The sequence below is a fragment of the Massilia sp. P1_C10 genome (genome assembly GCF_056406475.1).
Window position 1 is genome coordinate 1 of record NZ_JBFUAC010000005.1, and the last position, 57671, is coordinate 57671.

Consider the following 57671-nt stretch of genomic DNA (forward strand, 5'->3'; position numbering starts at 1 on the left):
AGCTTGAAGTCGGCGCTATACGGGCCGACCTGATTGCCCGCGATGAACGTGCCATGAGCCTGGAACCAGCTAATCCAACGATGGACCATCGAATGCGCAAGCCCGCGCTGCCTGGCCAGCTGCTTGTAGCCTATATCGCCATCAAGATACTGACGGACGACGGCCAGCTTGAATTGCTCGTCATACTTTGTCATAAACCACCTAAAAGTTGGCGTCCAACTTTTAGGTGGCACTTCAGACCAGACCCCGGCAGCGCGAGCAGTTCGTCCTCGGTAAAGCCCGCGCGGCGGCGCGCTTCGAGGTTGAACGGGCCGCGCAAAGTGGGCGCCGCGTATTTTATCGCCAGCTCCGCGTACGTCGCGCGCGGCTCCAGTCCGCGCTGCAGGCACAAATAGCCATACCAGCGGTTGCCGATTTCGACGTGCCCCACTTCGTCGCGCAGGATGATGTCGAGGATGCGCGCCGCCTCCATGTCGCCGGCCTGCGCCAGCTTCGCCCGCAGCGGCGGGATTGCATCGAGGCCGCGCGCCTCCAGGGTACGCGGCACCAGCGCCATGCGCGCCATCACGTCGTCGGTGGTCTTGGCGACCATCTCCCACAAGCTGTCGTGGGCCGGAAAATCGCCGTACTCGTAGCCGAGCGTCTTGAGGTGAACGGCCAGCATCGAGTAATGGGTCGCCTCCTCGCTGGCCACGCGCAGCCAGTCGAGGTAGTACTCGTCCGGCATACCGCCGAACCGCGCCAGCGCATCGAGCGCCAGGTTGACCGCGTTGAATTCGATGTGAGCCAGCGCGTGGACCAGCATCGCCCGCCCTTCCACGGTCACCATCGAGCGCCGCCCGACCAGGCGCGGTGGCACCAGCTCCGGACGCTGCGGCCGGCCGGGGATCTCGCCGCTCATCGCGATCGCGGCGCCGGCGTCCACCGGGGAGCCGGCCATTGCCGCGACGGCCGTCATCTTGGTCGCCGGGTCCGGCTCCAGTAGCGCATCAAGCGCCAGGGCGCGCAACGACCGGCTCATCGATCGTCCGCCTTGATATGGCGGAACGTCGGTTCGATGTTCTTCGAGTGCAGATACTTCACGATGTCTTCGATGGTGGCGTCCTTCAGCAGCAAGCCCGCGGCGACGGGCGCAACCTGCGCCGCCATCGGCGCCTGGTCCGGCCGCAGCGTTTTCAGGGCCTGCGCGAACTCCGCCGGCGTGATGCTGGACAGGCCTTCCAGGAAGCCGACCTGCGCGCTGATCGGCGGCGCCATCTCCAGGCCCGGATCCTCGGCGAACGAAGCGCCCATGCTCGGATGGATGAACGCCGCCCACTTGCCGTTGGCCTGGCGGCATGGCGGCGGCTCGGCCCAGCGGCGAGGCTGGTCGTCGACCCGCGCCGGCGACTCCGGCAGGCAGGTCTTGCGCAGAAGGTGCAGGAACTCGCGGGCATCGGCCACCGGTACCGGCTCGGCCAGCGACAGCCATAGCGCATAGCCGCTGCGTCCCGTGATGCTCACCGCGGGCGCCGGAAGCTTCAGCTGCTCCTGCAACGCATTGGCAACCACGCACAGGTCGCGCCAGTGCTGCTCGCCCTTGCCGGCGTCCGCAGCGTCGAAATCGAGCACCAGCGCACGCGTCAGGCCTTGCTCCGTCACCAGTTCGAGCGAGATCGAACGCACGCCCAGCAGGTGCTGTTCGAACACGGACGTCGACAGGGACGCCGGCGCCGCGTCGCCGTGTTCGCGGTATCGCTGGCCATCCATCAGGTACAGCCGCTTGATTTCAGAGATGAGTTTTTGCATAGTCCAATCAAATGGGAGAGTCGCCGATGCGCTTTTCGAGGCGAAGCGCAGCGCCGCCGTCTTCATAGTACTCTTCGTATTTGCCAAACACGGTGTAGCCCGCGCGCTTGAACAGCGCTTGCGAGGCCGCGTTGTCGACGCTGATTTCGAGCCGGACCTTCGTCCGTCCGCGCTCCCTCGCCGCCGCTTCGGCCGCCGCCACCAGCGCCAGGCCGACGCCCTGCCCCTGGGATGCGCGATCCACCGCAATCGAATAGATGCGCGCGATGCGGTGACGCGCGTTGAAACGCACGACGACGTGGCCGCGCAGCACGCCGTCTCGCTCGTCGAGCAGAATTACGGCCGCATCACTGCGCAGGAAGTGGCGCATGCTGCGGCGATTCACCGCGTCGCAAAAAAAGCTTGACTGCTCAAGTATCTCCAGCCGATCGAGATCGCTCAATAGTGCTGTGCGAATCACGCCGCCGGTCCTTCGATCAGGGTCAGTCCGGGCGGCAGCGAATCGCCCAGCATGCGCTGTTCGACCGCCTGATCCAGGCTGCCTGCCTCGCGCACCATCGCAATCCACGTCGGCGCGGCGCCGCTCGATGCCAGCCGCTCGATGATCCTTGTTCTGAGCTCGTCGGACACCTCGCGCGAGCGGTCCCCGGTCATGCGCGCAATGTGCGCCGCGGCGAAGGCGGCGGCGTCGACGCGCTTCCAGTCGAATCCGAGAATCGCCTCCAGCCAGTCAGCGACCACCTCCGGCGGCACCACTTCATGCGCGCTGCCGTGGAACGGCTGGCGCGCGCCGACACGGCCGAGCGCCGCCAGCGCCTGCGCATCGGGCGCCGCCTTCAGCACCTCAAGCAGCCAGGCGCCGATCTCGATCTTGTAGTCGGCCGGGATGCGCTCGAGCGTCGCGGCCAGCCGCATCATCTCGTCGCGGCTGGCGCGCACCAGCGTGACCGGACGCTTGCCGCGCTCTGATTTGTCCAGCTGCACATTGAATGCGAAGTCATCGAGCAGGCGCAGTTGCGCGTCCTTGTCCAGGCCGCCGGCGACGCGCCGCCACAGCGTCCACCACTCGGTACTCGCCTGCGCGTTCGAATGATGCTGGACGCCGGTTTCGAACATCGCCCACAGCTGCTCGATGCGCCACGGATCGAGGGCGTAGCCGAAGCCGGGACGCAGGCAGTATCCGGCCAGGTTCAGCCACACCGTTTCGTGTTCGGCCGAGCGCCGCCGTCCGCGCGCGCGTTGCAGCAAGGCGTCGAACAGCTTGCGCAGCAGGGGCGTGTGCCATTGCTCGCGGCCGCCGAGCAGCTTTTCCAGGTCGCGCCGCAGCTGCCTGACTTCCTTCGGCGGCACTTGCTGGCCGCGGCTGCCGAACACCCGTTCGACCTTCTCGATGGCCTGGTCGAAGTGCGGCGGCATGGGATAGATGGCCTCCACTGCCTCGGACTCGGCGCCATCGCCGCGCAGCTGGAACTCGAGCAGCCAGCGCTGGCGCGGATCGTCGGTGGCGACGCAGTGCATCTCGAGCGTGCCGACTTCGGTGAGCGAGGTCGCCAGCCGGATCGGGATCTGCTGCTTGCTGCCGCCGCGAAGGACGGTCTCGATCGGCGGCAAGGGCGCGTAATCGCCTTCGTGCAAATCGATGACCTGGCCCACCACCGGCGGCGGCTGATTGCCCGCATCGGCAGTCGACGAGACAAGGTGAAACCGCACCGGCCGGCCAAGACGCAGCGCGAACACGCGATCGTCGAGCACGATCTCGCGACCTTCCTCGCTGCCGCGTGGCAGAACGCAAATGGCCTTCGCACCATCGTCGAGAACAAGGAAATAGCTGCGCGGCGAACCGCCGCCGATTTTCGGCGCCAGCCCCTCGCGTGCCAGCGCATACGCAACCGCGCCGCGGGCGACGGCGACGTCGGGATTGTCGTTGTGCAGAAGCCGCAGCGGCTCGCCGCGCCACGCCGCCAGCGTTTCTTCGAGCCGGCTGGCCAGGGCCGCGGCGCGGAAAACGCCACCGTTCAGCAGCAGCGTGTCGGGAACGGGCCGCGTTTCACCGGCTGGCAGGCCGAGCGCCTCGCGCGCGGCCGCCGCGTGCTGCGCGAGGAAGCTGGCGACGTGGCGCGTGATCGCCGCATCGCTGGCATACGGCAGGCCGAATTCGACGATGCCTGCGCGGCGATGCTGCGCCTGTTCGGCCGGACCGACCTTCGGGAAGAAGCCCTCGATGATAGCGCGCGCCACCTCGTCGCGCGTCAGCGTCGCCGAACGGCTGCCGCCAATCAGTTTGGCGCCGGCGCCGAGCAGCGTCACCTGCACCTGCTCGGGCGCGCCGGCGGCGAGCAGTTCCTCTTTTGCGGCGCGGGATCGCTCGACCAGTTGCGACAGCCGGCCGGCCGACAAGCGCCCGCCTTCTCCCGCGTTCAGGCGCGCTTCGACCATGTGCGCCAGCACCAGGTCCATGTTGTCACCGCCCAGCATCAGGTGCTTGCCGACGCCGATGCGCGTTAGTGTCGGCTCGCCTCCGCCCAATTCCACCTTGATCAGACTAAGATCGGTCGTGCCGCCGCCGACATCGCAGACCAGCACCAGGCGCGTATGCGCGAGATCGGTCTCGAGGCTGTCGCGATGCCGGAACAGCCAGTCGTAGAAGACCGCTTGCGGCTCCTCCAGCAGCCGCACGGCCGGCAGGCCCGCCTGTTGCGCGGCACGCAGCGTCAACGCGCGCGCACCCTCGTCGAACGATGCGGGGACGGTCAGCACTACCTCCTGCTGCTCCAGAGGCGCATCCGGAAAGCGTGCGTTCCACGCCGCGCGCACGTGAGCCAGGTAGCTCGCGCTGGCGTCGACCGGCGACACCTTCGGCACGTCGGCCGGAGCGCCCCATGGCAGGATCGGCGCCAGCCGGTCCACCGCGGCATGCGACAGCCAGCTCTTGGCGCTGGACACCAGGCGGCCAGGGACCTGCGCGCCAAGCTTGCGCGCCAGGGTTCCGATCACGTGGCCTTCTTCGGACGCCCACGGCAGCTGCAGCGCGCCTTGCGCCAGTTCGCCTTCGGCCGGATGGAAGCGCAGCGACGGCAGCAATGGCCGGGCCTTGATCTCGCCGGGAGCGACCAGCTGTTCGATGTCGAACAGGCGGATGGCGTCGGCGCCGGCTTCGGCAAAGGCCACCACCGTGTTGGTGGTGCCGAGGTCGATGCCGACGACGTGGCGTTTGCGCGTCATCAGGCCTGGCTGGCGCCGCGCACGTCGAATTCGACGTCCCAGCGTTCGCCGCCGCTGCGCGGTACTGCCGACAGCTCCAGGGTGCCGGCTTCGGTGACCCTGGCCTGCAACTTCACCTGGACGATCTCGCCGGCCTGCCTGCCGTCGGCCGGCAGCGTGGCTTCGATTTCATCGAGCTCCTGCAGTTCGTCCGGGCCCCAGAAATCGAGCTGGGTGCCCATCTGGTCCTGGCGCCGCACCGACGACCCGAAGAAGCGGAAGTGGACCGGCTCACCCACCACCAGGCCGAATTCCTGCTCCATCGGCACCGCTTCCGCGCCCTCCTCCATGCCGAACGGCGCCACGCACAGCGCGGTGATCGGCGGCTCCATGCCGGGGATGGCGGGCATCGACGATTCGATCGCGACGTAATAGGAGCGCGCCGTGCCGCCGCGAATGCGCACGCCTTCGCCGCGCTTGACGTAGCCGTAGTAGGCGGCGCCGCGCGCCACGGCCAGGTCGAAGTCGGCGCCTTCCAGCACGCGCGCAGGGGCCGCGCCGTCGGCAGCCAGCCATGCGTTCAGCGTGGCCAGCGTGCGTTCGACGAGCAGCGACGACTTGAATATGCCGCCGTTGAACAGCACCGCGGTCGGATGCAGGAAGCTCGCCGCCGGATCGACCTTGCCGGCGAAGCCTTCGAGTTCGCTGATCGCTCCGACCTGCCGGCCGAGGAAACCGGCCAGGTGGCGCGTGATGCCGGCGTCCTGGGCGAACGGCAGACCGAGCTGGGTCAGGCCGGCGCGGGTGCGCACGGCGGGCCGTGCCGCGGCGTCGACCTGCGGGAAGAAGCCTTCGAGGATCACGGAAGTGACCTCGTCGCGCGTCAGCTCGGTGCGGATCGAGCCGCCGATCAGCTTCGAGCCGCGGCTCGGCACGACGATCGGTACCGAGGCAGCGCCGGCATCGGACAGCAGGCTCTCCTTGGCGGCGCGGCAGGCGTAGGTCAGTGCGCGCATTTGCCATGCATCGAGCTGGGTGCCGGCGCCGGCGAGCTTGCGCGCCACCACGTGCGCCAGCGTCAGGTCCATGTTGTCGCCGCCGAGCAGGATGTGATCGCCTACCGCGACGCGGTGCAGTTCGAGGTTGCCCTCACGCTCGACCACCGCGATCAGCGAAAAGTCGCTGGTGCCGCCGCCGACGTCGACGACGAGGATGATGTCGCCCGGCTTGACCTCCTTGCGCCAGCGGCCCTGGCTGGCCTGGATCCAGTGGTAGAGCGCCGACTGCGGCTCTTCCAGCAAAGTGAGCGAATCGTAGCCGGCGGCGCGCGCCGCCTCGGCCGTCAGCTCGCGCGCCGCGGGATCGAACGACGCGGGGATGGTGACGGTGACGTCCTGCTCGCGGAACGGCGCCTCGGGATGGGCGTGGTCCCACGCCTCGCGCAGGTGGGTCAGGTAGCGGATCGACGCTTCCAGCGGCGAGACGCGCGCCACTTCCGGCGGCGCGTCGTTCGGCAGGATCGCCGCGCGGCGGTCGACGCCCGGGTGGCACAGCCAGCTCTTGGCGCTGGCGACCAGGCGGATCGGCGTCGTCGCGCCGAGCTGGCGCGCCAGCTGGCCGACGACGTAATCCTGGCCGCCGATCCACGGCAGGTCGAGGTCTCCGGGCGCTGTTTCGGCCGGGTGCGGCAAATACAGGAACGACGGCAGCAGGGATTGGCCTTCGACCGCACCGGGCGCCGTCAGCTGGGGAACCTCAAGGACGCCGTGCACCGTCTTCTCGCCGTCGCTCGCGGCCAGGTCGGTGAACGCGAGTGCGCTGTGGGTGGTGCCGAGGTCGATACCGATGGCGAAGCGCGGCGCGCTCACAGTTCGACCTCCGCCGGCGCCAGGATCGTCGCGTCGTGGCTGCCGACCAGTTTCGGCAGGCGCACTTCGGTGGCGCGCCAGCCGCGGTGACTCAGGCTGCCGTTGAACGGCGCGGCACCGACCACGTTGCCGGTCAGGCGAACGGCGGCGGCGTCGAAGCCTTCGTTCAGGGTGATGCGGCTGCCTTCGGCCTCGGTGCGCACGCTGGCGATCGTGAAGTGCTCGGCCAGCACCTTGCGGCAGCCGTCATGCACCACGCGCGCGGCGGCGCCGATCTCGGCGTCGGAAAAGCCGGACAGGTTCTCCTGCACGAAATCGATCAGGCGCGCGTCGCGCTGGAGCAGGCTTAATAGCTGGAGCGCGGCGTCAGGCGACGCTTGCTTGATGATCGGCGCGGTGGCCTTCGGCGGCTCGGCCGGTGTCGGCTCGGCCACGACCTGGTCGATGCGCTCGACGCGGCCGGCAAAATCCGCATCGGACAGCGTGCGGAAAAAATTGCCGAAAGCGAGAGAAATGCGCCGGCCCAGCGATGGCTGCGCAATATTGGAATTCGAAGTGGACATCTGGTGTTCCTGTTTGCTGGATTATTCTTGGGCGGGTGGCGGTGCAATCGCGCGGCAGCATCGGTTAGATCGAACGAAACGTCGATGCATGCGCCGGCAGGCCAGTTGGGAAACCGCGGAAGGTGTGATTTTAACCTGCCGCCGCGTTCTCAGCATTGAACCGGAACGGAGTGCTTTTTCTGTTACCTGAGCCCGACCACGAATTTTTTCACATCGACATGGATCGCTCTGCCCCGGACGGTTGCGGCGGCGGCACGATCTGCCTGCGGCGTAGCGAGGCGGCGCCCGCAAATTACTCCGCCGGCATCGGTGCGAGAGCCGAGGCGGGAGGCTTTTTGCTCGTCACGAGCAATTCCGAGAGAGCGATGCTCCACACTAACCATGCACACAGCATGTAATGAATCGGCGGCTGGCTGGCCTTGCCAACCAGAAGCGCCACTAGCGCGACAGCGGCAAACACGCCGCAGGAGAGATAACAGTGATCGCGGCAGAAGCCGATCCTGGACCAGGGCAAGAAGCTGAAGGCGGTGGCGACGACCACAAGCAAGGTAAATATTCCAGCCCGGGCCGTCAAGCCGAGCACTGTTCCCATCGCCGCCAGCGCGAGCAAGACGGGTAAATCATTGATGCGAAACAGCGGGCGGCCGGAGCGCCGGACCGGACCGCCGTTCTGCGCGCCAGGAACCCACCATCGCCGGAAGCGGCGGATCGCGACCGCGAAGATGAAGCCGCCGATCGATGATCCCAGCAGGTGCGCCCGGACGCCGGCGCCAACCGCACTCAACTGGGCCGCGAGCAGCGCCCAAGCGAACCCCGCAAAAACGAATGCGCTGAAGGCAAAATTGGCCGCCAGCGGGTTCGCGTCGCTATGCGCATTTGTCATCATCGCTCCTTGAAGTCGAGCGGACCGGTTGGACGCCCGCTTGCGATTTGTTTTGCCGTCCGGACAGTTTGCGTCACTCAACAACGCGCCTCAAGCACACGTTTGCCCTTGCTTGCGCGCGCTCAGTGGCGCTCGAAATTTTCGTTCCGGCACCCGGATGGTCGAATTTCGCTTCCCCTAGCCAGTGTTTTTCCGAAAGATTGCCGCAGATCAAAAAACAGGAATGCTTGCGGTATTAGACTTTTTCTTGATCGAGCTTAATTTTTTTTTTGCGGAATCCATGAGGTCCGTCAACGTGGGAGAAAAGCGAATGAAGGAGATGGCCAGGCGATCGTTCCGTTATGCCCGTTGCGCGGCGAACGGGGCACGGCCGCGGCGCGGAGATTGCGGACAGCGTGGCGCTGTTGCTGTCATTTTCGCCGGCAGCCTGGCAGTTCTCATCGGCTTCATCGGCCTGGCGCTGGATCTGTCGCGCGTCTACAACCGGAAAGCGGAAATGCAGGGGCTTGCCAATACGATTGCCATCGCCGCGGCGAAGCGGTTGAACGGAACCGCGGCCGGCATCGACGACGCGCGGGCGGCGGCCCGTGATATCGTCGAAACCAGCCCCTACAAACCCAGCTACAACTACACCGCCGCGATGGCCTGGTCCGACACGGCGATTCAATTTGGCCAGGGGCCGGACGGCGGAATTGGCGGCTGGCTCGATTCAACGGCCGCGTCCGCAGCGCCTGGGGCGTTGATGTATGTCAGAGTGGACACCCGGCGCCTCAATCCGGAGTATGGCAATGTCAACCTGTACTTCATGCCGGTGCTGCCCTCCACTCCTGGGTCGGTCGACGTCGGCCACGTCGCGGTCGCGGGCAAGAGCCGTCTGAGTGTGACGCCGCTCGGCATTTGCGCGATGTCGCCCACCGCGGCAGCGCAGCGGTCCAACCCATCGGGGAACAACGAGCTCATCGAATACGGATTCCGGCGCGGCGTCAGCTATGATTTAATGAATCTCAACTCCCAGGGCACGGCGCGCGCCAACTTTCTGATCGACCCGATTTCCAAGCCCGGAAGCGGCAGTGCGGCATCCAACTTCGATTTGGCGACGGTCGGGCCGTACGTTTGCACGGGAACCGTGGCGCTGCCAAAGATCACCGGCGGTTCGGTGAGCGTGCAGGCCGGATTTCCCATCGGCTCGCTGTTCAATCATCTCAATTCGCGCTTCGCACTGTACGGCGGGCAATGCGACCCCAATGCCGCGCCCCCTGATTCGAACGTGAAGCAATACCCCGCCGCTACCCTGGGCTGGATGAACCCGAAGCCGACGCTGCAGGCGGCCAAGCCGTACAGCGGTAACGGCATCCTGCAAACCATTGCCGATCCCGTTCCGGCCATCGCCCCGACGCAAACGCTGATTGGACCGCTGTGGGCGTATGCCCGCGCGGTGCCATGGTCGTCTGCCGGGCAGACCGAGCCTGCCAGCGGATATACGCCGTTCGCCGCGACACAGGCGATCTGGAACTCCCTGTACAACAACGGACCCACGATGAGCAGCTATCCGGCTGGCGCCGCCAGCACGCCGTATTTCATCGGCGGGGCCTACGGGCTGTTGCCGCCAACGGCGTACCGTCCCGGGATAAAGAACCGGCGCGTGCTGAATATTCCCCTGCTGGCCTGCCCGGTTGCCGGCTCAGTCGCCAACGTACTCGCGATCGGGAAGTTCTTCATGACGGTGCAGGCGGACGCCACCACAATCAGTGCGGAGTTCGCCGGGGCCGCGAGCGAGGCCCAGCTCAGCGGACCAGTGGAGCTATATTGATGAAGAAATCGGTTCGACAAGCGAGACGACGTTCGCGCGGCAGCGTGGCCGTGGAATTTGCCGTGCTGCTGCCATGGATGCTGATCCTGCTCGCGGCCCCCCTTCTTTTCGGGCGGGTTTGTTGGCATTACGCGGTAGCGCAAAAGGCGGCCCAGGACGCGGTCAGGTTCCTGGCGTCGGCCAACCAGGCGGAGATCAAGACGCCCGGCCCCGGCGGCACCGAAGCACCGGTCGCCGCTGTGGCCCGGGCAATCGTCATGGAGGAGATAGCGGAACTGAACCCCGGCCCTTTCAGTCCAGGGGTGGACGTGCTGTGCGACGGGCACACGTGCTTCGGATTCCAGATCCCGGTGAATGTCACGGTGAGGATCAGCATTCCCATCTATGACGAGCTGTTGGGCCCGCTTACCTCGGACTTCACCGGCGGCGAGCAAATCCTCCTCAACCCTGTGGCGACGACCAACTATGTGGGCAACTAACCGACGCGGCGCACCTTTCCGGGGCGCACGCCGCCCTGCGCAGCGGGGATTCGCCATGGTGGAGTTCGCGCTGATCGCGCTCGCCTACTTCATGCTCTTGTTCGGGATAATCGAACTGGCGCGGATCATGTACATGTACAACACGCTCGCCCAGGCAACCCGCATCGCTGCGACGGCCGCGGCGAATATCGATTTTAACAACGCGGCCGCTCTCGACCGCACCCGGCTGCAAGCGGTGTTCCGGACCACGCCGGGTACCTTGGCCGTCGGCGATCCCGTCACTGATCAGAACATCCGCATCGACTATCTTTACTTGGCCCGGCAGGGTAACGGATCGCTTGCCATGACGCCGATCCCGGCCGGCTCCCTGCCGGCTTGCCCCTCACGAAATCGCCACAACTGCCTGGTTGACCCCTACAGCAGCACCTGCATTCGCCTGGTCCGCGCCCGCGTGTGCACCGGAAACGCCAACAGCTGCGATGCCGTCCAATACGAACCGCTATTCAAATTGCTGCCCTTCCATTTTTCCCTGCCGACGTCGCCGACAATCGTCACGGCCGAATCCTTGGGATACAGCCCGGGCGATGCGCTGTGTAACTAGGCATTATTTCCATCACGAAATCGTTGAGTGTCATGCCGAAGCCCCAGCCGTCGGCGAAGTTTTTCCGTGTAATCCTGACACATCGCGACAGGCACACCAATAACTGCATCGGATTGTCGAAACTTTGCTGGGCGCACAAAAGAAAGCCCCTGAAAATCAGGGGCTCGGGGTTGTTCAGTCGGTGTCGCTTGCTTTAGCTAGCTCGGCTGTACGTCACTCCCACTCGATGGTGGCTGGCGGCTTGCCGGAAATATCATAGACAACCCTATTAATCCCGCGCACTTCGTTGATGATCCGGTTCGACACCTTGCCCAGCAGGCTGTGCGGCAGGTGCGCCCACTGCGCCGTCATGAAGTCCAGCGTCTGCACCGCGCGCAGCGCCACCACCCACTCATAAGTGCGGCCGTCGCCCATCACGCCCACCGACTTCACCGGCAGGAACACCGCGAACGCCTGGCTGGTCGCCTCGTACCAGTTGCGCGGCAGCTCGCCCGAATCGATGCCTTCGATCGGCGCCGCCTCGAACACCGTGTTGCGCAGCTCTTCGATGAAGATCGCGTCGGCGCGGCGCAGCAGGTCCGCGTACTCCTTCTTCACTTCGCCCAGGATGCGCACGCCCAGCCCCGGACCCGGGAACGGATGGCGATACACCATGTCGTGCGGCAGGCCCAGCGCCACGCCCAGCTTGCGCACCTCGTCCTTGAACAGTTCGCGCAGCGGCTCGAGCAGCTTCAGGTTCAGCGTCTCCGGCAGGCCGCCCACGTTGTGGTGGCTCTTGATGGTCTGGCCCTTCTTGCCCTTGCCGGCGCTTTCGATCACGTCCGGATAGATCGTCCCCTGCGCCAGCCAGCGCGCATTCGACAGCTTGCCCGCCTCGACCTGGAACACTTCGACGAACTCGCGGCCGATGATCTTGCGCTTCGCTTCCGGATCGGTCACGCCGGCCAGGTGGCCGAGGAACTGCGCTTCGGCGTCGATGCGGATCACCTTGACGCCCAGGTTCTTGGCGAACATGTCCATCACCATTTTGCCTTCGTCCAGCCGCAGCAGGCCGTGGTCGACGAACACGCAGGTCAGCTGGTCGCCGATCGCGCGGTGAATCAGCGCCGCGGCGACGCTCGAATCGACCCCGCCCGACAGGCCCAGGATCACTTCATCGGTGCCGACCTGCGCGCGAATCTTCTCGACCGCTTCGCTGATGTAGTCAGGCATGTTCCAGTCCGACTTGCAGCCGCAGATCTCGTGCACGAAGCGGCCCAGCATCGCCTTGCCCTGCACCGTGTGCGTCACTTCCGGATGGAACTGCACGCCGTAGAAGCGGCGCTCCTCGTCGGCCATCGCGGCGATCGGGCAGCTCGGCGTATTGCCCATCAGCTTGAAGCCCGGCGGCATCTCGACCACCTTGTCGCCGTGGCTCATCCACACTTTCAGCATGCCGTGACCCTCGTCGGTGACGAAGTCGTTGATGCCGTTCAGCAGCGCCGTATGGCCGCGCGCGCGCACCTCGGCGTAACCGAATTCGCGCACCAGGCCGTTCTCGACCGTGCCGCCCAGCTGGGCCGCCATGGTCTGCATGCCGTAGCAAATACCCAGCACCGGCACGCCCAGCTCGAACACCGCCTGCGGCGCGCGCGCCGACTCGCCTTCCAGCGTGGAGCTGTGGCTGCCCGACAGGATCACGCCGGCGGCGCCGTAGTTGCGCACGAACTCGTCGCTGACGTCGTACGGAAACACTTCGGAAAACACGCCCGAGTCGCGCACGCGGCGCGCGATCAGCTGGGTGACTTGGGAACCGAAATCGAGGATGAGGATTTTTGAATGCATGTGGGGCGCTGTCTCTACTCTAGTAAAACAAAACGGAGGCGGGAAATGCAAACGCGGCGAACTGGGTCGCCGCGTTTCTGGTGTTTACTCGGAACGGTAGTTCGGAGCTTCCTTGGTGATCTGCACGTCGTGCACGTGCGATTCCTTCATGCCGGCCGAGGTGATCTCGACAAATTCGGCCTTCTCGCGCAGCTCTTCGATCGACGCACAACCGCAGTAGCCCATCGACTGGCGCACGCCGCCGACCAGCTGGTAGATGATCGCCAGCACGCTGCCCTTGTAGGCCACGCGCCCTTCGATCCCTTCCGGCACGAACTTGTCGGCCTTGGCCGAGGCGTCCTGGAAGTAGCGGTCGGCCGAGCCGTCCGCCATCGCGCCCAGGCTGCCCATGCCGCGGTACGACTTGTAGCTGCGGCCCTGGTACAGGATCACTTCGCCGGGCGCCTCTTCGGTGCCGGCGAACATCGAACCCATCATGACGGTCGATGCGCCCGCGGCAAGCGCCTTGGAAATGTCGCCCGAGAAGCGGATGCCGCCGTCGGCGATGCACGGCACGCCGGTGCCCTTGAGCGCGTCCGACACGTTGGAGATCGCGGTGATCTGCGGCACGCCGACGCCGGCGACGATGCGGGTGGTGCAGATCGAGCCCGGGCCGATGCCGACCTTGACCGCGTCGGCGCCGTATTCCACCAGCGCCAGCGCGGCGGCCGCGGTGGCGATGTTGCCGCCGATGACATCGACGTGCGGGTACTTGGTCTTGATCCATTTCACCCGGTCGAGGATGCCCTGCGAGTGACCGTGGGCGGTGTCGACCACCAGCACGTCGACGCCGGCCGCGACCAGCATGTCGATGCGTTCCTCGTCGCGCTGGCTGACGCCGACGGCGGCGCCGACGATCAGCTTGCCGAGCGCGTCTTTCGACGCGAACGGGTGCTCATGCGACTTCTGGATGTCCTTGACGGTGATCAGGCCGCGCAGTTCGAACGCGTCGTTGACCACCAGCACGCGCTCGAGGCGGTGCTTGTTCATCAGGCGCTTGGCCTCGACCGGGTCGGTGTCTTCCTTGACGTAGACCAGCTTTTCGCGCGGCGTCATCTTGGCGCGCGCCTCGGCGTCCAGTTCTTCTTCGAAACGCAAATCGCGGTTGGTGATGATGCCGACCACGGTCTTGCCCTCAACCACAGGGAAGCCGCTGATGCCGTATTGTTCGGTGAGCTTGATCACGTCGCGGATCTTCATGTCCGGCGGGATCGTGATCGGGTCGCGCAGCACGCCGGCCTCGAAACGCTTGACGCGCGCCACTTCGCGGGCCTGGTCCTTCGGGCTCAGGTTCTTGTGGATGATGCCGATGCCGCCCTCTTGCGCCATTGCGATCGCCAGGCGGGCTTCGGTGACGGTATCCATCGCGGCCGACAGCAGCGGGATGTTCAGCGAAATATTGCGGGTCAGGCGAGTCTTGAGGGAAGTGTCGGCTGGCAGAACGTTCGAGTAAGCCGGGACGAGCAGCACATCATCGAACGTGAGTGCTTTTTGAAGAAGACGCATAGTGTTGTTTTCCTATAGGCGCAAAAGCGAATTATACAGAAGTTCCTCTCCCTCGTCCGGAGGCCGCCGTTTTTTTGCCGGTGTTGCGGCGTTTCGGGGTCTGACCCCATCGGTCAGACCCAGGTGTAACACTTTGGTTCATCCTGAGGTTTGCGATTGACAGCGGCCTGAAATCATAGTGTAGTGACGTACGGCAACTGAACTGGAATCTGCAATGAACCACCCTCCCCTCGGACGCATCGCCGCCGCGGTCGTCCTGCTGGCCTTTACCACGCTGGCGCAGGCGCAATACATCTGGATCAACGAGAAAGGCGTGAAGGAATATTCCGACCGCTCGCCGCCGCCGTCGATCCCGTCGAAGAACATCCTGAAGGCGCCCGGCGGCGTGCCGGCCGCTGCTGATGCGCCGCCCGCGCTGACGCCGGCCGCGGCTGCTACATCGGCTGCCAGGCCGGCGCCGAGCCTGGCCGACCGCAACGCGGACTACAACAAGCGCCGGAAGGATCAGGCCGAGCAGGCGAAAAAAGCCGGCGACGAGGCAAGCCAGAAAGCGGAAAAAGCGGAGAACTGCAGCCGCACCCTGGCCGCCAAGCGCTCGCTCGATTCCGGCGCACGCATTTCGACGGTGGACAACAACGGCGAGCGCCGTTTCATCGATGATACGGAACGCGCCCGCGAAGCCGCCCGGGCCGACAAGATCCTGGCCAGCTGCCGCTGAACGCGGCGATTCAACCGCGGCGGCCGCGCTCCAGCGGCCGCGCCTGCGCCCCCGTTTCCACCTGCATACATTCCCCAAGAAACAAGTCCGGAACGCAAGGTTTGCCTTGATCCGGCTTGATCCCCCGCTCTCCGACCACTGACAACGGTCAAACTCAGCAGTGAACTCGTCGATAGACTCAATTCATGCAATCCGTTTGCACGTTTGCCAACGAAGCAACCGAATCGTTTCCCCCCAAAGGAGTTCACCATGCACCTCAGACTTTCGGCGACGGCCGCCGCCGCTATTCTCACCTGCGCGGGCGCCGCCGCGTGGGCCGGCCCCATCGTCGTCACCAGCCAGACGGGCGTCGGCAACAGCGCCTACGTCGAGCAAAGCGCGGTCGACGACACCACCACCGCGCGCATCATCCAGGTCGGCAACAACAATTTCGCCGGCGACCCGGCCGGCCACGTTCCCGGGATTTTGCAGTCCAACATCATGACCCTGACCGGGCAATCGGCCAGGATCGAGCAGTACGGCAATGACAACCGGGCCGCGATCGCCCAGACCAACGGCATGGTCGAATACATGGGCGCGATCACGCAGAAGGGCGACCAGAACGTGGCCAGCCTGGTCGAGGACCAGTACTTCAATTCCGAAACGTCGATCGAGCAGAACGGCAATAACAACACCGCCAACCTGGTGCACCACGACACCGGCGGCGGCGGCGGCTGGACCTTCCAGACCGGCGACCGCAACGTCGTCAACATCATGAACGACGGCCTCAACGACGCGTCGACGCTGACCCGCCAGACCGGCAACGACAACCAGATCGACGTGTGGCACACCACGTCCGGCCACTCCGCCGTCCACATCGAACAGACCGGCGACCGCAACACGGCCTACACCAGCCAGACCGGCGGCAGCTTCACTTCGGCCCTGACCTTGCAGAACGGGATGGACAACCTCGCGATCGTGATCCAGGCCGATGCCCAGGAAGGCTTCGCCAATATTACCCAGACCGGAAACGGCAACCTGGCGGGTGTGGCGCAAACGCTCAGTTTCAACGAGGCCACCATCGCGCAGACCGGCGACTTGAACAATGCCGGCATCCTGCAAGAAGGAAACACCACCTTCGCGCCGAAGAACACCGCCTACATTACGCAAGCGGGCAACGGCTTCACCGCATCGATCCTCCAGTCCGGCAGCGACAACCACGCCGGGATCTATCAGCACTGAGTGAGGCCGCCATGTCCGTCGTCACGCGCTGGCTGCGTTCCCCCGTCCTGTGGCTGGCCTGCTCCGTGGTGCAGGCCACGGCGCAGGATGCGGCCGACTCCGTGGCCGACGCCACCGGCATTGTGACGAGCCAGGCCATCACCGTCGCCGGGCGCGAGTTCAGCGACTACTTCACCGCCGCCTGGCGCGACAAGCAGGACAGCGAGCGCTACACGCTGGCGATCCACGAGCGTCCCTCGGCCCGTTCCGGCAGCCAGGTCTGGATCGAGTTTTCCCATCGGCGCGTGTTCCAGATGCAGTTGCCGGCATCGCGCGCGGCGCTCAAGGGGCGCGCGGAGCAAGCCGCCGAAACCACCTGGCGGGCGGTGCTGGAGGCCGATGGGCAGAGCCGCCTGATCCACGACGCCGATCTGGCGCGCGATGAAATCTGAAGTGAAGTAAAGGAGCAACCATGTCCACCCAACCCGCCTGGCGCCACGTCGCAGCCGGCCTCGCACTTCTCACCGGCAGCGCCTGCGCCGCCGAACTGGTCTACCTGCCGGTCAACCCGAACTTCGGCGGCTATCCCGCCAACGGGCCCGGCCTGCTGGCCTCGGCCGCGGCGACCAACAAGCACAAGGAGGAACCGCTGGGCGGATCGTCGCCCTTCAACCAGTCGCCGCTGGCGCAGTTCAACCAGACGCTCGAGCGCACCGTGCTCAGCCAGCTCGCCGCCGCCGCCACCTCCAAGCTGATGGGCCAGGACGGCAAGCTGGTGCCGGGCACCTTCACCACCGCCAACTTCATCATCACCGTCACCGACCTGGGCGGCGGCATCCTGCGCGTGACCACCACCGAAAAATCGACCGGCGTGACCACCACGTTCGAGGTGGGCCAATGAGCCCGCGCCGCGCCGCAGCGGCGGCGGCCCTGCTGCTGGCGGCAAGCGGCTGCGCGGTCCGGCACGCGCCGTCGGACGTGCGCACCGACGCCCAGCGCGCACCCGTCACCGGCGTCACGCGCGACCTGCTCAGCCTGCCGCCGCCGAGCGGCAAGGTCACCGTCGCCGTGTACGGCCTGCGCGACCAGACCGGCCAGTACAAGCCGGCGCCGGACAGCTCGTTCTCCACCGCGGTGACGCAGGGTGCGTCGTCGATGCTGGTCAAGGCCCTCAAGCAGTCCGGCTGGTTCATGCCGGTCGAGCGCGAGAACCTGCAGGACCTGCTCACCGAGCGCAAGATCGTGCGCGCGCTCGAAATGCCGCAACCGGCCGGCGCCCCGGCGGTGCAGATCCCGCCGCTGATCGCCGCCTCGGTGCTGATCGAAGGCGGCATCATCGCCTACGAAAGCAACGTGCGCACCGGCGGCGCCGGCGCCCGCTTTCTCGGCATCGGCCTGTCCACCCAGTACCGGGTCGACCAGGTCACCGTCAACCTGCGCAGCGTCGACATCCGCGGCGGCCAGATCCTGCAAAGCGTCTCGACCACCAAGACCATCTACTCCTACGAAATCCACCCCAGCATCTTCAAGTTCGTCAACGTCAAGGACCTGGTGGAAATCGAAGGCGGCATGACGCGCAACGAGCCGACCCAGCTGTGCGTCAACGAGGCCATCGAAGCCGGCGTCGCGCACCTCATCGTGCAGGGCATCCGCGACGGCAACTGGGCCCTGAAGGACCCGGCCGCCTGGTCGCACCCGGTGCTGCAGCGCTACGCGGCCGAGGGCGACAGCCGTTTCGACGTTCAAAAGGTGGCGCTATGAAAACCCTGATCGCCGCGCTCTGCCTGTGCGCCTGGGGCGCGGGCAACGCCGCCGACCTGGCGCCGCCGGAGCTCGCATTCAGCGGCAAGCCCCAGGCCGCCACCTTGCTGCAGGAAGGCATCGGCAACGTCTTCGCCGTCGAACAGGCGGGACGCCGCAACGCCATGGCCGGCGCTCAGTCCGGCCTGCACAACCACGCCACCGTGGAACAGTTCGGCAACGACAACCAGGCGTCGATTCATCAGGAGGGACAGGACAACGAGGCCAGCATCGGCCAGCACGGCTTCGGCAACCGCGCCGAAATCGAGCAGGTCGGCAACCTGAATACGGCGCGCATCGACCAGTTCGGACAACACGGATCCGCGCGCATCACCCAGTACGGCAGCGGCAAGACCGCCACCATCGTGCAGCATTAAAGGAGATAACAGATGAAAACCTCACTCACCGCAATCGCATTGGGCGCGCTGTGCGCGTGCAATTTCGCCGCCGCTCAAGTGACGATCAGCCAGCAAGGCGTCGGCAACAGCGCCTACACGGAACAGCTGGGACCGTTGCCGGCATCCTCGACGCCCGTCGCGACAACCATCCAGATCGGCAATAACAACCATGCGGGAGATCCGCTCACCCATACCCCCGGCATTATCCAGCGCGACCGCTTCGAGCTGGCCAACGCCCGGATTTACCAGGAGGGTGACGAGAATACCGCCAACATCGCGCAGAACGGCGTCGCCTTGCCGGTGAACGCGATCATTGAACAGCGCGGCGCCGGCAATTCAGCCGACATCACGCAGACCATACAGACCTGGAGCGATGGCGTCATCTACCAGACCGGCACCCACAACCAGGCTACGCTGGACCAGCACTTTGTGACCGATTCCGGCTTCAGCGCGACCCAGAACGGTTCGGACAACCGGCTCACGGTCCTGCAATACGACACGCTCTACAACGTACCGACCATCACGCAAACCGGAACCGGCAATTCCATCAAGCTGGACATCGAGCGCGTGCTCGGCAGCAGCCCGCACATCGACCAGGTGGGCAGCAACAACACGGTCGACAGCATCGTGCGCGACGGCGACAGCATCTTCAACACGATCGCGCAGAACGGCACCGGCAACACCGCGTTCACCTACCTGATCGGCGGACCTGCCCTGGGGCCCGGCTATCACAACCAGAGTTCGCTGATCACCCAGACAGGGGACAACAATTTGGCCACGCACCTGCAGGAGGGGCCGAGCGAAGGGTCGATCAAGCAGGTGGGCAACGACAACATCGCCAGCCTGGTGCAGACCTACGTCGGCCCCGGCGAGTCGAACAGCGGATACATCAAGCAGATCGGGACCGGCGTTACCGCCAGCCTCGGCCAGAACGGCGCCGGCAACCATGCCGGCATTTACCAGCACTAGGCGGGTTTAGCCGGCAGCGTCCTTCTTGTGCGACGCGCGCCGGCGCCGCGAATCCTTCGGGTCCGCCACCAGCGGGCGGTACAGCTCGATCCGGTCGCGCTCGCGCAGCACCGTGTCGAGCGGCTTTTTCTTGCCGTAGATGCCGACCGGCGTCGTCGCCAGGTCGATCCCCAGTGCGCCCAGCACGCCGCTGGCCGCGAGCGCCGCCTCGATGGTCGTGCCGGCAGCCACTTCGAACTCGCGCAGCAGTTCCATTTCCGGCGTGGCGTAGCACAGCGACACGTGCAGCATGTCAGCCATACACCGTCTCGGCGCGCTTGCAGAAGGAATCGACCATGCTGTTGGCGATCATGCCGAACACCGGGCCGATCAGCTGCTCGAGGATGATGCTGGAAAACTCGTATTTCAGGTCGAATTCGACTTTGCAGGCGTCGGCACGCAGCGCCTTGAAGGTCCACACGCCGTCCATCACTTTGAACGGGCCGTCCACCAGCTTCATCGTCATCTGGGTGGGCCGGGTGTTGGTATTGGAGGTCGTGAAGCTCTGTTTGACGCCGTGAAAGTTGATGCCGAGGCAGGCCACCAGCTTGTTGTCGGTCTTTTCGAGCACCTTCACGCCGCCGCACCAGGGCAGGAATTTCGGATAATCCTCGACGTTGGCGACCAGGTCGAACATCTGCTCGGCGCTATAACTGAGAAATACTGTCTTGTGCACTACTGCCATGAGTCTGCCATTTGCTATGATGTTGGGGTATTTGTATCAGTAGTTTAACCGACCAAACGAATTCATGAGTATTGTTGACAACAGAAAAGCCTTTCACGACTACTTCATCGAGGACCGCTATGAGGCGGGAATCGTGCTCGAAGGATGGGAAGTCAAGGCGATCCGCGAATCGCGCGTCCAGATCAAGGAAGCGTACGTGGTCGTGCGCGGCGACGAGCTGTTCCTGTTCGGCGCCCACATCAGCGCCCTCGCGACCGCCTCGGCGTTCACCCACCCGGACGCGGTGCGCACCCGCAAGCTGCTGCTGCACCGCGCCGAGGTCGACAAGCTGATCGGCAAGGTCGAGCGGTCCGGCTTCACGCTGGTGCCGCTGAACCTGCACTACAAGGGCGGGCGCGTGAAGTGCGAGATCGGCCTGGCCAAGGGCAAGAAGCAGCACGACAAGCGCGCCACGGAGAAGGAACGCGACGGCAAGCGGGAAGTGGCTGCCGCGATGAAGACGCACAGCCGCTGACGAAGCGGGGGGTCAGGTCCGGCGGACCTGGAAGGAGTCGAGCCTTGCAAGGCTCGACCGTTCCGCAGGAGCGAAGCTTCGCTTCGCTAATCCCCTGCTTCACCCCCATTTTCCCAGCGTACTAAGCCGCCAGCAAACAAAAGCCAGCACCAGCCCCGCCAGCATCCCGCACGCCAGCTTCAGCGCGCTGCCGAACAGCAGCGGCGCCACCAGTCCCGACACCAGCGCAAACGCGATCATCTGGATAAACGACAGCATCGACGACGACAGCCCACGGTTGTCGGGGAACAGCTCGAACGCGCTCATTTGGATCGCCGGCATCGCCACCGCCAGGCCGAAGGTGAAAATCGCCAGCGGCAGCACCGCCCACGGCACCGCCGCCACGAACAGCAGGTTGTAGACCACGCCGATGCCGGCGCCGGCCAGCATGACCGAAAAACCGATCCACTTCATGCGCACCGGCTTGATCTTCGACGCGTACTTGCCGCTCCACGCTGACCCGATCACCATCCCGCCGATCAGCGGAATGAACATCCACGCGAACGCCGTCTCCGGCAGGTGCAGGATCTCCATCACGAAGTTGGCCGCCGAGCCGATGTACAGCGACAGGCCGCCGAACGCCAGGCCGACCGTGAGCGACAGCAGCACGAAGCGCGGATTGCTCAGTACTTTTACGTAGTTGGCGGCGATCGCCACCGGGTGGAAGGCGTGGCGCTGCTCCTTCGGCAGGCTTTCGGGCAGCGCGCGCCAGGCCAGCACGAACATCAGCGCGCCGAAGCCGGTGAGGAAGTAGAAGGTCGAGCGCCAGCCGAAGTGCACGTGCAGCCAGCCGCCCAGGATCGGCGCCAGCGCCGGCGCCAGGCCGAACACCATCATGATATGGGCCATCATCTTCTGCGCCTGCGCGCCGGAGAACCGGTCCTGCACGATCGCCGCGCCGATCACCGAGCCGGCGCCGGCGGACAGCCCCTGCAGCGCGCGGAATACCAGCAGCCAGCCGAAGCTGGGGGCGAATGCGGCGCCCAGCGACGCGAGCGTGTAGCAGAACAGCGCGACCATGATCACCGGCCGGCGTCCGAACGAGTCGGACAGCGTCCCGTAGAACAGCATCATGAAAGCGAAACAGAACAGGAAGATGCTGAGGGTCTGCTGGACCGCCACCGGGCCCACATTGAACTCGCGGCCGATGGCCGGAATCGACGGCAGGTAGGTGTCGATCGCGAGCGCGCCCACCATCCCGATAAAAGCCAGAATCACTGTCAACATCCGCTGCATTTGTGCGCGCCTTTACAAAAATATGGCGCCGCACATGCGAACCACCGAGGGGCAGGATTTTACCGCCAATCGGGTTTTTTCACCTGAACCGGCTCGATTGCGAAATGGAGTCCCCGCATGCGCGAGGACGACGATTGATTCGTCGTCCTCGCGAAAGCGCGGACCCCATTTCCACTAGCGCGCCAGCGACATCCCGAAGCGCTCGGTGCGCGGCATCCAGTTGCCCTGCATGTCGGCCGACACCAGCACGCGCACCGCGCGGCCGATCAGCAGATTGCGCGGCACCAGCCCGATCACGCGCGAGTCGGCGCTGTTGTCGCGGTTATCGCCCAGCATCAGGAACTGATCCTCGGGAATCGTCACCGGCGCGAAGTTGCGCATCGCCGCGATCTGCGGCAGCACCTGGATGCGGCGCTGGCCGGCCGCGGTGGTCTCGGTCATCTCCAGCGCGCCGATGGTGTCTCCGTTCGCCAGCTTCTCGGTGGCAGGCTTCTCCAGCGAATAGCCGGCGATCTGGCCGTTGATGACCAGCCGCTCGTCGCGCATCTCGACCACGTCGCCCGGCAGCGCGATGACCCGCTTGATCAGGCGCGTGCCGTCCTTCGGCGACGAGAACGTCACGATGTCGCCGCGCTGCGGATCGCCCAGTTTGGTGACCACGATGTCGGTCAGCGGCACCTTCAGGTCGAACGCGAGGCGATTGACGAACACCACGTCGCCTTCGAGCAGGTTGGGATGCATCGAGCCCGAGGGAATCGGGTTCCAGTCGGCGACCGCCGTGCGGAAGATCCCGAACAGGACCAGGAACATCAGGAAACCCTTGTTGGCACGCACCCAGCTTTTCATATTTTTCTATTCCGGAGAGGTTGGTATTGCTCAAGCGTATTGCATGATACTTTAACCATGCTTAAGACTCGGAAAACTTTTCGCGCTTGGCGCCCGCCGAAACATCAACGGCCGTTCAGCCAGCGCCAGCCCATCCTGACAAGGAATGCGCCCATCACCATTCCCAGCACGCCGGCGCCGACGCTGACAAAGTAGGAGGGATGCGGCATCGCGTGGATTGCCCCCAGGCGGCCCGCCGTCGTGGCGCTCTCCAGCGCCCGCAGCACATGGCGCGCGCATACACCCATCACGACCAGCCCGCCCGCGATCGCCAGCGCGCCTCCCAGCCGATGATCGGCGCTGCCCATTACAACGGCGCCCCTGAGCGGCCGGCGAGGGGCTTCACGTCGTCCTCGAGCGCGGCCGGCGCCAGTGTTTCCACCAGCCCGGGTCCGATTACGCCGCAGGCGGCCCGCCGGCGCGCAATCCCGGCGCCCACGCGGCGCCTGCCATTCATCATCGGTCTATCCTCGTTCCACCAATATGCCTCCTGATATTACACAAACGCTCCCCTCCGGTGAAGTGTGGCCATGCGCGGGACCGGGGCGCGCCCCGATCCCGCTTCCCTCCCCGCCCGTCAGGCTGCCACTCCCATCGACTTCACCGACGGCACCACCTTCAGCGCCACCTGCGCGCTGACAGTGCCGGCGGCCGGCGCCGGCGCCGCCTTGACGGTGAAATTGGCAGGACTGCCGGCCAGGTTCAGCGTCGTGGCACCGCCCGTGCCTGCGACCGGCGAGGCCTGGCTCGCCAGCGGCGCCGGCGCGGCCACGAAGGAGCTGGCCGCCTCGATCGGCGCCGGCGCGACCACTGCCGGAATCAGCGTGGTCGACGCGGCCTTGGTGCGGGCCAGCACGGCGCTGACGTCGCGCGACGTCAGGGCGCCGTCGGCATCGACGTCGCCGATCACCAGAGGGTCGATGTCGTCGGCCCCGGCCACGAAGGTGTCGAGCTTGACCACCAGCCGCTGCAGCTTGTTGACGTCGACGCTGTCGTAGGCACTGTTGCGGTCGATGTCGCCGGTATTGCCGACGTAGACCACGCCGGCATCGCCCGCATCCGGCGCCGCCGCGCCGTTGACCGTCACGCCCTCGAGCCGCAGCATGCCCGCGCTGCCGGCCTGCGCCTGGCCGTTCATCGTGGCGGCCACATTGAGGATCTGCCGGCTGCCGGCGGCGATCGGCACGCCGCTCTGGATCTGCACCAGGAAGCCGCCCGCGATGGCCTGCACGTTGACCGTGGCGCCCGGCGGCAGGCCGCTGCCGGCATTTATCGACGCCACGGTCATCAGCGCCGGGTCGACCATCAGGCGGAACGTCATGCTGCTGGCAGCGACGCTGTTGACCATGGTGACCGGGATGCCGGTGGCGGTATTCGGCACCTGCACCGCCTGGCCGGCAGCACGCGCGAAGTCCGGCAGCCGCAGCCGCACCGGCGGCGGCGCGACCGCGGCAAAGCTGGCGACGAAGTCGCCTCCCGCGCTGCCGTCGCCGTCGCCGTCGAGGTTGCCGCGGCTGGCGCTGGTCACGGCCGCCGCGCCGCTCTTCAGGCGCACCGTGTACTGGTCCGCCTCGAGGGTCGCGCCGGTCCGCACGAACTGCAGGCCCTTGCCGTCGGCATCGAACAGTACCGAGCCGGCCACCGCGCCGACGCGCGCCCCGCGCACCTCCAGGTCCGGATTGGCGCCGTACAGGTTGAACTGCGACTGGTCGATCACGTCGTTGAAGCGGATCGCGAAGCCCCAGGGCTGGGTGGCGAAGGACGTCGCCACCAGCTTGCCCAGCCTGACCTCGATGCTGAACGACTGTTCGGCCACCGCGTCGCTGCCGTCGCTGACCCGCACCCGAACCTGCGCCAGGCTGGCCAGCGCGGTGGCGGTCCAGCGCAGTTCGCCGGTGGCCGGGTCGATGGTTGCACCTTGCGGCGCCGCCAGGAGGCTGTAGCGCAGCGAATCGCCGCTGTCGGGATCCGATCCGGCCAGTTGCAGCACCAGGGTGTCGCCCTCGGCCACGACCTGGCTGGCGACCGGCGCCAGCGACGGCGCGTCGTTCACTGGCGTCACCGTGATCGACACGGTGGCCGAACTGGAAGCGCCGCCGGGCGCGGTCACGGTGTAGCGGAAGCTGTCGTCGCCGTGGTAGTTGGCCAGCGGGGTGTAGACAAAGCGGCCGTCGACCACCTGCACGCTGCCGTGCGCCGGCCCGTCGCCTTCCACCGCCAGCACCAGGCCGGCCGCGGCGCCGCCCTGGTCGTTGGCCAGCACGTCGACCGTCACGCTGGCATCCTCGTTCAGCGTCGCCGCATCGTCGGCTGCGCTCACCTCCGGCGCGGCGCTGGCGTAGCCGAAACGCAGCGTCGCCACATCGAGGCCGCTGGTGACGGTCAGCCTCTGGACTGCCGCGCCGGTGACCTGCTGGCCGTCCGGTGCGATGGTGCGCAGGGTGATCGCACCCGGTCCCAGCGCGCCGAAGGCGAAGTGGCCCGCCGCGTCGGTGCTGGCGCGCGCTTCGCCGTCGTCCAGCACGCCGTCGTCGTCGGCGTCGATGAACACGGTGACGCCGGCCAGGCCGTCCTCGCCGTCCTGCTGCACGCCGTCGCGGCTGGCGTCGCCGTACACCTGTCCTGCCACCTGGCCCAGCTTGAAGTTGCCGAAGTCCTGGTTGGCCAGCGTCTGGCCCGCTCCCACCGTGGCGGTGCGCGCGCTGTAGGCCGTCAGCGGGGCGTCGGACCCGCCGCCGCCGCCGCTGCCGCCGCCCGCGCCGCCGCCACTGGCCGCATAGTTCTTCAGCCCCTGCAGCAGCTTCGGAATATCGAGCTTGTTGTAGCTGGCGCTGCTGTTGGCGACGTTGTCGCTTTCGTCGTCGCCGTCCACCGCGCGATAAGTGTACAGGTCGAGCAGCGCGGCGAATTCGCCGGTGTTCAGGTAGCGCCCCATCAGGCTCTTGGCCGCCTGCTGCACCAGGGTCGCCGCGCCGCTCATGAAGGCTGCCGCCTGGCTGGTGCCCTGCATGGTGGAGAGGCCGCCGTTCAGGCCGGCCGAGGTGAAGCGCGCTCCCGGCGCCATCACGTCGATCTGGTCGGGATCGCGCTGGGTGAAACTGGCGATACGGCCGTATGCGGTGGTGTAGTCGGTGGCGCCGCTGGAGAAGCGCCACGGGCCGCCGAAATTACCGGCCCACATGGCGCCCACCGACAGCACCGCCGGGTCGGCGCCCGGGTAGGCCACGCCGAGCGCGCCGCCGGTCTGGAAGTAGTTGTTGCCGGAGGCGGCAACCATCACCAGACCCTTCGCCGCGAGCCGCTGGAACAGGTCCGCCATGCCATAGCGGCTGATCGCCTCGCCCCAGTTGCCGCCGTCGCCGAGCGACATGTTCACCACGCCGATGCCGTACGCTTCGGCATTCGCGTCGAGCCACTCGAGCGCGCGCTTGAGGGTCGACATGTAGCCCTGGTTGTTGGCGTCGAATACTTTCAGCACCACCAGGTCGGCCTCGGTGGCGACGCCGCCGTACTGCGCGTCGCTGCCGGCGATCACGCCGGCCACGTTGGTGCCGTGGCCGAGCATGTCGCTGGCGTCGCCGTCGCCGTCGCCGAAATCGTACTGGAAGGCGATGCGGTCAGCCACCCCGTCGCCATTGGCGTCAGGGCCGAAGAAGCTGCTCGACGTGTTGATGCCGGTATCGATCACCGCCACCCGCACGCCTTTGCCGGTCAGGCTGGCCAGCATCGGATCGGTGATCGTATCGAGTTTGGTGAAGTGGCCCGCGGCCTGGCCGGTGGTGTACTTCTCGAGCACGAAGGTGCCGCAGCCGCAGTTGAAGTTGGCGCCGGTGCCGTTCAGGTAGTCGATCAGCTGCTGCTCCTCCATGTCGGCGATCATCCCCGGCAGCGACAGCTGGACATCGAGGCCCTGCTGGCTGCCGTTGCCCGCTTCGATTGCTCCCGGCGCAGTCTGGATCCAGCCGGTGCGCACTTCCTCAACCACCCGGTAGCTGCCCGGCCGCAGCGCGGTGAACGCATAGATCCCGTTGACGTCGGTGTAGGTGTAGCGTTCGCCGACGTCGAGCGCGTCGTTGCCGTTGTCGTCGAGGAAGACGCGCCAGCCCGCCACGCCCGCTTCGCCCGCATCGAACGCCCCGTTGCCGTTGGCGTCCTCGTACTTCATGCCGGTGATGATCCCCGGGCGCACCGCGGCGAGGTCGCGCGTGGCGGCCTCGCCCGACTTGGGCGCGTACATGCCTGGATTCTGCAGCGGCAGCCAGCCGTCGCCGGCGAACAGCACCACCCGGCCGCTGCCCGGGCGCAGGCCGGCCAGCGCGTAGCGGCCGTCGGCGTCGCTTGTCGTCACCGCTTCACCAGCGTCGGCGGCGCCGTTGCCGTTCAGGTCGAGCAGCACCTGGCGACCGGCCAGGCCGGCCTCGCCGGCGTCGCGCACGCCGTTGGCATTGGCGTCGTCGAACACCACGCCCGACAGGCCGGCGAGTCCAAAGGCGCCGAAGTTGCGCGTCACCGCCGGCGCCTCCGCGCCGAGCGTGACCTGGGCCACCGGCGCCGGGGTGATGGTCCAGCCGGACGGCACCAGCACCGTGATGCGGTGCTGGCCCAGCGCCAGGCCTTCGAGCGAATAGCGGCCGGCCGAGTCGGTGATGGACGACGTTTCGCCGGCGCCCAACTGGCCGTCGGCATCCACGTCGTCGAACACGGTCCAGCCGCCCTGGGCCATTTCGTCGGCTTCGCGCGTGCCAGTGCCGTCGATGTCGTCAAACACCGTGCCGCTGACGGTGCCGGTGGACGCCAGCGCGCCGGCAAAGCCACTCTGCGCAACGGTGGCGCCGGCGTTGCCGGCCAGGTCGCGCAGCCGCGTCAGGTCGACTGACAGCTGGTAGCTGCCGGCGGGCGCCGTCAGCGGAGCCAGCCCGCTCAACACATACCGGGTCGCGCTCCCGCGGGTCAGCGTGGCGGCGCCCAGCACGTTGGAGCCGCCGTCGCGCGTCAGTGCAAACGCGTCCAGCGTGACCGTGGCCGGGTCGAGCGCTTCGCTGAAGTCGAGGGTGATGCTGCCGACATTGCCGTCGGTGTCGCGCGCCAGCACCGGCGCCGACATGGTAGGCCTGACCTGGTCGACAAACACCACCACGACGCTGTCGGCCAGGTTGCCGGCCGGATCGACCGAGCGCACCCGCAACTCGTGGCGTCCGGCGCCGTCGAGCACCACTGGGATGCTGAAATTGTTGCCGGCGACAGTCGCGTAGCCGATCTCATTGCCGGTGGTGCGGTCGCTCACCCGCACCGCCAGCCCGGCCTCGCCGACGCTGCCAGTCAGCGTAAAGCGCAGCGTGTTGATCACGCCATCGGCGTCATTGCTGCCGCTGTCGGGGTTCACCGCGAGGTTCGTCGCTGCCGCCGGATCGTGGAAGTCCATCAGCCAGCCGGTGCTGGCGCTGCCGGCACCGGTATTGCCGGCCAGGTCGGCCAGGCCCTCGCCATTGACGCTCAGGCGGTAACTGCCTTCCACCCCGCTGACCCAGTTGAAACCGGAGATGCGGTACGTGGTACCCGACACGTATTCGACCCTGGTGCGCGCGTCGATCAGGTTCGGACTGGTGACGCCGCCCACGGTGCGGGTCAGCACCACGTCGCGGTAATCGAAGCTGGCCAGATCGACCTGCTCGGACAGCTCGACGTCGAGCCCTAGCACGACGGTCTTGCGGATTTGGTCGATCAGGTCGATCAGGTCGATCACCTGGGGCGCCACGGTGTCCATCTTCCAGCCGACCGCCTGGCTGCCCAGCCCGGCCGCGCCGCCGGACGACAGCAGGCCGGCGCCGGTCAGCGTCAGGGTGTAGCCGCCGGCCGCGCCGGTCAACGGCGCCAGCCCGCCCACGCGGTACTGGTTGCCGGCCAGCCGGGTCAGCGACAGGTCCACGCCCGCCAGCGACTGCAGCACGCCGTCGCGTTCCAGGCGCAGGTCGTCGGCGCTGAACGAGGATGCGTCGAGCGCGGTGCTGAAGGTGATGTCGACGGTGTCGAGCGGGGTGTTGCGCGCGACGGGCCCGGCCGCCATGCTCAGCACATACGGCCCGATTTCGCCGACGCCCCAGGTCTCGGTCAGCACACCGGTGCCGGCGTTGCCGGCGTAATCGGCCACACCGGCCGCATTCACCGTCAGCCGGTACAGGTCGCCGGAGGCGGTCAACGCGGCCAGCCCGCCGATGCGGTAGGCGCCCTCGCCCAGCGCGGTGACAGTGACGCCGGTTGCGCCGTCCAGCAGATTCACACCAGGCTGGCCCTCGCGCGCCAGCGTCAGGTCGGCCACGGTGAAGCTGGCCGGGTCGAGCTGCTCGGAGAAGCGCACATCGATGGTGTCGACCGGTGCACTGGCCGGGTCGGGTGCGACCGCTACGATTTCGACCAGCCTTGGCGCCACCGAATCGTCGATCTTGAAGTAGGCGGTGTAGTGGCCGGTCGAGTCCTGGTCAATGAAGTGCAGCAGGTTCTCGCGCACCGCACCTGGGATCGATTCGGGGAAGCTGCGGCTGGTGCGCCACACCTCGCGCCCGAGGTTGAGCACCTTGCCGTCGCTGCGCACGATGCGGTCGAGCACATAGCCGACGCCGGGATCAGCGATCTTCAGGTAGCCCCAGCCGGCCCGGCTGTCGGCGTTGATCGCCACCGCCAGGCTGACGAGGGTCGCGCTGCCGGCCGCAGCCGCGTTGCCGATCGCGCGCACCACGTGCTGTGAGCCGTCGTTCAGGTACAGCCGGTCCGGCGTGTGATCCGCATCCGGGTCGTCGTTGGCCAGGAAGTCGGGGGCGTCGCCGCCATTCGCCCTCACCGAGCGGATCAGCTCATGGATGTTGACCGATTCGATCAGCGACAGGCGCGTGTCCCCCATGCCGTCGGTGTGCTCGAAGCTGGCGGTGTAGTCGACGAACTTGCCCTGCAGGGACGAGGTCATCAGCCACTGCGCGACCTGGCTCTGGCCGGCGGCGATGTTGCCCAAATTCGCCGTCAGGGTCGGCGCCACCGTGTCGGCGCCGACCTGGGTGCCGACGATCTTGAAATCGATCAGTAGGCCCTTTTCGTTTTCGATGATCTTCGGCTGGGCCGAGGCGATCGACAGGTTGCGCGCATCGCCCTTGCCGTCGTTGGAGACTAGCAGGCCCAGTGCGAACTGCTCGCTCGGCTCGACCACGTCCTCGGTGAACGGATCGTCGCCGATCACGTCGCGCTGCTGGAAGTAGTCCAGCTTCAGGCGCGCTTCCGGGTACACGGTAATTTTCGCCGGCATCAGCGGCACCGTGATCTTCTTCCCGCCTTCGATGTAGCTGAGCGTGCCACCGATGGTGTAGCGCGCCGGAGCGTCGCGCGCGGCGTCCACCGTGGGGATGAACAGGTATTGCGCGCGCCCGTTCGCACCGCCGGCGATCACGCCGGTGCCATCGATGGCGGTCAACCCGCTCAGCGCCGGTGCGCGCGCGGCGAACAGGTCGTTGACGGCGTTGCCGTTCTCGTCGCGGATGTCCAGCACCAGCTGCACGCCGGTCAAGGGGACGTCCGGATTGCCGTTGGTGACTTCGAGCGTACCCTGGAAGGCGGTACGCGTGAGCACCGCTTCCTGCTCGATCCGTATCCGCACCTGCGCACAGATGCCCGCCGCATCGGCGTTGAGGACGCCGTCGCCGTCGGCCTGCGCCTGCGCCAGCTGCTCCGCGCGTACGGCATCATGCTGCGCAACCACCGCCACCGAATCCGGCGGCAACGCGCCCGACGCCACGGCATCGAGCAAGCCCTCGCTGGCGCGCTCCAGTTCCGTGCTGGTTGCCCCCGCCTCTTTGCAATCCTTAAGGTCGATCCTGATCCCGAAATTCGGAAAGGAGAAGGATCCGTACGGAGCAAAAGCACCCCAGCTGCCGCCGCCATAGTTAGCGCCGGGCGTGGTGGTGCCTCCGCTTGGGTTGCTGGCCAGCTTGCCCAGATAAGGGCACAGGCAGTCGATCATGTCTCCCAGCGCACTGGCCGCGCCGGCTGCGGCGCCGGCAGGCCCGCCGGTCACGGCGCCGACGGCCGCATTGCAGGCTGCATTGATGATGAACTTGGTGCACGGCGAGGCATCGAAGCACTGCAACAGCACATCGAGCGCGTCGCACCCAAGCTTGCGCAAGTCGAATTCCCCATTGATGTGGTCCTTGATATGGTTTTGCGCGATCTGTCCCAGGTCGGCCCCACACATCATCACGGTGATCCGGGTCGGCAGGTTAATTGGCGGCAGTAGCGCACACGGCAAGGTGTACTGCGTGTCGATGCCAAGGCATTTGGCGAACGACGACAGTGCCCCCTCGGCGCCGACGGTGGGGTCGGGCAGCATCGCTGCGGCCACCTGGGCGGCCGTGACGCCGTCGCGCAAACGGATGGTGATCGGCACCTGCACCGAGCTCATTGCGGGCAGCACGTCGATCATCGGCGTCAGCGCGACGATCTCGAACAGGTCGTCGTTGACCGGCACCTTGATCGCGACATTTTCCGCCTGCACCAGGCCGTGGTTGGTCAGGGTCATCATCGTCGTCGAGGTCACGCCCGGCAGCACGACCGGTATCAGCAGCGGGTCGACCGTCACTACCGGCAGCGGCACTTCCGTCTCGAACGTCGACTCCAGCACAATCTTGTAGTGATCCTGCACATCGGTCGGCACCACGTTCCAGGAGTAGCTGACCAACTGCCGGTCGAGGATGACGTCCTGGTCGGTGGTGGTGCCCGGCTTGATGTGGATGGTTCCGCGGAAGCTCGCATGCTTGTCGGCCGTCACGGTCAGCAGGTACTGGCCTTCGGCGAGGTCGGCCAGCATCACGTTGCCGTCAGCGTCGGTGGTGGTGGTCGCCACCACGTCGAACGTGAACGGATCGGTCAGCGTCACAGTGGCGCCGGCCACTTTCGGCGCGCCTTCCGCGAAGAAGGTCAGCTGGTCCGAGACCGACACGTGCAGGTCGCCGCGCGCTGCGCTGACCGCGCGGAACTGGAACGGCACCGCCACCCCGGCCAGCTTGGCGTTGAGCGCGATCACGCCATCGAAGCGAATCAGCTCGGTCGATGCGTCGGGCCGCAGCGCCAGCGTGACCGTGGCCTTGCCGCCGGCGGCGATATTGTCGATCACCGGCAGGCTGGTGAGCGTCATCCACGGCAGGTCCGGCAGCACCACCTGGACCGGGCCGGTATCGGCCGCCCCCTGGTTGAACACGTCGAACGACACCATGGTCTGGACGCCGCGCAGCATGCCTTGTGCGAGGTAACCCGGGCTGGTAACCAGTTTCGGGCTTTGCGGGATGCAGGCCAGGTCGAGCAGCACACGCTCGGTGGCGCCCTCGCTGGTCGTAAACGTCAGCGTGCCGCGACTGGTGGCCAGAGCGTCGGTGATACCATGGCCGGTCAGCCGCCAGTTCACCGTGGTGGTGCCGGAACCATCGAGCGCGCCGGCCAGGTCCAGTATCTCGAACTGGAAATTCTCTGCCAGGCCTTGCACAGCAGCGGTCAGGCCGCTCAGGGCGACATCGCCGAGGTTCTTCAGCGTGAAATGACCCTCGAGCGGTACTTCGTTGGTGCCCATCATGTGGATCAACGGTACCGATGCCGCGAGGCCGATCAGGTCGAAACTGTCCTGCACCGCGAACGTGTGGTCGCCGACGTAACCTGCGCCAATCTCGAAATGCCCCGCCTCGCCCGGCAAGGGTTTGAAATCGACGGTGAAGGTGCCGTTGGCATCCGTGGTCGCATCGAGCAGGCGCTCGACCGCTCCGGTCCGCACCATCACCCTGACCGCCTGCCGCGCCGCCGGCGCACCGGTGATGGCGTCGACCGCGGTGCCTGTGAGCGGCACCACGGTGGCGTTGGCCTCGCCACTGACCGCCAGCCGCGTCACCGCCGTCTGCACCGTCGCCGTCAGCGGTGCGCGCACCATCAGCGTCGCCGCGGCCGCGCTCACATTGTTACGCTCGGATCCTTCGGCCAGGCTGCCAAGTGCGTCGGTGAGAACGATGATGTGGTATTCGCCGGTTTCTTCCGGCAGCTGGATCGAGGCCGACTGGGTGTAGGTACCGTCGCGCAGCAGCGTGGAAGGATGGATGACCGCCGCTACCAGCCGGTCGGCCGAGCTGAGCACGGTGTCGCGCGACAGATACACGCGGTCGCGGAAGCCCCCTGCCGCATCGGCGCGTCCGGCGTTGCTGACCGACCAGCTGATGTCGATGCGTGTGCTCGCTACGCCGCCGGCCGGGAAGCCGATGGCGCTCACCACCAGGTCGGGCAGGTCGCCCTCGGTCACCGTCAGCCCGGCGGCGCCGTCGTTGAAGCCGGCGGCGCGGGCACGAATGGTAACGGCCTTGGTACCGTCGGCCACATTGTCGGCAACCGGGGTGATCTGGAACGTCGCCGTCGCCTGGCCGGCGGGGATAGTCACCGTGGCCGGCACAGTCGCCTCGCCTGCATTGCTGCTCGACAGGGCCACCACCAGGTCGCCCACTGTGCCGGTATTGCGCCGGACCACACCGAGGATCGGGCTACCGAGTTCGCCGACGCTTTCAGACTCGAGCGATACCGACAATGTCGGCCCGTCGTCGTCGGTGACCAGAAGCGTCGATACCGCCGCGTTCTGGCCGATCTGCATGCCGTTCGGCGCCAGGATGGTGGCGCGCACCGCCACTTCGCGATTCGGATTGACATCGCCATTGTCGACCGGGGACGCATTGAAATGCACCTCCGTCTCGCCCGCGCCAATGACCACCCGGGTCGGCACGGTCAGCGATTCGTTCATCGCGCTGGCGATATTGACCACCAGGTCGTAGGTTCCGGGCCGGTTGCGCCGCAAGGTCACACCCACCGAATTGGCGCCGGCGCCCTCCGCGACTTGCGAAGCGCTGAACGTCATCGTCAGTTCGGGCAGCTCGTCGTCGACCACCGCAATGTTGACCGAGTCGCCGCGGTAGCCGTCGGCCACGGCGTTGACGCGGATGTCGCGCGTTCCCCATACCTCGGGATCGTCGACCAGGGTCGCGTCGAAGCTCACGCTGTCGGCGCCTGCCGGGATCACCACCGTGCCCGGCACGTTCAGCGCGCCCGCATTGGTGCTGCTCAGCCGGATCAGCTGGTCGCCCGCGCCGGTCCCGGTGTTGCGGTGCACCGTCATGTGGACGCTGCCCTGGTTTTCCTGCACCGCCACCACCGAAGATAGCTCCAGTGCCGGGACGTCGCTGTCGGTGACGCTGAGCGTGCGGCTGTCGCCCTCCACGCCGGCTGCCGATACCGCGATCTGGACCAGCTGGGTGCCATCGACGATACCGTCGGCCGGCAGCACAATGCCAAATGTGATGGACGCCTGGCCTGCGGGAATCGTCACAGTCGCCGGCACCGTCGCCTCGCCCGCATCGCTGCTGGCGATGGCGATGGTAAGCGCCTGCGCCAGGTCGCCGTTGCGCTGCACCGTGGCCGTGGTGGCGCCGGCCGCTTCGGCCACGCTGCCGGCCCTCAGGTTCAGCTGCAGTGCCGCGGCCACCACGCTGTCGGCCGCGGCGATGGCGCTGTTATCGAGCTCATTGCGTTCGTTGACGCCGTTGCCGCTGTCGGTCTTGACGACGAAGCGCCAGTTGCCCGGTGCCAGCGTAGTTGGCAGGCTGACCTGGGCGCTGCGCGCGACGCTGCCGTTGCCGGCCACCGTGCCGGTCCAGGACACGCTGCCCACCAGCAGGTCGGCGCCGAGCACCGCGTCGTTGGACAGGAAGACCTGGGTCGCCCAGGTCCCGGAGGCCGGTTCGGCCAGCAGGTTTCGCTCATCCCAGTTAACCGTGACGGTCGCGCCGGGACGCATCGCTGCCGGGCCGGCGACGTTCGCCGGCGCCAGGTTCGGCAGCGGCGCTTCGGCCACCGTCACCGCGGCCGAAGCGGCCACGTTGTTCGCTTCGCCGGCCAGTTCGCGCAGCGCGTTGCCGCTGTCGCTGACCACGATGATGCGCCAGCTGCCGGCCGCAAGGGTGTCCGGCAGCATCACGCTGGCGCTGCGCGCTAGGGTCGCGCCGGCGCCCAGTGCGGCGTCGACCGCAAAGCTGCCCAGCTGCAGGTCGCCGCCGTCCAGGGTGGCATCCGCCGACAGGAAGAGTTTCTCGAACCAGCCCGGCAGCACCGGCGCACTGCCGTCGTTGCGGGTGGTCCAGGTCACCGTGCTGGCGCGGCCCGCGGTGGCGCCGGCGCCAACCGCGACGTCGTTGGCGCGCACGTCCGGATGGACCACCGCGGTGGCGGCGGCCACGCCGCGGTTGCCGCTCTCCGCATCGGCGGCACCGGTTTCGTACACCTGCCCATTGACATCGGTGAGCACCAGCACCTGCCATGCGCCGTCGCCGACGTCGGGCATCCAGAACTGGACGTTGGACTGCTGGCGCGCACCGCCGGCAAGCGGCGCGTCGTGGGTCAGGCTGGTCAGGTAGACCGCGCCGGCCAGGGTGCCGTCGCGCGACAGCCAGACCTGGTCGGTCCACGGCCCCGCGGCCGTGCCGGCGCCGTTGTTGGCGATCTCCCAGCTGACCGTTTGCAGCTGGCCCGGCTGGGCGGTGGCCGGCCCGCTGACGTTCTCCACCCGCAGGTCGACGGCCGGGGCCACGGTCAGGGCGATGGCGCCGTCCGAGGCGACCGTGTTGTTGGCGCCGAAACGGCTTTCGAAGACATAGCCGTAGTGATTGGTCTGCAGGACCAGCTTGTAGTTGCCGGTCACGCCATTGGGCATCACCACGTTCTGCGTCATGTCGTAACTGGCGCCCACTGCCAGTGCGCCGCTGTGGCCGAAGGTGCCGAGGTCGATCGCGCCCGAGCCGGCGCCTACAGTGCCGTCGAGCGACAGCCACAGGCGGTCCACCCACCAGCTGGAATTGGTGGTGGCGTCGCCCTGGTTGGTCACCCGCCAGGTCACCGGCACGGTGGCGCCGCCGTTGGCGGCGGCCGGCACCGACAGCAGCGTCGGCACCAGGTCGGCATGGTAGGCGGTCAGCAGGGTGGCCTTGACGGCGCTGACGTTGTCGCCCTCGGCGTCCGGTTCGGCCACTTGGCCCAGCACGTCGGTCACCAGCGCGAAGCGGTAACTGCCGTCGTAGCCGCCCGGCACCAGCTGGGTCATGCTGACACTGTAGCCGGCACCGGATTCCAACGCGCCGGTGTGCAGCACGCTGGCGATTGTGACGTCGTCGGCGTTGCCGATCACCGCGTCCTGCGACATGACGATGCGGTCATACCAGCTGGTCGCGCCGGTGGCGGCGTTACCGGTGTTATTGACGGTCCAGGCGAACGCGGCGAGGTCGCCGCTGCGCTGGCTGGCCGGCGCCGAGAACTCGCTCGCCACCAGGTTCGGCGCGCGCCGCAGCACAGCGGTGCCCTCCGCGCTCGCGCTGTTGTTCGCTTCGTTGGTCTCGGGCAGCGTGCCGGCGCCGGCCGTATTCTGGTCTGTCGTCACGGTGAAGCGGATGCGCCCGACCGAGGCTGCGCCATCGGGCAGGCGCAGGGTGAACGTGCGCGCGGCGCTGGCGCCGGCCGCCAGCGCCGTCACCGGCGCATAGGACACGTCGAGGTTCAGCAGCGGCAGGCCGGTGTCTAGGTTGACCGCCGTGATGCGGTCGTACCAGCCGGCCGGGGTGGGCGCGTTGCCGCCATTGCGCACGGTCCAGGCCAGCTGCACCTCACCGCCGGAAACCGGGTCGGCGGTGAGCACCTGCAGACCCTCGATCGACAAATCCGGCGCCGAGGTGACGACGATGCTGGCAGTGTTGTTCGCTTCGGCCGTATCGGCGGCATTGTATTCGGCCACTTCGCCCAGGGCGTCGGTGGTCACCGTCACCTGGAACTGGCCGGCCCCGTTGCGCCCGGCCGGCCAGTTGAACGCTAGCTGGCGGTCGACCCCGGCGCCGGCGGCGATCACGGCCCCGCCGCCTTCGATGCGGCTGGTCTGGTCCAGCACGATCTCGCCGGTGGAGAGGTTGCGCACCACGACCCGGTCGGACCAGCCGGCACTGGTGGAAAGCTCGCCGCCATTGCCGACGCGCCAGCTGATGGTTGCCGCGTCCCCGGCCGCGAGATTGGAATTCGGCGCCAGGACGACTCCGCTGACCGTCAGGTCCGGATAGGTCATCAGCGCCGACTGCAGCGTGATTTGCGCACTGTTGTCGTTCTCGCCGCTGCCCTGTTCCTGCACCGCGTTGGCGACGTCGGTAATCACGCTGACCGTCAGTGTTCCCGCGCCCCGGGCGCCTGCCGGCAACTGCACTGTGGCGCCGCGGGCGACGCCAGCGCCGGAACGGATCGCACCCGCCGCCACCGGGTCATAGCCGACCAGTTGGTTGACCAGCGTCTCGCCGGCGGCATTGCGTACCACGATCCGCTCCTGGAACGCGGTTGTGACGTCACGCACGCCGTTGTTGGCACTGTTCCAGCTCACGACCAGGCTGCCGCCTGAATGCACGCTGCCGTCGGCGCCGGCCGCCGCCAGGCCCTGAACCAGCAGGTTCGGCCCGGGCGGCGTGCCGATGGCCAGCGGAATCGGCGCCTGCTCCAGCACCGGCTGAACATTGAAGCTGAAATTGACGCTGCTGTAGCTCGTCGCATCGTGCGGATAGCCCTCGACGACGATCGTGTATGTCCCGCTGAACGGCATCGCGGTGGTGGCCTGGTCGACCATGCCGCCACCGTAAAATACATTGTGGCCATAGGGGTCGAGCAGGCGCCAATAAGTGTTGCCGGAGCTGCGCGACAGTACGTCGAACACGAACCGGTCGCCCGCCAGTGCGCTGAACTGGAACGCGCTGGTCGAATCGGACGGCGCCAGCTGGCCGCTGACCGCAATGCCCGGCGTGATCGCCGTCGCTGCGGCCAGGTCGAGCAGGCGAAACGCATAGTTGCCGGTAGCGGCCCCGCTGCCGTCGATGATCAGGGTGTAGGAGCCTGCGGACAAATCGAAACGCGCGGTGGTTTCCCAACCGTAATCGAGGCCATCGGACTCGGTGATGACCTCCACGCCTTCGCTGTCGAGCACGCGCCAGGTGATGTCGCTGCGCGGAGCGAGGCTATCGAACCACAGCTTGCTCGCCTGGGACAGGGTGAAATTGTAGCGCTGGGTGTCGCCCGGCTGCGCCAGCACCGCCTCGGTGCGCGCACCCAGGGTCAGGGCGTGGACCGGATCGCTGTTCCGATAGGCGGTAAACGTGTAGCTGGACGCACCGGCGGAGCCGTAATACCCCTCCAGCGCCAGCAGGTAATTGCCGGAGCGCGGCAGTTTCACGCTCTCCAGGCCGCTGGTGTAATAGTTCTCGCCGACGACGGCAAGGGTTTGGGCGTCGAGCACGCGCCAGAAGGCGCTGCTCATGTTGGTCGCCGCGCTGCTGCCGAAGTAGAGGCGATCACCCTGGTCGCCGCTAAACGAATAGAAGCGTGTCGTATTGGCCGGCGTCAGGGTCCCACTGACCGGCACGCCCAGGCTCAACGGTGCGGCCGAGGCGGTAATGTCGAGCAGGCGGAAAGCGAAATTGCCAAGCGAGCCCGAGGTATTGGTCGAGACCGCGAAGCTGTAGCTTCCGGCAGCCAGATCGTAATAACTGCGCCCGTTGGGCCCATCGGTGTCGTAACTGAAATGATCAGCGATCAGGCCATTCGGCCCCGTCAGTTTCCATTCGACGTACGGGCTGGACGCGCTCGGCAATGCGTCGACATTCAGACGCATCGGTTCGGTTAACGTAAACGAATAGAGCTTCGGCTCGTTGATCGCAGCCAGGGTACCGGTGACATCGGCGGCTCCACCGCTAAACGCGAGCGCGGTCGATCCCGGCGGCGGCGCAAGCGTGATGTGCCCGGTGAGCTGGACCTTGAACTGGTGCTGCTCCAGCCCGTGCGCGTCGATCGGGTTGTCGATCACGACAGTGTAGCGGCCGGACTCGCCCAAGGTCAGGGTGCCAGGCTGCCCCGGCTCGTAAAAATAGGCATTGTGCAGCTCGAATCCCGTCGGGCTATACAGCCGCCACCTGGGCAGGTCGCCGGTGTTGGCGAGGTAGTCGAGCAACACCTGGTCGCCCGCCACCGCGTCGAAGGCATACAGGGTGGCGCTATTGGCTTGGGGGACGGTGGCGCTGACGGTGGCGCCATAGGTGATCAGCGTGCTGTCACGCAGGTCTGCCAGCCGGAAGGCGAATCGCCCGGTGGCGTCGGCGCTGCCATCCACCTCGAGCGTGTATTCGCGGCCGCCGCGCAGCACGAAATCGTAGCGCGAACTGTAGTCGCTGTTGCGCAGGCTGCGTCCGTTCAATGATGTTCCGTGGGCGTCCGTCACGACGTTGCCACCCTGGTCGCGCAAGGTCCACGTGAAGTTCGAATCGGTGGTCAGGCTGTCGAACAGATAATGGCTGTCGTCGGCCGGCGTCAGGCGGTAGAAGATGCGTTGCCCTGGCGCCGAAATGGCGCCTTCCACCACCGTTCCAGTGAGCCCGGCATTGATGTTGGCGATCCGGCCATCGAGGTTGTTCGGTCCGGAGTCTGCCAGCGCGCGGCCGCTTCCTTCATCCATTTTCAGATTCAGCACCAGGCCCGCCTCGTTGCCCGACAGGCGCAGGTTGCGCTGGGCATCGATCACGGCCGCGGAGAGCGCCGTGTTCCACAGGCGCAGGTCCGCGACCGCGCCGTTGAGCGGCAGCGGCCAGGCTGGCAGATCGGTGCCGCCGATCCGCAGCGACGCCGTCGGGATGCTGGCCGCCGCGGTCTGCTGCGCCACGCTGAGCGTGCGCGTGGCCACTTGCTGGCCGTCGAGGTATATCGCGGCGCTGCCACCGCTGCGGTTGATTGCGACGCTGACCCGGTGCCAGTCGCCCGCTACCAGGGTATTCGCGGCGCTGGCGAGCGTCCACTTCTGGCCGTTGTTGTTAGTCTCGAGCTGCAGCTGCCCCGAACTGTTCACCCATACCCCGAATGTCTGGTGGCTGTCGTCGCCGGTGCGCGACACCAGCGGGATCCAGCCTGGAGCGGGGCCATCGAGCCTTACCATGAGCTCGATGGTCACGTTGCCGGTCAGGTCGTGGGCGGCCGAAGGATCGATCACCACCTGCTGCAGAGAGCCCAGCTGGACCGCCTGGCCGCCCGCCAGCGGGCCGGTGCGCCAGGCCGGAGCGAGCAACTGTTCGCTCCCGACTGCCAGGTCAATGGTTCGGTCATGCACATCACGGATCACAAATTTGAAGTCGCGCACCTGGTCGCGCGCGCCGCTGGCGCCGTAATCTTCGACGATCAGGGTGTAGGTGCCAGTGCGCGCCAGCGTGGTCGCGTCGCGGTCGCCGAACCAGTTGACGCCGAACACCTGAGCGCCGCTAGGGTCGAGCAGGCGCCACACGGGCTGCGGCGAGGTATTCGCCAGGACGTCGAAGTAGACGCGCTGGCCGGCGGCCGCGTCGAAGTGATAGATCGTGCTGATCGAACCCGGATCGAGCCTGCCGCTGACCTCCTGGTCGAGCGAGATGTGCGCGGCGCTGCTGGCGTCGATCAGGCGGAACATGAAGTCGCCGGTGGCCGGTCCGGTGCCGTCCACGGTGATGGTGTAGCTACCCGCCGGCATGCTCAGCAAGTTGCGACTGTTGATCGCATCGTTATAGAACGTATCGCTGGTCGATAGTCCTTCCCCTTGGAGGGTCCAGCGGATGTCGCTGCGCCGGGTCAGGCTGTCGAAGTACATTTGCGCCGGTTCGGCCAGCGTGAAGGAATAACGCCGGACCTGGCCGGCCTGGTCGAGGCGGCCGGTGACAAGGCCGTTGACCTGCGCGGCGATGCGCCTGATGGCGCCGCTTCCTGCGCCGCGCGCGTCGACCACGGCGGCGCCGGCGGCTTCATCGAAGCGGTACAGGGCTGCCAGGCCGGCCTCGCTGCCGGTCAGCGGGGTGGAACTGGCGGCTGCCGCCTCCGGCGTGGTCAGCGCGCGGTTCCAGATTGCCAGCTGGTCGACAGTGAGCTGATGGCCGTGGTATTCCGATCCTTCGGGTGTATAGCCGATGCGCATCGGCTCCGCCAGATCGACCGCCGGAAGGGACGACAGCGAGCCCTGCGCCACCTGTACGCCATTCAGCACGATGCGCAGCTGGGAGTTGGCGCGATCGTATACCGCGGCGAGGTCGTTCCAGGTTCCGGCGGTGACCAGCCCCGCCGCGCTCTGCACGCTGTTGGAGCTGCCGTTGCTTGCATTGCTGGTGATCTGGATGCGCCCGTCGCTGGTGATGAACACCCCATACTGGCGCTGCGACTCCGGCGTGGCCTTGCTCACCAGCGGAATCCAGTTGCTGCCGGGGGGCCAGCTGTCGACCCGGAAGCTGGTCTGCAAAGTAAAGGAGCCGGTCGAATCAGTGGCGGGGGAATCGGCGAACTCGATGTACTGGGCGTCGCTGACCTGAACCGCGCCGCCGCCGTTGCGCCCGGCGCTACGCTGGATCCCGGCGTCGCTGCCGGCCGCGATATTGATCGGCATGATAGCCGGCTCGCTTACCTTGGCGATCTTGAACGCGTATTGGGCGACCTGGCCGTAGTTGCTGTAGTCGCCGTCGACAATCAGCGTGTAGGTGCCGCCCAGCGCCAGCGGCGTCGGATCGCGGTCGGACATCGTGGAGCGGCCGAACACTTCGCGGCCGAACGGGTCGATCAGGCGCCAGGCCGGAGTGAAGCCGCTCGATCCCAGGCTCTGGAAGTACAGCGCGTCGCCGGCGGCGGCGTCGAAACGATACAGGGCAGCGCCATCACCGGGGTCCAGCGTCCCGCTGACCTTCTGGCCAAGCGTCATTGGAATCGAATGGGACTGGTCGACGAGGCGGAACGCGTAGTCGCCGACACTGCGTCCGCTGCCACTCACGGTAAACGTATAGTCACCCGCCGGCAATGTGAGCACGCGGTTGCTGAAGTACAGCAGGTTCTCGCTGAAGGAGGTGCGCGGGCCGTTGATCGCAAGGGTAAAATTGCCGCCATTCGTGATCGTGTAAGGGGTCAGGCCGTCGAGGTAGAAACTGGTCGTTTCCGCCAAACTCAGGCGGTACACATCCTGCTCTCCGGGCAGGTCAAGGTGCCCCGCCACAACCCCAGTCATGCCGGCGAAACGGCTGTGGATCGACGCCGCCAGTCCACTTTGCGAGGCGTCGGCCAGCACGCTCCCGCTGTTTTCATCGAGCTTGAGCCACAACTTCAGGTGACTGTCGGCCGAACTCGGTACGGCGGTAATCAGGTTGTTCACTTCGGCGGCGCCGAGCGCACGATCCCACAGGCGGAATTCGCCGATCGCCCCACTCAACTGGTAATTGCTGCTGTAACCGGCGTTCTCGCGCGTGCTGCCGAGCGTGAGCGGCGTGTCCCACACCTTGGCATCGCCGTACTGGGTGCGCATCACGCCGCTGGTGGCCAAAACACCGTCGACGTACAGCCGCATCTCGCCGCCGGTGCGGTTGAGAACACCCGTGATGTCATACCATTGCCCGGCCTTGACCGTTCCCGCGACGCTGTTTACCACCATCTGCCCGGCGGCGTCGGTCGTCGACAGCTGCAGCGCGCCTGAGGAATTGACCCACAGCGTATAGGTATGCTGGCCGCTGCCGCTGCCGTCGCCGCCTTTGAAGACGATGCTCTGCCAGGTCTGATCGAAGTTGTCCACCCGGACCCGCACCTGGAAGCTGGCGTCGTGCGCCAGGTTCAGCGCCGGGGCCGGATCGACACGAATCTCGTTGCGGCTGTCCACACGCACGGCCGCGCGGGTACCGTCACTGGTCCACGCCGGGCCGGTACCGATATTCAGGGCGGGGTCGTAGGCCGTCTGCGTATCCGTCGGCATCGACAGCATGAAACGGTAGTCGAGCGGAGAAACGCCGGCGCTGTTCGAGCCTTCCACCAGCAGGGTATATTCTCCTTGCTGCGTCAGCGTCCCGTTCCAATCGCCCCAGCCGCGGGAAGCGATCGCCTCGCGGCCGGCCGGGTCAAGCAGGCGGTAGCGCAAATAGCTCTGGTTGGTGCCGTCCAGCGCCGCAAAGAACAGATGCTGTCCGGCGCTGGCGTTGAAGCGGTAGGCTGCCATTGCGCTGCCCGGATCGAGCCGTCCGGTGATGGGGGTGTTCGCCGGCGCCGGCGCGGCTGCGGCGCCGATGTCCACCACGCGCAGCTTCACACTCGGCATCGCGCTGCTCGAGCGCACCGTGAGCGCATACGCACCGGCAGGCAGGGTGAGCAGCTTGGCGCCGTCGTCCCAACCATAATATTGGTAGCCACCGTAGGTCGCGTTCTCCACCTCGCTGCCACGCGGTCCTTGCAGCGACCAGGTCGCCGTATAGTAACCGGGGTTCTGTGTCAGGGGATCGACATAGACTGTTGTCGCATGGTCCAGTGTGAAATTCCACACGGTCGAGCCATTCGCGGCAATGCTGCCTTCGACCGTTTCGCCCACCGCCAGCGGTGCGCCGGCGGGCAGCGGCGCCGGCGGCGAGTTGCCGCGGTCGATCAGCCGAAAACTGAACGACGTCGTCGCGGTGCGCGCGTTATCGCCCGACACCGCCAGCGTGTAACGCCCGGTGGCGGGCAATGTCAGATTCGTCTGGTCGCTCAGAGAAAACGAATAGGACATCTTGCGGCCGTACGGATCGATCAACTGATATGTCGCGCCGCCGCCGCTCGAACTGATCACATCGATGTCGATCTTGTCGCCCGCCGCAGCATCGAAGCTGAACGCCTTGAGTGTATTGCCGGGCGCGAGATCGGCGCTGACCACACTGCCGCGCGCAATCACGGTCGCCGCGCCCAGGTCGACCAGTCGCAGCGACGCCGTGCCGTGCGCGTTGCCGCTGCCCGACACCACCAGCGTGTACTGCCCGGCAGGCAACGCCATAGCGCCGGTACCGTAATAGCCATGATCGAGGTAGTTGAGCAGGCCCCGATCGCTGATCGCCTGGCCATAGCTGTCCATCACCTGGCCGTTCGGACCGGTCAGCGATACCTGCAGGTTGTCGTTCGGCGTGAGGGAATCGAGCAGCACGCTGCGGGCGCTGCCGAGCGTGAACGTCACCACCGAGCGGTCGCCGGCGGCCGGCACGCTGGCGTCGATCGCCAGCGCAGGGCCGCTCCACACACCCAGGTTCTGCACCGGCGCGGTGGTCTTGTGCAGGGTGAAGCCGAATCCGGCGCCGGCGGGCACGCCGCTGCTGCCGTCGAGCAGCACCGTGTAGCGGCCACTGAACGGCAGCACAGGCACCGCGCTGTCCATGTACTGGCCGGTACCCCAATTCGCATTGACCTGCTGTCCGAACGGGTCGTACACGCGCAGGTACGCATCCGGACGCTGCTGCCATGTCAGGAACAACTGGTCGCCAGCGCTGGCATCGAAAACATAGGCAACCGTCTGGCTGCTCTGTTCGAAAGTTCCGGTGACCGCCGTGTCGAGAGTGACGGTGGTGGCGCGCGTGAGGTCGAGCACGCGCAGCGAATAGGCGCCGGTGGTGGCCATGTCGCCCGCCACGTCGAGCTTGTAGTCACCCGCCATCAGTTCCATCGGGGCATAGCCGGCGGTAGTGCCGGACAAGCTGATAAAAGTGGCGCGGTCAATCACCTTGCCAGATGGCCCAATCAGGCTCCAGTTCAGGTTGCCGTTCTGGGTCAGGCTGTCGAATGACACCCTGGTGCTGGCGTCAAGATGAAAGGTGTAGTGGTCGACTTCGCCGGCGCTGTCGATGCTGCCCGCCACCGTCACCACCGCCAGCGGGTCCGCATCCATCAACACCCTCTGTTCGAGCGTTTCGACCAGCAGCCTGCGCTTGAACGGCGCCGCCGCGCGCGCCCGGCGCAGGCGTCCTGCCCAAGGGTTGAAGGAACTGCCGACATTGCCCTGCTCGCTCTGGCCGTGAATGCGCGTCATGATGTTCTCTCCTGGTGTCGAATCGTGATGGTGCCGTTGTCCGTGTCGTGGTCCGTGCTCGTTACTGGTGCTGGTGTCTCGTTTTGTCGGTGGCTCGTTCAGCCGGCGGGCCGCGCCGGGCCGGCGCGGCGCTCGTGCCTGGCCGGCAGCGCCGGCACGTCGGGCAGCTCGACCCGGCACGCGATCCCGGCCGGGATTTCCAGGCCGGGATTGAGAACCTCCAGCCGGACCCCGAAGGTGCCGGAGGCGGCGTCGAGCACCTTGTCGACCACCCGCACGACCGCCTCGGCCTGCACCTTGCGCGGTACGTCGGCGCGCACGATGGCGCGCTGTCCGGCCTTGACGTAGGAATAGGCTTCGGCGGGCAGCACCGCCTCGGCGTGCAGCACCGCGATGTCGGCGATGCGCAGCAGCGGCTTGCGCTGCTCGCCCGGATCGGCCAGTTCGCCGGCATGCACGTTGCGTTCGATGACCACTCCGCTGACCGGCGAGCGGATCGCGCGCAGCCGGATCTGTTCTTCGTTGCGGCTCACTTCCAGTTCGGCCAGGCGGCGGTTGTCGCGCGCGTCCTGCAGTTCGGAGGCGGCCAGCTTCATCTCGGTGGCGGTTTCGTCGTGATCCTGCTGCGACACGTATTTCGCCTGCAGCAGCTCCTGGCGCCGCTTGTACTTCTGCGAAGAGAACGCCAGACGGCTCTGGCCGGTGCTGATCGCCCCTTCCATCGTGGCGCGGTGGCGCGCGATGTTCAGCGCCGCCCGTTCCAGCCCGCTGTCGAGCGCGACCAGCACCTGGCCGGCGCGCACGAACTGGCCGCGTTCGGCGTCCACCCGCTCGACCAGTCCCATCGACGGGCTGCGCAGGTCGACCACCTTGCGCGGCTCCAGCAGGCAGTTGAATTCCGCCGCGGCGGCGCTGTTGGCCAGCAAGGCCAGGGCCAGCATCCAGCGCCGGCCGTTGTTGAAGGTGTGGTTCATCAGGGTAGGCGCAATGGTGGTCATTCGGAACGTCCGGCAAAGGCGAGCAATCGGTCGGTGTCGCGTTCGCGCCCCAGCGTCTGGGCGCGCACGTCGGCGTGGTGGGCTTCGGCGCGGCCCTGGGCCCAGTGGCGCAGCAGCGCCACGCTCCAGGCGGGCAGCAGCCCTTGCGGGTCGGGCCGGCAGTGCGCGCCGATCCAGCGCGCCAGCAGCGCGGCATGGGCGCCGAACAATTCGTCGTCGAGCGCCACCAGGCTCTCGAAGCTGCCATGGTCGCCCTGACGGCCGGCGCGCCCGTACAGCTGGCGGTCGATGCGCTTCGAGTCGTGGAATTCGGTCAGCACCACGTGCAGCCCCCCGGCCGCCTTGACCTCCCGCGCCAGCAGGATGTCGGTGCCGCGCCCGGCCATGTTGGTGGCCACCGTGACGCGCCCGGGCTGGCCCGCCTCGGCGATGATGGACGCCTCTTCGGCATCCTGCTTGGCGTTGAGCACGCGGTGGGCCACGCCGGCGTCCGCCAGCAGCGCGGCGATGCGTTCGGACGCCGCCACCGAGCGCGTGCCGATCAGCGCCGCGCGCCCCTGCGCCGCCGCGGCGACTGCGGCTGCTGCGGCGGCGGCGTCGCGCGCCGCGCCATGGCGGAACAGGCGCGCGCCGAGGTCGCGCCGCTGGATTGGCCGGTGGGTGGGAATGCGCACCACGTCCAGGCCCAGCACCGACTTCAGCTCGCCGGCCGCCTCCACCACGGTGCCGCTCATGCCGCCGACCCGCAGGTAGCGCCGGAACATGCGCTGGTAGGTGATGCGCGCGGTGGTGTGGCGGCGGTCGGTCACCGCCAGCGCTTCCTTGCGCTCGACCATCTGGTGCAGCCCCGATTCCCACGAGCGGTCCGGCATCACGCGGCCGGTGTATTCGTCGACGATCTGCACCTTGTCGCCGGCCACGATGTAGTGGCGGTCGCGCTCGTAGCAGTGCAAGGCGCCGAGCGCCTGTTCGACCACCCGGGTGCGGTCCACCCGCGCGGCCGGCAGGTGCGGCGCGTCGCACGCCAGCACCCGGTCGCGGCCCGCTTCGGTCAGCAGCGCCTGGCGTTCGCGCTCGCGCAGCAGGAAGTCCGCGCCGGGTTGCAGCGTGGCCGCCAGCGCCAGCGCGGCGTCGTATTCGTCCGCCCCGGCGCCGCCCGGCATCGAGGCCGAGATGATCAGCGGCGTGCGCGCTTCGTCGATGAAGATGCTATCGGCCTCGTCGACGATGGCGAACCACAGCCCGCGCAGCAGCGACGGCGGCGCGCCGCGCCCGGCCACCAGGCCCGCCACACTGGCGCGGCCGCCCAGCGTGCCGCGCAGCGCCTCGATGCGGTCGCGCAGGTAGTCGAAGGTTAAGTCCTTGTTGACGCAGTAGGCGACATCGGCGCGGTAGGCCGCGCGCCGCTGCTCCGGCTTCTGGTCGGGCAGCACCTGGCCGACCGAGAGGCCGAACCATTCGTAGACCTTGCCCATCTCTTGCGAATCGCGCTTTGTCAGGTAATCGTTGACCGTCACCACGTGCACCGGCACCCCGGCCAGCGCCATCGTCACCGCCGGCAGCAGCGCGGTCAGGGTCTTCCCTTCGCCGGTGGCCATTTCGGCGATGGCGCCGTCGAGGATCGCCCGTCCGCCCATCAGCTGCACCGGGAAGTGACGCTTGCCGAGCAGCCGGCCGCTGACCTCGCGCACCAGCGCGAAGGCCTGCGCCACCAGCGCTTCCTGCAGGCCGGACGCCAGCAGCGCGGCGCGCAGTTCGCGCGCCTGGACCGCCAGGTCGGCCTCGGCGGCCGCCTGCAGCGCGCCGTCGTGCGCCATCACGCGCGCGGCGAAACGACGCAGGCGATGGCGCCGCAGCGGACTGGCCGCCGCCAGCAGCATCCCCAGCGCGTGCAGCAAGGCGCGGTCGAAGCCGTTCTGGCGCGCCTCGGAACGCTCGATCCAGGGAGCCGGTTCGAGCGTGGCGGCGGAGCAGGATAGCGCGGCGCGTATCATGGCGGTCCGGTTCGCATCAGAGTGTCAGCCGGCTAAGCAGCAGTTGCTGCAACCGGCGCCAGCCTTGCAGGCCGAGCGGCTGGTCGGCCTGGACGAAGCGCACGTGGGCGCGTTCCCCCACCAGCGCCCCCAGCGCCGCCGGGGGCAGCTGCAGGTCGAACTGGAACACCCGGTTCAGCGCGCGCGGCTGCTCCTGCTGCGCGCCCGGCGCCACCGCGATCGTGCCGCCGTGCTCGAGCGACAGCGCCGGCGACGGCAAGGCACTGTCGCCGGCCGGGATCTCGCGCACCATCCGCGCCACGTAGCGCCGGTCCAGCGCGCCGGCCAGCCGCACTTCGATCCGTTTCAGCCCGCCGCGCACCGCCGCGATGTCGTCCTGGGTCACCACCACGCGCACCGTCGGCGCCTCGCCGGTGAGCACGTGGCCGATGCTGTCGCCCTTGCGCAGCCAGCGGCCCGGCAGGTCTTCGGCCAGCGGCAGCACCGCGGTGCCGCTGCGGCGGGCGACCACGTGGAGCGCGCCGTGGCGCGTTTCGGCATACGCCAGATCGCGCTCGGCCTGGCGCAACGCGCTGGCGCGCACTTCGGCTTCGACCCGGGCCTGGGCCGGGTCGCCAGCCGCGCTGGTGGCCGCCAGCGCCGCGCGCCAGCGGCCGAATTCCTGCTCGTAGCGGGCTTCGGCGGTGGCCTGTTCGCGCTCGATGCCATCGTTGGCCAGGCTCGCCACCAGCATGTCGGCGCGCGCCGGCATGCCCGAACGCAGCCGCAGTGCGCCGACGAATCCCGCTTCGGCCGCGCGCAGCTGGGCCGACTCGGCCGGCCACACCACGCCTTGCGCGTAGGTGCTCATCGGCGCCGGCAGCACCAGCAGCAGCAGCGCGGCCAACGTGGTGGCCGCCAGCGTCGCCAGCGCCGGGCGCATGCGCCGCCCCACCAGCTCGGAGCCGGACCACAGCCAGCGCAAGCCTTTCATCAGCGGCCACGCGAACTGGGTGAGCACCCCCCACACGCCGAGCGCCAGTCCCAGGTACAGGTATTCGCTGGCCAGGAACAGCGCGATGCCGACCGTGATGAACAGCCGATACGCCAGCGACAGCGGGGCGTACGCCAGCAGCCACTTGCGCTCGCCGGCCGCCATCTCCGGCGCGCGCGCCTGGTCCAGACCGAACGCATAGCGCTTGATCAGCCACAGCCACAGGCGGCTGCTGCGCTGCGCCAGGTTGGGCACCTCGGCCAGGTCGCACAGCACGAAATAGCCGTCGAAACGCAGCAGCGGATTGCCGTTGAACAGGATGGTCGACAGCCCGCCCAGCACCATCACGCTGAACGCCAGCGAACGCACGGTGCCCGGCTCGACGGCCAGCCAGACCCACAGCGCCAGCGCGGCGAGCAGCAGTTCGGTAAGCATGCCGGCGGCCGCCACTAGCGCGCGCTGGCCCTTGCGCGGAAACGCGCTGCTGCCGGAAGCGTCGACGTAGGGCACTGGCATGAACAGCAGGAACATCAGCCCCATGTCGTGCACCTCGGCGCCGCCGCGCCGCGCGGCCCACGCGTGCGCCATCTCGTGCAGCAGCTTGACCGCCGGGTAGACCGCCAGCAGCGTCAGCAGGCTTGCCGCCGACAGCAACTGGTCCGACGCATTGCCGCTGATCTCGCGCCAGTGCGTCACCGCCAGCACCGCCGCCGGCAGCGCGGCGGCGAGCCACAGCAGTGCGCCCCAGCGGCCGAACAGCCAGGACACCGCCGGCAGGGTGCGCCGCAGGAAGGCGTCCGGATCCCACAGCCGGAACCGCAGCGCCATCGGATTGACCAGGTTGCGCTGCCAGCGCATGCGGCGCTGCTTGTCGCGGCGCCGTTTCAGGTCATCCAGGTCGGGCAGCGTGTCGGACGCCAGCGCGTCGCTTTCGTGCAGCTGCGACAGCAGCTCGATCACCTCGTCCTGCGGCGGCGCCTGGTCGCCCAGCTGCGCCACCGCGGCCTGCCACAACTGGGCCACGCTCTGGCTGCCGTCCATGCGCGAAACCAGGAACCAAGCCTCCGGCGTCAGGCGGTGGGTGCGCTGGTTGAGCGGGTCGAACAGCACATAACAGGGCCCCCCGCGCACAGACTGGCGCTGCACGCGCAGCTCCGGCGCCAGCCGCGGCTTGACGGCGGCGACGCGGTACCAGTGCGTCGATTCGAATTGCTGGCTCATGGCTCAGGGCGTGTAGCGCCACCAGGCCACACGCGCCCAGTCGACCAGGCGGCGGGTGGCGATCCACAGCAAGGTGCGTTCGCCGGCGTCGACCTTGCCCACGCCTTCCATGCCGGGACGCAGGCGCTCGGGCGTTCCATCCAGGTCGGCCTCGACGCGAAACAGGTTGGCGCCGTCTTCGGCGACGGCGACCGACACCTGGCGCACGGTGAACGGCAACTGGCGCCCGGTCATCCCGGACAGCACCAGCGCGCCGCGCTGGCCTGGGGCGACGTCGCGCACGTCGCGCTCGTCGACCTTGAGCACTACCCGGTAGCCGGTCAGCGGCGCCAGCGTGAACAGCGGTTTGCCTTGCTCGACCGGGCTGCCGATCGCCTGCGACCAGTCGCCCGCGACCACCACGCCGTCGAACGGCGCTTCGACCCGGGTGCGCTGCAGCCGCTGCGTCACCTGCGCCAGTTTTGCTTCGGTCTCGGCCAGCTGCGCGCCGATCACCGCGGCGCCGGCGCGGTCGTGGCGCGCCACCGCCTCGGACAGTTTCTGGTCCTGCTGGGCCAGTTCCGAGGTCTGCCTGGCCTGCTCGATCAGCAGGTCGCGGTCGTCCAGCCGCGCCAGCAGTTCGCCGCGCGCCACGCGCTGGCCGGCGCGCACCGGCGCCTCGGCGACAAAACCCTCGAACGGCGCGGCCAGCACCCGCTGCACCTGCCCTTCCAGGCCGGCGCGCGCCGGCACGCGGTAGGTCACCGGCACCAGCGCCAGCGCCGCCAGCAGCAGCGCCAGCAGCACCGCGCCGGCGGCGAACGCCGGGCGGCGCGGATCGGCCAGGGTGGCCCAGGCGCGGCGCAGGGCTGCCGGCGCCGCGCCGGTGAACCAGCGCGACTCGTCCTGCAGGCGCGCCAGCAGCGGCGCCAGCACCACCGCCACGCCCTCGATCTGGGACAGCAGGGCCGGGGTGACCGCAGCGGCCGGCAGGTGCCAGGTCAGCGCGCCGACCGCGCGCGCGCCGGCCACGATCGGCACCGTCAGCACGCCGCCGGCCGCGCCATCCGGACCGGGCATCGCGCCGGCCAGCTGGTGCTGGGCATGGTTGATGCGCAGGCGGTCGCCTTCGAGCGCCGGCCAGCTCAGGCTGACGCGCTGTTCGACCGCTTCGCCCATCGCGTTCTCCAGCGCCGCGGCCTGCTGGCTGCTGCGCTCGAACCAGGCGGCATGCGACAGCGCCACCAGGCGCATCCTGCCGCCCCGCGTGACCAGGCCGATCGCCACCCGCATGCCGCCGACCGCGCGCGCCAGTTCGGCGGCGACGGCGGCGCAGGCGTCGTCGAGACGGTCGTACTGGCCCAGCAGCGCGACCACGTCGAGCGCGCGGCGCGCCCGCATCAGCGCGGCCTGCTCGCCCTCGCGGCCGCGGCTGCGCGCCAGCGCGTCGATCCAGCCCGCGCCCCATTGGACGTCGGCGATCGCGCGTTCGAGTTCGGCATCGCCGCGGCAGCGCGTGATGAAGACCAGTGCGCCGATCAGGCGTTCGTTGCTGAAGATGGGCGTGGCCACCACTGCCCGCGCCATCGGCTGCGGCGCGCCGGCGGTAGCCTGCTCGCCCAGCGGCAGCACGACGTCGCGCCGTTCATCGACGCAGCGCTGGGCGGCTTCGGCGAACGGCGAGGCGTCGCCGATGTGCTCAGGCCAGCGCGCGCCCGGCACCAGAGCACCAGCGTCGTCTTCGACCAGCAGCAGCGCGCCGGACAGGCCCGGCAGGCGCGCCACCGCGATCGCCAGCCACGCCTGCAGGAAGGCGCGCGCATCGGCCGCATCGCCCAGTTTGCCGGACGGTGCGGGCGCGCCGGCGCTGGCGGAAACCGCAGGCCCGTTGTTCGGCGCCACGGCGGCCGCCTACACTGAGGGCTGGAGTCGCTGGTCTTGCGCCAGGTTGGTTCGTCGGCGCCACGCCAGGCCTGCCAGCGCGAGCAATGCGAGCAACGCGGTATTCGGTTCCGGGACCTGGGCGGCAGGGCCCTGGACGCTCACGGTGGCGTTGGCCGCCGCCGGCAGGTATTGGTCCAGCACGGGAACACCGAAATCGGTGGGGACGATCGTCACCACGACCGATTGCGTCAGCAGCGCGTTGAAGCCGAGGGTGAACAGCGCTTCCGGGCCCCCGGCGAAGTTGATGGCGTCGAGGGTCACGAAACTGACCTGCACCTCCCCGCTGGCTCCGGCGCCTGCGAGAACGAAGAAATTGGAGGTCTCGGAACCGGGAATGAACGAGAGCGCAGCCGGATCGAAACCGATCGTGAAATCGGCGGCGCACAGGCCGCCGGCGCACATATCGGCGGGATTGCTGTCGGTGACCGTCAGCGTGACGGTGCCGCCAGCCTGGCTGCTCGACAAGGTGATCAGGCCCGCGTGCGCGAAGGTCCCGCACAACGCCAGGCACCCTGCCACCAGCGCCTTTATCAACGATGCATACCGACTGCGCCCGACCCGCTTTTGTTTCGACAATAGGTGTCCCACTGCGTCTCCTCCCCAGGAAATTGGCAAAAACTACTTTTAATAATTATTGAGGAGGGGTATAGCAATATCCGGGCCACAGCGTAAATACCCAGCAAGGTCTCTGTCCAACGCCCAGCAGGTGTAAGAATTTCCGACGGAACCATGATCGGCGCGTGCCGGGGCGCAAGAATGACGGCGTGCATGTCGACGGCGAATGCTACGATTATTAGAGCAAAACTGGTGTAAAAAAAACCGACAGCATCGACGCACTGCCGCCGCAGCGCGGCGCCGGTCGCGGCCCGCGGGCACCGCGACGACGCGCAACGTCACTTCTGCGCCTTCACGATCTGCATGGCGCTGGCGATCATGCCGCTCATCTCGCCCAGGTTGGACGGCACGATGATCGAGTTGTTGGTCTTGGCCAGGTTGGCGAACGCGTCGACATACTTCTCGGCCACGCGCAGGTTGACCGCATCGTGCCCGCCCGGCTCGTTGATCGCGCCGCCGATCTGGCGCAGCGCGGTGGCGCTGGCGTCGGCCAGCGCGACGATTGCCGCGGCCTGGCCCTGGGCGCGGTTGATCGACGCCTGCTTCTCGCCCTCAGAGCGGGCAATCGCCGCGGCGCGCTCGCCGTCGGCGATGTTGATCTGTTCCTGCTTGCGGCCTTCGGAGGCGGCGATCAGCGCGCGCTTTTCGCGCTCGGCGGTGATCTGCGCCTGCATCGCGTGCAGGATCTCCTTCGGCGGCGTCAGGTCCTTGATCTCGTAGCGCAGCACCTTCACGCCCCAGTTGGCGGCCGACTCGTCGATCGCATTGACGATGGTGGTGTTGATGTGGTCGCGCTCCTCGAACGTCTTGTCGAGCTCCATCTTGCCGATCACCGAACGAAGCGTGGTCTGCGCCAGCTGGGTGATCGCGGCGATGTAGTTCGACGAGCCGTACGAGGCGCGCATCGCGTCGGTGATCTGGAAGTACAGGATGCCGTCGACCTGCAGCTGCGTGTTGTCGCGCGTGATGCAGACCTGCGGCGGCACGTCGAGCGGGATCTCTTTCAGGATGTGCTTGTAGGCGACGCGGTCGATGAACGGGATCACGATGTTCAGGCCAGGCGCCAGCGTCGCATGGTATTTGCCGAGCCGCTCGACCACCCAGGCGTGCTGCTGCGGCACCACGTTAATCGTCTTGAACACGAACACCAGCGCAATGACGAACAGCACCAGCGCCACGGTTCCGAAATTAAATTCCATTTTTTGCCTTTTTTTGAAAGAATCTATCAAGCGCCGGTGACGATCAGCCGGCTGCCCTGGATTTCCACGATCTTGAATACGCCCGCCTGCGGATGGCCGCCCTGCCCCAGCTCCACGTCCCACAAGGCGCCGCGGTACATCACCCGCGCTTTGCAGCCATGCCATTCGTCGACCGTCAGGTGCTGGCCGATGTCGATGTTGACGTTGGGGTCGCGCGCCGCGCTGCCGCGCGCCGGCCGGCCCAGGTGGCTGCGGTGCAGCAGCCCGGTAGCCACCACGCCGACCGCCGCGGCGACGATCGTCTGCACCGCGCCGCTCATGCCGAAATACGCCGCCAGCGCGCCGAACGCCAGGCCGATGGCGATCATCAGCAAATAGAACGTCCCGGTGAACAGCTCCATCACCACCAGTACGCCCGCTGCTACCAGCCAGTTGATCCAGTCCGCCATGTCAGTCCTTTTCGTTGAATGCGCAGCGCAAAAAAAACAAAACCCCCGCTGCCCGGATCGGGCCACGAGGGTTTGCTTGATGATGCGATGAGTTTTGATGGCTATTTTGTCAAACATTCCAATAGTGTCAGTCTAGCGCGTTTGCGCGCAGAGTCAACTACTGAATTGTATAGCCAACCTGCCTCACTGCTTGATGGCCGCCAGCTTCTGCCAGGTGTCGATCACCGAGTCCGGGTTCAGCGACATCGACTCGATCCCTTCGGCCATCAGCCACGCCGCGAAGTCCGGGTGGTCCGACGGACCCTGGCCGCAGATGCCGACGTACTTGCCCTGCTTGCGGCAAGCCTGGATGGCGCGCGACAGCATCGCCTTGACCGCCGGATCGCGCTCGTCGAAATCGGCCGCCAGCAGCGCGATGCCCGAATCGCGGTCCAGGCCCAGCGTCAGCTGGGTCAGGTCGTTCGAACCGATCGAGAAGCCGTCGAAGAACTCGAGGAACTCGTCGGCCAGGATCGCGTTCGACGGCACCTCGCACATCATGATGATGCGCAGGCCGTCCTTGCCGCGCTCGAGGCCATTGGCCGCCAGCAGCTTGATCACCTTCTCGGCCTGGCCCAGCGTCCGCACGAACGGCACCATGATCTCGACGTTGGTCAGGCCCATGTCGTTACGCACGCGCTTCATCGCCGCGCATTCCATCTCGAAGGCGCCGGCGAAATCGGCAGCCAGGTAGCGCGCCGCGCCGCGGAAGCCCAACATCGGGTTCTCTTCGTCCGGCTCGTAGCGCGAACCGCCGATCAGCTTCTTGTACTCGTTCGACTTGAAGTCGGACAGGCGCACGATCACCGGCTTCGGCCAGAACGCCGCGCCGATAGTGGCGATGCCTTCGGCCAGCTTGTCGACGTAGAACGCGCGTGGCGATGCATGGCCGCGCGCGACCGATTCGACCGCCTTCTTCAGGTCCGCATCGATGTTCGGATATTCGAGGATCGCCTTCGGGTGCACGCCGATGTTGTTGTTGATGATGAACTCGAGACGGGCCAGGCCCACGCCGCCGTTCGGGATCGACTGGAAGTCGAACGCCATTTGCGGGTTACCGATGTTCATGGTGATCTTCACCGGGATCTCCGGCAGTTCGCCGCGCATCTCTTCCGACACTTCGGTTTCGATCAGGCCATCGTAGATCATGCCCTCGTCGCCTTCGGCGCAGGACACGGTGACGAAGGTGCCGTCCTTGAGGATGTCGGTGGCGTCGCCGCAGCCGACGACCGCGGGCACGCCCAGTTCGCGCGCGATGATCGCCGCGTGGCAGGTGCGGCCGCCGCGGTTGGTGACGATCGCCGATGCGCGCTTCATCACCGGCTCCCAGTTAGGGTCGGTCATGTCGGCCACCAGCACGTCGCCCGGCTGCACCCGGTCCATCTGGGACGGATCGGTGATGACGCGCACGGGACCGGCGCCGATTTTCTGGCCGATCGCGCGGCCAGAGGTCAGCACGGTGCCGCTGCCCTTCAGCTTGAAGCGCTGCTGCGCGTCGGTGGCGGTCTGCTGCGACTTGACCGTCTCCGGGCGCGCCTGCAGGATGTACAGCTTGCCGTCGCGGCCGTCCTTGCCCCACTCGATGTCCATCGGACGCTTGTAGTGGTCCTCGATGATGACGGCGTACTTGGCCAGTTCGACCACTTCGGCGTCGGTCAGCGAATAGCGGTTGCGCTGCTCGATCGGCACGTCGACGGTCTTGACCGAGCGGCCGGCCTTCTGGTCGGCGGTGAATTCCATCTTGATCAGCTTCGAGCCGATGTTGCGGCGGATGACCGGCGACTTGCCCAGCTTGAGCATCGGCTTGTGCACGTAGAACTCGTCCGGGTTGACCGCGCCCTGAACCACCGTCTCGCCCAGGCCGTAGCTGGAGGTGACGAACACCACGTCTTCGAAGCCCGACTCGGTGTCGATGGTGAACATCACGCCGGCCGCGCCGAGGTCGGAGCGGACCATGCGCTGCACGCCGGCCGACAATGCCACTTCGGCGTGGGTAAAGCCCTTGTGCACGCGGTACGAGATCGCGCGGTCGTTGTACAGCGAGGCGAACACGTGCTTCATCGCTTCGAGCACGTTGTCGATGCCGACCACGTTCAGGAAGGTCTCCTGCTGGCCCGCGAACGAGGCGTCCGGGAGGTCTTCGGCGGTCGCCGACGAGCGCACGGCGAACGACATCTCGGTGCTCGAATCGGCCACCAGGCGGTCGTAGAATTCCTCGATTTCCTTTTGCAGGCGCGGCTGGAACGGGGTCTCGACAATCCACTGGCGGATCTCGGCGCCGGCGGCGGCGAGCGAGCGCACGTCGTCGATGTTCAGGCCTTCGAGGCGGGTCGCGATGCGGTCGCCCAGCGACGGGCCGCCGTCGATGCCGTGGTTGAGGAAGTCGCGAAATGCGTCGGCCGTGGTGGCAAAGCCGCCCGGCACGCGCACGCCGGCTTCGGCGAGCTGGCTGATCATCTCCCCGAGGGAAGCGTTCTTGCCGCCGACCGATTCGACATCGGTCATGCGCAAGTTCTCGAACGAGGCGACATACACCGCCTGGCCGGGATCCTTCATTGCTGCGTTGGTCATAAAAACACCCTTACTGATGATAGAAATCTTCGCGTGAGGCTGCCGACTCGGGTTTTCTTGTTATTTTTGGCCGTGTGCAGCACAATCAAATCCGTTGCCGAGCATTCTACATGGGCCGGCGTGCAATTTACAGATCACAATCTTGAAACTATTTAAGCCACTTCATACCACTTTATGACCACTGAAACGCGCCCTACCATGCCGCCGTCGCCGAATACGGTGTTTTTCGTCTCCGACGGCACCGGCATCACCGCCGAAACCTTCGGCCACGCGGTGCTCAGCCAGTTCGAGATGCGCTTTCGCCAGGTCCGGATGCCGTTCATCGACACGGCCGACAAGGCGCGCGACGCGGTGCGCAAGATCAACGAGACGTGCGCCCTCGACCAGCAGCGGCCGATCGTGTTTTCGACGCTGGTGAAACCGGACCTGTCGACCATCATCCGCACCGCCAACGGCATGCACATGGACCTGATCCAGACTTTCGTGGCGCCGCTCGAGCAGGAACTGGGCGTGATGTCGACCCACACCATCGGTCGCTCGCACAACATCGTCGACAGCCAGGAGTACAAGGCGCGCATCGAGGCGATCAACTTCTCGCTGGCGCATGACGACGGCCAGTCGCACAAGAACCTGTCGTCGGCCGACGTGATTCTGGTGGGCGTGTCGAGGTCGGGCAAGACGCCGACCAGTTTGTACCTGGCGATGCAGTACGGGAT

The 57671-nt window shown here is 67.2% G+C and carries 36 protein-coding genes (1 of these 36 running past the window's edge); 12 read left to right on the forward strand and 24 right to left on the reverse strand.

All coding sequences use genetic code 11. The annotated features are described in order from the left end of the window. From AC1D02_RS12285 to AC1D02_RS12320, 8 genes are all read right to left on the reverse strand, one after another. A partial coding sequence (locus AC1D02_RS12285) for a transposase (protein ID WP_477317170.1) occupies positions 1-194 on the reverse strand: 194 nt, incomplete at its 3' end. Then, on the reverse strand, positions 191-1021 hold the full coding sequence (locus tag AC1D02_RS12290; RefSeq protein ID WP_477317172.1) for a ferritin-like domain-containing protein: 831 nt from the start codon (positions 1019-1021) through the stop codon (positions 191-193). The genes AC1D02_RS12290 and AC1D02_RS12285, both read right to left, overlap by 4 nt. Continuing rightward, the gene (locus AC1D02_RS12295) at positions 1018-1788 is read right to left on the reverse strand and encodes a TOTE conflict system archaeo-eukaryotic primase domain-containing protein (protein ID WP_477317174.1); all 771 of its coding nucleotides are present in this window, start codon (positions 1786-1788) and stop codon (positions 1018-1020) included. The genes AC1D02_RS12290 and AC1D02_RS12295 overlap by 4 nt, the downstream gene beginning before the upstream one ends. Positions 1789-1795: 7 nt before the next feature. Further along, positions 1796-2248: a GNAT family N-acetyltransferase gene (locus AC1D02_RS12300; protein ID WP_477317176.1), complete on the reverse strand. Its 453-nt coding sequence runs from the start codon at positions 2246-2248 to the stop codon at positions 1796-1798. Continuing rightward, the gene (locus AC1D02_RS12305; protein WP_477317178.1) at positions 2245-5010 is read right to left on the reverse strand and encodes an Hsp70 family protein; all 2766 of its coding nucleotides are present in this window, start codon (positions 5008-5010) and stop codon (positions 2245-2247) included. The genes AC1D02_RS12300 and AC1D02_RS12305 overlap by 4 nt, the downstream gene beginning before the upstream one ends. Beyond that, positions 5010-6857 carry an Hsp70 family protein gene (locus AC1D02_RS12310; RefSeq protein ID WP_477317180.1) on the reverse strand — a complete coding sequence of 616 codons (1848 nt, stop codon included), beginning with the start codon at positions 6855-6857 and terminating at the stop codon, positions 5010-5012. The genes AC1D02_RS12305 and AC1D02_RS12310 overlap by 1 nt, the downstream gene beginning before the upstream one ends. Next, a complete protein-coding gene (locus AC1D02_RS12315) occupies positions 6854-7420 on the reverse strand; it encodes a DUF2760 domain-containing protein (RefSeq protein WP_477317182.1) in 567 nt (188 codons plus the stop codon). The genes AC1D02_RS12310 and AC1D02_RS12315 overlap by 4 nt, the downstream gene beginning before the upstream one ends. Before the next feature lie 292 nt (positions 7421-7712). Continuing rightward, positions 7713-8306 carry a hypothetical protein gene (locus tag AC1D02_RS12320; RefSeq protein ID WP_477317184.1) on the reverse strand — a complete coding sequence of 198 codons (594 nt, stop codon included), beginning with the start codon at positions 8304-8306 and terminating at the stop codon, positions 7713-7715. Positions 8307-8526: 220 nt separating this feature from the next. On the opposite strand from AC1D02_RS12320, the gene AC1D02_RS12325 reads away from it, so the two are divergent. The 3 genes from AC1D02_RS12325 to AC1D02_RS12335 are packed head-to-tail and all read left to right on the forward strand — an operon-like array spanning position 8527 to position 11193. Then, positions 8527-10113 carry a TadE/TadG family type IV pilus assembly protein gene (locus AC1D02_RS12325; RefSeq protein ID WP_477317186.1) on the forward strand — a complete coding sequence of 529 codons (1587 nt, stop codon included), beginning with the start codon at positions 8527-8529 and terminating at the stop codon, positions 10111-10113. Continuing rightward, positions 10113-10592 (forward strand): TadE/TadG family type IV pilus assembly protein, encoded by a 480-nt coding sequence (locus tag AC1D02_RS12330; RefSeq protein ID WP_477317188.1) that lies wholly within the window; start codon positions 10113-10115, stop codon positions 10590-10592. The genes AC1D02_RS12325 and AC1D02_RS12330 overlap by 1 nt, the downstream gene beginning before the upstream one ends. 55 nt (positions 10593-10647) lie before the next feature. Next, complete coding sequence (locus AC1D02_RS12335; RefSeq protein WP_477317190.1) at positions 10648-11193, forward strand: TadE family protein; 546 nt, start codon at positions 10648-10650, stop codon at positions 11191-11193. 213 nt (positions 11194-11406) lie between these two features. On the opposite strand, the gene guaA is transcribed toward AC1D02_RS12335, so the two are convergent. Both guaA and guaB read right to left on the reverse strand, forming a co-directional pair. Continuing rightward, positions 11407-13017, reverse strand: a complete 1611-nt coding sequence (gene guaA / locus AC1D02_RS12340; RefSeq protein WP_477317192.1) for a glutamine-hydrolyzing GMP synthase — start codon at positions 13015-13017, stop codon at positions 11407-11409. A gap of 84 nt (positions 13018-13101) precedes the next feature. Next, complete coding sequence (gene guaB, locus AC1D02_RS12345) at positions 13102-14562, reverse strand: IMP dehydrogenase (protein WP_477317194.1); 1461 nt, start codon at positions 14560-14562, stop codon at positions 13102-13104. A 214-nt stretch (positions 14563-14776) separates the two neighbouring features. Here guaB and AC1D02_RS12350 point away from each other — a divergent pair, with 214 nt between their 5' ends. The 7 genes from AC1D02_RS12350 to AC1D02_RS12380 all read left to right on the forward strand — a co-directional run bounded on the left by AC1D02_RS12350 (position 14777) and on the right by AC1D02_RS12380 (position 19647). Further along, positions 14777-15280 (forward strand): DUF4124 domain-containing protein, encoded by a 504-nt coding sequence (locus AC1D02_RS12350; RefSeq protein ID WP_477317196.1) that lies wholly within the window; start codon positions 14777-14779, stop codon positions 15278-15280. Between the two features lie 249 nt (positions 15281-15529). Then, entirely contained in the window at positions 15530-16501 is a 972-nt protein-coding gene (locus tag AC1D02_RS12355) for a hypothetical protein (protein WP_477317198.1), read from the forward strand. Between the two features lie 11 nt (positions 16502-16512). Then, the gene (locus tag AC1D02_RS12360) at positions 16513-16932 is read left to right on the forward strand and encodes a CsgE family curli-type amyloid fiber assembly protein (protein WP_477317200.1); all 420 of its coding nucleotides are present in this window, start codon (positions 16513-16515) and stop codon (positions 16930-16932) included. 20 nt (positions 16933-16952) lie between these two features. Further along, a complete protein-coding gene (locus tag AC1D02_RS12365; protein ID WP_477317202.1) occupies positions 16953-17381 on the forward strand; it encodes a curli assembly protein CsgF in 429 nt (142 codons plus the stop codon). Next, positions 17378-18241, forward strand: coding sequence for a CsgG/HfaB family protein (locus AC1D02_RS12370; RefSeq protein WP_477317204.1), 864 nt, complete (start codon positions 17378-17380; stop codon positions 18239-18241). The genes AC1D02_RS12365 and AC1D02_RS12370 overlap by 4 nt, the downstream gene beginning before the upstream one ends. After that, positions 18238-18657 carry a hypothetical protein gene (locus AC1D02_RS12375; RefSeq protein WP_477317206.1) on the forward strand — a complete coding sequence of 140 codons (420 nt, stop codon included), beginning with the start codon at positions 18238-18240 and terminating at the stop codon, positions 18655-18657. Before AC1D02_RS12370 ends, AC1D02_RS12375 begins: the two co-directional genes overlap by 4 nt. A gap of 12 nt (positions 18658-18669) precedes the next feature. Continuing rightward, positions 18670-19647 carry a hypothetical protein gene (locus AC1D02_RS12380; protein WP_477317208.1) on the forward strand — a complete coding sequence of 326 codons (978 nt, stop codon included), beginning with the start codon at positions 18670-18672 and terminating at the stop codon, positions 19645-19647. A gap of 6 nt (positions 19648-19653) precedes the next feature. Here the strand turns inward: AC1D02_RS12380 and AC1D02_RS12385 are convergent, their stop codons facing one another. Continuing rightward, positions 19654-19947, reverse strand: a complete 294-nt coding sequence (locus tag AC1D02_RS12385) for an RnfH family protein (protein WP_477317210.1) — start codon at positions 19945-19947, stop codon at positions 19654-19656. Next, on the reverse strand, positions 19940-20371 hold the full coding sequence (locus AC1D02_RS12390) for a type II toxin-antitoxin system RatA family toxin (protein WP_477317212.1): 432 nt from the start codon (positions 20369-20371) through the stop codon (positions 19940-19942). Before AC1D02_RS12390 ends, AC1D02_RS12385 begins: the two co-directional genes overlap by 8 nt. 64 nt (positions 20372-20435) lie before the next feature. On the opposite strand from AC1D02_RS12390, the gene smpB reads away from it, so the two are divergent. Beyond that, positions 20436-20885: an SsrA-binding protein SmpB gene (gene smpB, locus AC1D02_RS12395; RefSeq protein WP_477317216.1), complete on the forward strand. Its 450-nt coding sequence runs from the start codon at positions 20436-20438 to the stop codon at positions 20883-20885. A 99-nt stretch (positions 20886-20984) separates the two neighbouring features. On the opposite strand, the gene AC1D02_RS12400 is transcribed toward smpB, so the two are convergent. From AC1D02_RS12400 to ppsA, 12 genes are all read right to left on the reverse strand, one after another. Then, positions 20985-22160 carry a multidrug effflux MFS transporter gene (locus tag AC1D02_RS12400; RefSeq protein WP_477317218.1) on the reverse strand — a complete coding sequence of 392 codons (1176 nt, stop codon included), beginning with the start codon at positions 22158-22160 and terminating at the stop codon, positions 20985-20987. Between the two features lie 174 nt (positions 22161-22334). Next, complete coding sequence (gene lepB, locus AC1D02_RS12405; RefSeq protein WP_477317221.1) at positions 22335-23006, reverse strand: signal peptidase I; 672 nt, start codon at positions 23004-23006, stop codon at positions 22335-22337. Positions 23007-23110: 104 nt separating this feature from the next. Next, positions 23111-23353: a hypothetical protein gene (locus AC1D02_RS12410; RefSeq protein ID WP_477317223.1), complete on the reverse strand. Its 243-nt coding sequence runs from the start codon at positions 23351-23353 to the stop codon at positions 23111-23113. Between the two features lie 269 nt (positions 23354-23622). Next, positions 23623-44973: a LamG-like jellyroll fold domain-containing protein gene (locus AC1D02_RS12415; RefSeq protein WP_477317225.1), complete on the reverse strand. Its 21351-nt coding sequence runs from the start codon at positions 44971-44973 to the stop codon at positions 23623-23625. Between the two features lie 98 nt (positions 44974-45071). Then, a complete protein-coding gene (locus AC1D02_RS12420) occupies positions 45072-45971 on the reverse strand; it encodes an efflux RND transporter periplasmic adaptor subunit (RefSeq protein ID WP_477317227.1) in 900 nt (299 codons plus the stop codon). Then, positions 45968-47965, reverse strand: a complete 1998-nt coding sequence (locus AC1D02_RS12425; RefSeq protein WP_477317229.1) for a preprotein translocase subunit SecA — start codon at positions 47963-47965, stop codon at positions 45968-45970. The genes AC1D02_RS12420 and AC1D02_RS12425 overlap by 4 nt, the downstream gene beginning before the upstream one ends. Positions 47966-47981: 16 nt before the next feature. Next, positions 47982-50159 (reverse strand): site-2 protease family protein, encoded by a 2178-nt coding sequence (locus tag AC1D02_RS12430; protein WP_477317231.1) that lies wholly within the window; start codon positions 50157-50159, stop codon positions 47982-47984. A gap of 3 nt (positions 50160-50162) precedes the next feature. Continuing rightward, positions 50163-52040 carry a GAF domain-containing protein gene (locus tag AC1D02_RS12435; protein WP_477317233.1) on the reverse strand — a complete coding sequence of 626 codons (1878 nt, stop codon included), beginning with the start codon at positions 52038-52040 and terminating at the stop codon, positions 50163-50165. A 9-nt stretch (positions 52041-52049) separates the two neighbouring features. Beyond that, positions 52050-52601 (reverse strand): cohesin domain-containing protein, encoded by a 552-nt coding sequence (locus AC1D02_RS12440; protein WP_477317235.1) that lies wholly within the window; start codon positions 52599-52601, stop codon positions 52050-52052. 374 nt (positions 52602-52975) lie between these two features. Beyond that, positions 52976-53896, reverse strand: coding sequence for an SPFH domain-containing protein (locus AC1D02_RS12445; RefSeq protein WP_477317237.1), 921 nt, complete (start codon positions 53894-53896; stop codon positions 52976-52978). 26 nt (positions 53897-53922) lie between these two features. Continuing rightward, on the reverse strand, positions 53923-54345 hold the full coding sequence (locus tag AC1D02_RS12450; RefSeq protein WP_477317239.1) for an NfeD family protein: 423 nt from the start codon (positions 54343-54345) through the stop codon (positions 53923-53925). A 183-nt stretch (positions 54346-54528) separates the two neighbouring features. Then, a complete protein-coding gene (gene ppsA / locus AC1D02_RS12455; protein WP_477317241.1) occupies positions 54529-56955 on the reverse strand; it encodes a phosphoenolpyruvate synthase in 2427 nt (808 codons plus the stop codon). A 174-nt stretch (positions 56956-57129) separates the two neighbouring features. Between ppsA and ppsR the strand changes: the two genes are divergently transcribed. After that, positions 57130-57671, forward strand: the 5' portion of a protein-coding gene (gene ppsR, locus AC1D02_RS12460; protein ID WP_477317243.1) for a posphoenolpyruvate synthetase regulatory kinase/phosphorylase PpsR. Its footprint extends 307 nt past the window's final position; 542 of the gene's 849 nt are visible here — the first part of the coding sequence; the start codon lies at positions 57130-57132; the stop codon falls past the right edge of the window.

Bases quoted from the DNA above. Each gene is read 5' to 3' on its own strand.
- AC1D02_RS12420 (WP_477317227.1), bottom strand. From the start codon at position 45,971: ATGACCACCATTGCGCCTACCCTGATGAACCACACCTTCAACAACGGC.
- AC1D02_RS12425 (WP_477317229.1), bottom strand. From the start codon at position 47,965: ATGATACGCGCCGCGCTATCCTGCTCCGCCGCCACGCTCGAACCGGCT.
- ppsA (WP_477317241.1), bottom strand. From the start codon at position 56,955: ATGACCAACGCAGCAATGAAGGATCCCGGCCAGGCGGTGTATGTCGCC.
- guaA (WP_477317192.1), bottom strand. From the start codon at position 13,017: ATGCATTCAAAAATCCTCATCCTCGATTTCGGTTCCCAAGTCACCCAG.
- AC1D02_RS12360 (WP_477317200.1), top strand. From the start codon at position 16,513: ATGTCCGTCGTCACGCGCTGGCTGCGTTCCCCCGTCCTGTGGCTGGCC.
- AC1D02_RS12315 (WP_477317182.1), bottom strand. From the start codon at position 7,420: ATGTCCACTTCGAATTCCAATATTGCGCAGCCATCGCTGGGCCGGCGC.
- AC1D02_RS12410 (WP_477317223.1), bottom strand. From the start codon at position 23,353: ATGGGCAGCGCCGATCATCGGCTGGGAGGCGCGCTGGCGATCGCGGGC.
- AC1D02_RS12415 (WP_477317225.1), bottom strand. From the start codon at position 44,973: ATGACGCGCATTCACGGCCAGAGCGAGCAGGGCAATGTCGGCAGTTCC.
- AC1D02_RS12430 (WP_477317231.1), bottom strand. From the start codon at position 50,159: ATGAGCCAGCAATTCGAATCGACGCACTGGTACCGCGTCGCCGCCGTC.
- AC1D02_RS12375 (WP_477317206.1), top strand. From the start codon at position 18,238: ATGAAAACCCTGATCGCCGCGCTCTGCCTGTGCGCCTGGGGCGCGGGC.
- AC1D02_RS12355 (WP_477317198.1), top strand. From the start codon at position 15,530: ATGCACCTCAGACTTTCGGCGACGGCCGCCGCCGCTATTCTCACCTGC.
- AC1D02_RS12390 (WP_477317212.1), bottom strand. From the start codon at position 20,371: ATGGCAGTAGTGCACAAGACAGTATTTCTCAGTTATAGCGCCGAGCAG.
- AC1D02_RS12370 (WP_477317204.1), top strand. From the start codon at position 17,378: ATGAGCCCGCGCCGCGCCGCAGCGGCGGCGGCCCTGCTGCTGGCGGCA.
- AC1D02_RS12350 (WP_477317196.1), top strand. From the start codon at position 14,777: ATGAACCACCCTCCCCTCGGACGCATCGCCGCCGCGGTCGTCCTGCTG.
- AC1D02_RS12400 (WP_477317218.1), bottom strand. From the start codon at position 22,160: ATGCAGCGGATGTTGACAGTGATTCTGGCTTTTATCGGGATGGTGGGC.
- AC1D02_RS12305 (WP_477317178.1), bottom strand. From the start codon at position 5,010: ATGACGCGCAAACGCCACGTCGTCGGCATCGACCTCGGCACCACCAAC.
- AC1D02_RS12450 (WP_477317239.1), bottom strand. From the start codon at position 54,345: ATGGCGGACTGGATCAACTGGCTGGTAGCAGCGGGCGTACTGGTGGTG.
- AC1D02_RS12365 (WP_477317202.1), top strand. From the start codon at position 16,953: ATGTCCACCCAACCCGCCTGGCGCCACGTCGCAGCCGGCCTCGCACTT.
- AC1D02_RS12320 (WP_477317184.1), bottom strand. From the start codon at position 8,306: ATGATGACAAATGCGCATAGCGACGCGAACCCGCTGGCGGCCAATTTT.
- AC1D02_RS12385 (WP_477317210.1), bottom strand. From the start codon at position 19,947: ATGGCTGACATGCTGCACGTGTCGCTGTGCTACGCCACGCCGGAAATG.
- AC1D02_RS12290 (WP_477317172.1), bottom strand. From the start codon at position 1,021: ATGAGCCGGTCGTTGCGCGCCCTGGCGCTTGATGCGCTACTGGAGCCG.
- AC1D02_RS12330 (WP_477317188.1), top strand. From the start codon at position 10,113: ATGAAGAAATCGGTTCGACAAGCGAGACGACGTTCGCGCGGCAGCGTG.
- AC1D02_RS12335 (WP_477317190.1), top strand. From the start codon at position 10,648: ATGGTGGAGTTCGCGCTGATCGCGCTCGCCTACTTCATGCTCTTGTTC.
- smpB (WP_477317216.1), top strand. From the start codon at position 20,436: ATGAGTATTGTTGACAACAGAAAAGCCTTTCACGACTACTTCATCGAG.
- AC1D02_RS12295 (WP_477317174.1), bottom strand. From the start codon at position 1,788: ATGCAAAAACTCATCTCTGAAATCAAGCGGCTGTACCTGATGGATGGC.
- AC1D02_RS12380 (WP_477317208.1), top strand. From the start codon at position 18,670: ATGAAAACCTCACTCACCGCAATCGCATTGGGCGCGCTGTGCGCGTGC.
- guaB (WP_477317194.1), bottom strand. From the start codon at position 14,562: ATGCGTCTTCTTCAAAAAGCACTCACGTTCGATGATGTGCTGCTCGTC.
- AC1D02_RS12325 (WP_477317186.1), top strand. From the start codon at position 8,527: ATGCTTGCGGTATTAGACTTTTTCTTGATCGAGCTTAATTTTTTTTTT.
- AC1D02_RS12445 (WP_477317237.1), bottom strand. From the start codon at position 53,896: ATGGAATTTAATTTCGGAACCGTGGCGCTGGTGCTGTTCGTCATTGCG.
- lepB (WP_477317221.1), bottom strand. From the start codon at position 23,006: ATGAAAAGCTGGGTGCGTGCCAACAAGGGTTTCCTGATGTTCCTGGTC.